Source organism: Bradyrhizobium sp. U531, assembly GCF_051710265.1.
Classification (GTDB): domain Bacteria; phylum Pseudomonadota; class Alphaproteobacteria; order Rhizobiales; family Xanthobacteraceae; genus Bradyrhizobium.
The window spans coordinates 170,700-228,370 of sequence record NZ_JASVEN010000008.1; the positions used below are offsets into that span (position 1 = coordinate 170,700).

48 protein-coding genes (1 of these 48 only partly in view) are annotated in these 57,671 nt (G+C 64.7%); 24 read left to right on the forward strand and 24 right to left on the reverse strand.

Features of this window, described 5'->3' with window-relative positions; translation table 11 throughout:
• Positions 1–549 carry the 3' portion of an acyl-CoA thioesterase gene (locus tag QRQ56_RS29865; RefSeq protein ID WP_438744815.1) on the forward strand. The gene continues 267 nt to the left of window position 1, outside the view, so only the last 549 of its 816 coding nucleotides appear in the window; its start codon lies beyond the left edge, outside the window; it ends in the stop codon at positions 547–549.
• 37 nt (positions 550–586) lie between these two features.
• Here the strand turns inward: QRQ56_RS29865 and QRQ56_RS29870 are convergent, their stop codons facing one another.
• Positions 587–1,780, reverse strand: a complete 1,194-nt coding sequence (locus tag QRQ56_RS29870) for a serine hydrolase domain-containing protein (RefSeq protein ID WP_438744816.1) — start codon at positions 1,778–1,780, stop codon at positions 587–589.
• A 54-nt stretch (positions 1,781–1,834) separates the two neighbouring features.
• Complete coding sequence (locus QRQ56_RS29875; protein ID WP_438744986.1) at positions 1,835–3,475, reverse strand: flavin-containing monooxygenase; 1,641 nt, start codon at positions 3,473–3,475, stop codon at positions 1,835–1,837.
• Between the two features lie 57 nt (positions 3,476–3,532).
• Here QRQ56_RS29875 and QRQ56_RS29880 point away from each other — a divergent pair, with 57 nt between their 5' ends.
• Entirely contained in the window at positions 3,533–4,696 is a 1,164-nt protein-coding gene (locus QRQ56_RS29880; protein WP_438744817.1) for a helix-turn-helix domain-containing protein, read from the forward strand.
• 151 nt (positions 4,697–4,847) lie between these two features.
• Here the strand turns inward: QRQ56_RS29880 and QRQ56_RS29885 are convergent, their stop codons facing one another.
• The 4 genes from QRQ56_RS29885 to QRQ56_RS29900 form a co-directional block, all read right to left on the reverse strand.
• Positions 4,848–6,464, reverse strand: a complete 1,617-nt coding sequence (locus QRQ56_RS29885) for a phosphoenolpyruvate carboxykinase (protein ID WP_438744818.1) — start codon at positions 6,462–6,464, stop codon at positions 4,848–4,850.
• A 285-nt stretch (positions 6,465–6,749) separates the two neighbouring features.
• Positions 6,750–9,344: a CHAT domain-containing tetratricopeptide repeat protein gene (locus QRQ56_RS29890; RefSeq protein WP_438744819.1), complete on the reverse strand. Its 2,595-nt coding sequence runs from the start codon at positions 9,342–9,344 to the stop codon at positions 6,750–6,752.
• 242 nt (positions 9,345–9,586) lie between these two features.
• Entirely contained in the window at positions 9,587–10,141 is a 555-nt protein-coding gene (locus QRQ56_RS29895) for a hypothetical protein (protein WP_438744820.1), read from the reverse strand.
• A gap of 795 nt (positions 10,142–10,936) precedes the next feature.
• The gene (locus QRQ56_RS29900; protein ID WP_438744821.1) at positions 10,937–11,671 is read right to left on the reverse strand and encodes a HugZ family protein; all 735 of its coding nucleotides are present in this window, start codon (positions 11,669–11,671) and stop codon (positions 10,937–10,939) included.
• A gap of 240 nt (positions 11,672–11,911) precedes the next feature.
• Here QRQ56_RS29900 and QRQ56_RS29905 point away from each other — a divergent pair, with 240 nt between their 5' ends.
• The 5 genes from QRQ56_RS29905 (at position 11,912) to QRQ56_RS29925 (ending at position 15,986) form a co-directional block, all read left to right on the forward strand.
• Positions 11,912–12,613, forward strand: a complete 702-nt coding sequence (locus QRQ56_RS29905) for a response regulator transcription factor (protein ID WP_008542552.1) — start codon at positions 11,912–11,914, stop codon at positions 12,611–12,613.
• A 176-nt stretch (positions 12,614–12,789) separates the two neighbouring features.
• Complete coding sequence (locus QRQ56_RS29910; protein ID WP_438744822.1) at positions 12,790–14,586, forward strand: stimulus-sensing domain-containing protein; 1,797 nt, start codon at positions 12,790–12,792, stop codon at positions 14,584–14,586.
• Positions 14,583–15,137 carry an HPr kinase/phosphorylase gene (locus tag QRQ56_RS29915; protein WP_438744823.1) on the forward strand — a complete coding sequence of 185 codons (555 nt, stop codon included), beginning with the start codon at positions 14,583–14,585 and terminating at the stop codon, positions 15,135–15,137. Before QRQ56_RS29910 ends, QRQ56_RS29915 begins: the two co-directional genes overlap by 4 nt.
• Positions 15,138–15,270: 133 nt before the next feature.
• Entirely contained in the window at positions 15,271–15,672 is a 402-nt protein-coding gene (locus QRQ56_RS29920) for a PTS sugar transporter subunit IIA (RefSeq protein ID WP_007597752.1), read from the forward strand.
• Positions 15,669–15,986 carry an HPr family phosphocarrier protein gene (locus tag QRQ56_RS29925; RefSeq protein WP_438744824.1) on the forward strand — a complete coding sequence of 106 codons (318 nt, stop codon included), beginning with the start codon at positions 15,669–15,671 and terminating at the stop codon, positions 15,984–15,986. The genes QRQ56_RS29920 and QRQ56_RS29925 overlap by 4 nt, the downstream gene beginning before the upstream one ends.
• A gap of 147 nt (positions 15,987–16,133) precedes the next feature.
• On the opposite strand, the gene QRQ56_RS29930 is transcribed toward QRQ56_RS29925, so the two are convergent.
• Positions 16,134–17,759, reverse strand: a complete 1,626-nt coding sequence (locus QRQ56_RS29930) for a glycosyltransferase family 39 protein (RefSeq protein WP_438744825.1) — start codon at positions 17,757–17,759, stop codon at positions 16,134–16,136.
• 113 nt (positions 17,760–17,872) lie between these two features.
• Here QRQ56_RS29930 and lepA point away from each other — a divergent pair, with 113 nt between their 5' ends.
• Entirely contained in the window at positions 17,873–19,684 is a 1,812-nt protein-coding gene (lepA, locus tag QRQ56_RS29935) for a translation elongation factor 4 (RefSeq protein ID WP_438744827.1), read from the forward strand.
• 337 nt (positions 19,685–20,021) lie between these two features.
• Here the strand turns inward: lepA and QRQ56_RS29940 are convergent, their stop codons facing one another.
• Both QRQ56_RS29940 and QRQ56_RS29945 read right to left on the reverse strand, forming a co-directional pair.
• Positions 20,022–20,435 carry an SRPBCC family protein gene (locus tag QRQ56_RS29940; protein WP_438744828.1) on the reverse strand — a complete coding sequence of 138 codons (414 nt, stop codon included), beginning with the start codon at positions 20,433–20,435 and terminating at the stop codon, positions 20,022–20,024.
• 164 nt (positions 20,436–20,599) lie between these two features.
• On the reverse strand, positions 20,600–21,901 hold the full coding sequence (locus tag QRQ56_RS29945) for a serine hydrolase domain-containing protein (RefSeq protein ID WP_438744829.1): 1,302 nt from the start codon (positions 21,899–21,901) through the stop codon (positions 20,600–20,602).
• A gap of 186 nt (positions 21,902–22,087) precedes the next feature.
• Here QRQ56_RS29945 and QRQ56_RS29950 point away from each other — a divergent pair, with 186 nt between their 5' ends.
• Positions 22,088–23,308 carry an MFS transporter gene (locus QRQ56_RS29950; protein WP_438744830.1) on the forward strand — a complete coding sequence of 407 codons (1,221 nt, stop codon included), beginning with the start codon at positions 22,088–22,090 and terminating at the stop codon, positions 23,306–23,308.
• A 98-nt stretch (positions 23,309–23,406) separates the two neighbouring features.
• Here the strand turns inward: QRQ56_RS29950 and QRQ56_RS29955 are convergent, their stop codons facing one another.
• Both QRQ56_RS29955 and QRQ56_RS29960 read right to left on the reverse strand, forming a co-directional pair.
• Positions 23,407–25,185, reverse strand: a complete 1,779-nt coding sequence (locus QRQ56_RS29955) for an alkaline phosphatase D family protein (RefSeq protein ID WP_438744831.1) — start codon at positions 25,183–25,185, stop codon at positions 23,407–23,409.
• 196 nt (positions 25,186–25,381) lie between these two features.
• Complete coding sequence (locus tag QRQ56_RS29960; RefSeq protein WP_438744832.1) at positions 25,382–27,202, reverse strand: phospholipase D-like domain-containing protein; 1,821 nt, start codon at positions 27,200–27,202, stop codon at positions 25,382–25,384.
• A gap of 218 nt (positions 27,203–27,420) precedes the next feature.
• On the opposite strand from QRQ56_RS29960, the gene QRQ56_RS29965 reads away from it, so the two are divergent.
• Complete coding sequence (locus QRQ56_RS29965) at positions 27,421–28,572, forward strand: acyl-CoA dehydrogenase family protein (RefSeq protein ID WP_438744833.1); 1,152 nt, start codon at positions 27,421–27,423, stop codon at positions 28,570–28,572.
• A gap of 162 nt (positions 28,573–28,734) precedes the next feature.
• Here the strand turns inward: QRQ56_RS29965 and QRQ56_RS29970 are convergent, their stop codons facing one another.
• The 3 genes from QRQ56_RS29970 to QRQ56_RS29980 form a co-directional block, all read right to left on the reverse strand.
• Complete coding sequence (locus tag QRQ56_RS29970; RefSeq protein WP_438744834.1) at positions 28,735–29,496, reverse strand: RDD family protein; 762 nt, start codon at positions 29,494–29,496, stop codon at positions 28,735–28,737.
• A 114-nt stretch (positions 29,497–29,610) separates the two neighbouring features.
• The gene (locus tag QRQ56_RS29975; protein ID WP_438744835.1) at positions 29,611–31,767 is read right to left on the reverse strand and encodes a putative bifunctional diguanylate cyclase/phosphodiesterase; all 2,157 of its coding nucleotides are present in this window, start codon (positions 31,765–31,767) and stop codon (positions 29,611–29,613) included.
• Between the two features lie 420 nt (positions 31,768–32,187).
• Entirely contained in the window at positions 32,188–32,637 is a 450-nt protein-coding gene (locus tag QRQ56_RS29980; RefSeq protein ID WP_438744836.1) for a L,D-transpeptidase, read from the reverse strand.
• Between the two features lie 132 nt (positions 32,638–32,769).
• Between QRQ56_RS29980 and mepA the strand changes: the two genes are divergently transcribed.
• The 5 genes from mepA (at position 32,770) to modC (ending at position 37,011) form a co-directional block, all read left to right on the forward strand.
• Positions 32,770–33,714: a penicillin-insensitive murein endopeptidase gene (gene mepA, locus QRQ56_RS29985; protein WP_438744837.1), complete on the forward strand. Its 945-nt coding sequence runs from the start codon at positions 32,770–32,772 to the stop codon at positions 33,712–33,714.
• 387 nt (positions 33,715–34,101) lie between these two features.
• Positions 34,102–34,605 (forward strand): hypothetical protein, encoded by a 504-nt coding sequence (locus QRQ56_RS29990; protein WP_438744838.1) that lies wholly within the window; start codon positions 34,102–34,104, stop codon positions 34,603–34,605.
• Between the two features lie 192 nt (positions 34,606–34,797).
• Positions 34,798–35,583, forward strand: coding sequence for a molybdate ABC transporter substrate-binding protein (gene modA / locus QRQ56_RS29995; protein WP_438744839.1), 786 nt, complete (start codon positions 34,798–34,800; stop codon positions 35,581–35,583).
• A 67-nt stretch (positions 35,584–35,650) separates the two neighbouring features.
• Positions 35,651–36,346: a molybdate ABC transporter permease subunit gene (gene modB, locus QRQ56_RS30000; protein ID WP_438744840.1), complete on the forward strand. Its 696-nt coding sequence runs from the start codon at positions 35,651–35,653 to the stop codon at positions 36,344–36,346.
• Between the two features lie 2 nt (positions 36,347–36,348).
• Positions 36,349–37,011: a molybdenum ABC transporter ATP-binding protein gene (gene modC / locus QRQ56_RS30005; RefSeq protein ID WP_438744841.1), complete on the forward strand. Its 663-nt coding sequence runs from the start codon at positions 36,349–36,351 to the stop codon at positions 37,009–37,011.
• A 133-nt stretch (positions 37,012–37,144) separates the two neighbouring features.
• Here modC and QRQ56_RS30010 read toward each other — a convergent pair whose 3' ends face one another.
• A complete protein-coding gene (locus tag QRQ56_RS30010; protein WP_438744842.1) occupies positions 37,145–38,938 on the reverse strand; it encodes a potassium/proton antiporter in 1,794 nt (597 codons plus the stop codon).
• Between the two features lie 206 nt (positions 38,939–39,144).
• On the opposite strand from QRQ56_RS30010, the gene QRQ56_RS30015 reads away from it, so the two are divergent.
• From QRQ56_RS30015 to radC, 4 genes are all read left to right on the forward strand, one after another.
• Entirely contained in the window at positions 39,145–40,461 is a 1,317-nt protein-coding gene (locus QRQ56_RS30015) for a mechanosensitive ion channel family protein (RefSeq protein WP_438744843.1), read from the forward strand.
• Positions 40,462–40,643: 182 nt separating this feature from the next.
• A complete protein-coding gene (gene map / locus QRQ56_RS30020; protein ID WP_438744844.1) occupies positions 40,644–41,462 on the forward strand; it encodes a type I methionyl aminopeptidase in 819 nt (272 codons plus the stop codon).
• Between the two features lie 312 nt (positions 41,463–41,774).
• Positions 41,775–42,602 (forward strand): intradiol ring-cleavage dioxygenase, encoded by an 828-nt coding sequence (locus QRQ56_RS30025; RefSeq protein WP_438744846.1) that lies wholly within the window; start codon positions 41,775–41,777, stop codon positions 42,600–42,602.
• Positions 42,603–42,654: 52 nt separating this feature from the next.
• Positions 42,655–43,368 (forward strand): RadC family protein, encoded by a 714-nt coding sequence (radC, locus tag QRQ56_RS30030; RefSeq protein ID WP_438744847.1) that lies wholly within the window; start codon positions 42,655–42,657, stop codon positions 43,366–43,368.
• A 71-nt stretch (positions 43,369–43,439) separates the two neighbouring features.
• Here radC and QRQ56_RS30035 read toward each other — a convergent pair whose 3' ends face one another.
• From QRQ56_RS30035 to QRQ56_RS30065, 7 genes are all read right to left on the reverse strand, one after another.
• The gene (locus QRQ56_RS30035) at positions 43,440–43,748 is read right to left on the reverse strand and encodes a hypothetical protein (protein WP_438744848.1); all 309 of its coding nucleotides are present in this window, start codon (positions 43,746–43,748) and stop codon (positions 43,440–43,442) included.
• Positions 43,749–43,863: 115 nt separating this feature from the next.
• Positions 43,864–44,238 (reverse strand): hypothetical protein, encoded by a 375-nt coding sequence (locus QRQ56_RS30040; RefSeq protein WP_438744849.1) that lies wholly within the window; start codon positions 44,236–44,238, stop codon positions 43,864–43,866.
• A 103-nt stretch (positions 44,239–44,341) separates the two neighbouring features.
• Positions 44,342–45,034: an AprI/Inh family metalloprotease inhibitor gene (locus QRQ56_RS30045; protein WP_438744850.1), complete on the reverse strand. Its 693-nt coding sequence runs from the start codon at positions 45,032–45,034 to the stop codon at positions 44,342–44,344.
• A complete protein-coding gene (locus QRQ56_RS30050; RefSeq protein ID WP_438744851.1) occupies positions 45,034–46,023 on the reverse strand; it encodes a 2-hydroxyacid dehydrogenase in 990 nt (329 codons plus the stop codon). Before QRQ56_RS30050 ends, QRQ56_RS30045 begins: the two co-directional genes overlap by 1 nt.
• The gene (locus tag QRQ56_RS30055; RefSeq protein WP_438744852.1) at positions 46,023–46,841 is read right to left on the reverse strand and encodes an ABC transporter permease; all 819 of its coding nucleotides are present in this window, start codon (positions 46,839–46,841) and stop codon (positions 46,023–46,025) included. The genes QRQ56_RS30050 and QRQ56_RS30055 overlap by 1 nt, the downstream gene beginning before the upstream one ends.
• Complete coding sequence (locus tag QRQ56_RS30060; protein WP_438744854.1) at positions 46,838–47,665, reverse strand: ABC transporter ATP-binding protein; 828 nt, start codon at positions 47,663–47,665, stop codon at positions 46,838–46,840. The genes QRQ56_RS30055 and QRQ56_RS30060 overlap by 4 nt, the downstream gene beginning before the upstream one ends.
• A gap of 10 nt (positions 47,666–47,675) precedes the next feature.
• Complete coding sequence (locus QRQ56_RS30065) at positions 47,676–48,698, reverse strand: ABC transporter substrate-binding protein (protein WP_438744856.1); 1,023 nt, start codon at positions 48,696–48,698, stop codon at positions 47,676–47,678.
• A gap of 153 nt (positions 48,699–48,851) precedes the next feature.
• Between QRQ56_RS30065 and QRQ56_RS30070 the strand changes: the two genes are divergently transcribed.
• The 4 genes from QRQ56_RS30070 to QRQ56_RS30085 all read left to right on the forward strand — a co-directional run bounded on the left by QRQ56_RS30070 (position 48,852) and on the right by QRQ56_RS30085 (position 53,538).
• Entirely contained in the window at positions 48,852–49,658 is an 807-nt protein-coding gene (locus QRQ56_RS30070; RefSeq protein ID WP_438744857.1) for a creatininase family protein, read from the forward strand.
• A gap of 140 nt (positions 49,659–49,798) precedes the next feature.
• Positions 49,799–50,062, forward strand: a complete 264-nt coding sequence (locus QRQ56_RS30075; protein ID WP_438744858.1) for a hypothetical protein — start codon at positions 49,799–49,801, stop codon at positions 50,060–50,062.
• Positions 50,063–50,249: 187 nt separating this feature from the next.
• Positions 50,250–51,212 (forward strand): DUF1194 domain-containing protein, encoded by a 963-nt coding sequence (locus QRQ56_RS30080; protein WP_438744987.1) that lies wholly within the window; start codon positions 50,250–50,252, stop codon positions 51,210–51,212.
• 361 nt (positions 51,213–51,573) lie between these two features.
• On the forward strand, positions 51,574–53,538 hold the full coding sequence (locus QRQ56_RS30085; RefSeq protein WP_438744859.1) for a carbohydrate porin: 1,965 nt from the start codon (positions 51,574–51,576) through the stop codon (positions 53,536–53,538).
• 193 nt (positions 53,539–53,731) lie between these two features.
• Here the strand turns inward: QRQ56_RS30085 and QRQ56_RS30090 are convergent, their stop codons facing one another.
• A complete protein-coding gene (locus QRQ56_RS30090) occupies positions 53,732–55,807 on the reverse strand; it encodes a methyl-accepting chemotaxis protein (RefSeq protein WP_438744860.1) in 2,076 nt (691 codons plus the stop codon).
• A 234-nt stretch (positions 55,808–56,041) separates the two neighbouring features.
• On the opposite strand from QRQ56_RS30090, the gene QRQ56_RS30095 reads away from it, so the two are divergent.
• Complete coding sequence (locus QRQ56_RS30095) at positions 56,042–57,337, forward strand: hemolysin family protein (protein ID WP_438744862.1); 1,296 nt, start codon at positions 56,042–56,044, stop codon at positions 57,335–57,337.
• A 26-nt stretch (positions 57,338–57,363) separates the two neighbouring features.
• On the opposite strand, the gene QRQ56_RS30100 is transcribed toward QRQ56_RS30095, so the two are convergent.
• On the reverse strand, positions 57,364–57,603 hold the full coding sequence (locus QRQ56_RS30100) for a PilZ domain-containing protein (RefSeq protein ID WP_438744864.1): 240 nt from the start codon (positions 57,601–57,603) through the stop codon (positions 57,364–57,366).
• Between the last annotated feature and the right edge of the window lie 68 nt (positions 57,604–57,671).

Genomic DNA, 57,671 nt, shown 5'->3' on the forward strand with positions numbered 1-57,671 from the left:
CACTGGAGTGTCGAACTGTCGCAGGGCGGCGGCGAGGTCGCGACGCTCGCCACCGCGGTGTTCGCCGAGCGCCGGCCGTCCTGGGAGCACCGGGTGGCGAAGGCGCCGGAGGCCAGGCCGTTCGAGGAGACGCTGCCGTTCCCGAAGATCAAGGCGTCCTGGGCCAACCAGTACGAATTCCGCTTCGTCGAGGGCGAGATGCGGATCGGCCCGCCGCAAGCCACGCTCGACGGCACATACTCCAAGCTCTGGATCAGCGATCGCGAACCGCGCAAGCTCGACATGCCCTCGCTGATGTCGATGTCGGACGCCTTCTTCGGCCGCATCTTCCACGCCAGGCGCGAGCTGGTGCCGTTCGGCACGGTGTCGCTGACGACCTATTTCCACACCGACAGCGAGGAGCTCGCCGCCGAGGACGTCACGCGCGTGCTGGCGACGGCGGATTCCAAGATCATGCACAAGAGCTACGCCGACCAGAACGCCGAGCTGTGGTCGCCGAACGGCCGGCTGCTCGCGACGACCACGCAGATCGCGTATTTCAAGGCGTGAGCCATCTGCGCCCCTCGTCCGTTCTTGGCCGAGGCTCCTAACCCGCCATTCGCTGCCTCAGGCTCTGATAGAACGCCGTCTCGAAGTTCATGTAACCGATGAACGACGTTGGATCGCCGAACGGAAGAATCTGCGTGGCCCAGAACCCGCCGAACCCGTTCTGACGGTCGATCCAATAGAACAGGTTGGCAAGGCCCGCCCAGCCGAGGGCGCCGGCGGGACGCCCGGTGGGTGCTTCCTGGTCGTTGATCATGAACGAGAGCGCCCAGGACTTTGATTGGCCCGGGAAGAACTCGGCATCATTGCACAGCGCCGGGATGACGCCGGTGATCGGCGTCACTTTCTTGTCGCCGAGATGATTCTTCTCCGCCATGCGCACGGTCTCCGCCTTCAGCACGCGGCCATGTTCGCCGACACCGTCGTTCAACCACATCCGGATGAAGCGCATGTAATCGCCGACCGTGCCGTAAAGGCCGTGGCCCCCCATGTGCACTTCAGGCTTGGCGGGGAGCTCGAAATCCATCGGCGTCAACGAGCCGTCGGTGCCGCGCGCGTGTATCCCCGCCAGCTTGCTGCGCATGGCGTCGGTCAGCTCGAAGGTCATGCTCTCGATTCCGAGCGGCTCGAAGATACGCGTCTTGAAAACCTCTCCAAGCCGGCGCCCGGCGATGGCTTCGACGATCTGGCCGCACCAGTCGAGATTGGTGCCGTAGTCCCAACGCTCGCCCGGATCGAACAGCAGCGGCGTCATCAGGCAGGCTTTGGAAGCGGTGATGACGCTGGGCTGGCCCTTCTCCTCGGCCAGGCGGTTGTAGGTGCGGTTGATGAAGTCGTAGCTGAGGCCGGCGGTATGCGTCATCAGCATCCGCGTTGTGATGTCCCGTTTGGGCGCCCGCAGCATCGGCTCACCCGCGGCATCAAAGCCCTCGATGACCTGGAGCTTGCCGATATCAGGAGCGTAGCGCTTGGCCGGCGCGTCGAGATCGAGCTTGCCTTCTTCGACGAGTTGCAGCACGGCCGTGCCGGTGATCGCCTTCGTCGTGGAGAAGATGGCGAAGATGCTGTCGGTGGTCATCCCGGCTGGCTGGTCGAGACGCCTTTTCCCTGCGGCGCCTTCGTAGATGTTGCGATCGCGGTTCGTCACCATCGCGACGACGCCGGGCACACGCGGCGTGGACGTGACGACGCCTTCGAGAACGGCGTCTGCGGCGGCACCGAAATTCGTGCTCATTGTTGTCCTCCCGTTGTATTGGATGAATTGCGTCGATGCAGCGCTCGCGAGCACTCAATTCATGGTAAAACCCTGGTAGCCGCCGGCAGCGACCTCGTCGCATTTCTGCCGATAGGCGCCGACGCCCCCGCAATAGGACAGAACGCGGCGCGGTTTACCCTCCACGTTCGATCCCAGGTACCAGGAATTGGTCTTCGCGATCAGCGTCGCATTGGCGGTCTCATCGTGATGCGCCACCCATCCGTCTTCGGTATCCTTGGTCGGCTCGACCACATTCAGGTTCTTCGTACGCAAGAACCTGATGCAATCGTCGATCCATTCGACCTGCTGCTGGAGACAGGTGGTCATGTTGCAGAGCGCGGCCGACGGGGCCAGCGGCACTGCTGTCGTGAACAGGTTCGGATAGCCGTGAACCTGCAGGCCCATCGTGGTGCGGATATCCTTGCTCCAATCCTCCTTCAACGACCGCCCGTCGCGGCCCCTGATATCGATGCGCGTCAGCGCGCCGGTTCCCGCGTCGAATCCGGTCGCCAGAACGATGACGTCGAGCTCGTGGATCGTCCCGTCCGCGGTCTGGATACCCGTGGGCGTCACGCGCTCGATCGGATTGGCCTTGACGCTGACGATCTCGACATTGGGCCGATGGAAGGCCTCGAGAAAGTTCTGCTCCAGTGGCACCCGATGCGTCCCGAAACCGTAATCGGCCGGAATCAGGGCCTCGCACAGCTTCGGATCCTTCAGTCGTTCGCGCATCTTCTCGCGCACGAAGTCCGAGATTTCGGCGTTGACCTCGGCGTCGAAGAACAACTCGGCGAAGGACGATATCCATAGCTTCAGGGAGCCGTCGTTCCAGCAATCTTCGATTACCTCCCGGCGCCGCTCCGGTGTCAGGCCGGCCCAGGCGTGCTCGAAATCATATTCGAATCCGGTGAAGGTATGCGGCAGGCGTTCCGTGAGGTGCTGGAATTTCGACTTGTAGGCTTGCGCGTCTTCCTCGCTGTACTTGGGATTCTTCATCGGAATCATGTATTGCGGCGTGCGAACGAAGACCTTCAGATGACCGACCTCGCCGGCGATCGTCTGGATGACCTGGATGCCGGTCGCGCCGTTGCCGATGACGCCGACGCGCTTGCCGCCGAATTCGACCGGCTCCCTGGGCCAGCGCGCGGTGTGGAACAACTGCCCCCTGAACGTCTCCTGTCCCGGAAACGACACGTGGGGGGCGGAGAGCATGCCGCAACAGGTGATCAGGAACTGGGTGTCGATCACGTCACCTTTGTCGGTCGTGACCAGCCAGCGCTGTGTGGCGTCGTTGAAATGGGCGCTTTCGACGACCGTGGCGAACTGGATGTCCTTGCGCAGATCGAGGCGGTCGGCGATGTAGTTGAGCCAGCGTTCGATTTCCGGCTGGCCGGGGAATTTCTCGCTCCAGCTCCATCCCTTGTAGAGCTCCTCGGAGAACAGATACTGGTAAATGTGGCTCTCTGAATCGAAGCGGGCGCCGGGATAGCGATTCCAATACCAGGTGCCGCCAACGCCTGCAGCCGCGTCAATCGCCCTGACCTTCAATCCCTGTTCGCGCAGACGGTAGAGCTGATAGAGCCCGGCGACGCCGGCTCCAACAACCACGGCGTCCAATTTCGCCGTTACCTGCGCGCCGTCGCTTCCACCGAGTTTGGTCGCCGCTTCTGCCATTTTTCCCTCCCAAATCTTTCTACAGCGCGCGGCCTTCCCCACCCGTCCAGTGATCGGATGATCGTGCATCGCGTCATTTGTCGGTCCCACGATTGCCTGCGGCTTTTCGCCGTTTTTCCGCACCGGCGGGAACGCGAGGGAGGCTATGAGGCGGGCTGCGCTCCCGGCTTGAACAAAACCGACAATCCTTTGAATGAAGCCGGAAGCCGGCGCCGACCGCGCCCGAGCTCGCTTGGCAAATGGCAAATCCGGCCTATGCTCTGCCTTGCCGATCGGCCAACGAGAACAACAAGCAGCGGACCAAGCCAGAACTCCAGGGAGGAGGCTCGCGCGATGGGGCAGTTCATCACGGTCGAGGAGCTGCCACGCTATGCTCCCGGCGAAATGATGTTGGACAGTTCAGCGGTGGGAAAAGCCGATTTTCGGCTCCGCGTGTTCCGCTATGGGCCATCCGATATCTGGGTGCCGCCGTCCGAAAATTTTCTGATCGTGATTTATCGCGAAGGCACCACGGCGATGAACCGCCGCGTGACCGGATCCTGGAAGCAGGATCAGGTCGGCCGCGGCGTCACAACGCTCCTGACGCGCGCGGAACCTTCGAACTGGCGATGGTGCCATGACGTCGAGGTCAGTCATTTCTACATCTCGCCCGGTCTCATGGCGAAGACCGCAAGCGAGGCTTTTGACCAGGACACCGAAAGTGTCGAGCTTCATGATCTGCTCAGGATCGAGGATCCGGTCCTGACCTGGATCGCTGACCAGATGGTGCAGGAGGTTTCCGCAGGAGGTCCGGGCGGCCGGCTCTGCTACGACGCCATGGCGCTTCAGGCGAGCGTCCACATTCTGCGCAAATATGCCTCCGTGCAGTTCAAGCTGCCTTGTGCGCAGGGACGCTTCAGGCCGGCGCATGCGCGGATGATCGAGGACTATATCGAGCAGAACATCTTCCGGAATATCACGCTCGACGAACTGGCCAACATCTGCAACTGCACGCCGGTGCAGTTCACCCGCAAGTTTCAGGTGCATTATGGCATGCGCCCGCATGCCTACGTCCTCACGCGCAAGGTGAAGCGCGCTTGCGAACATTTGCGCAAGGACCGCCTTGCACTGAAGGAGATCGCCCTGCTCAGCGGATTCTCCGACCAGAGCCATCTCAACCGGATCTTTCGCAGGCACATGAGTGCGACTCCCGCGGAATATCGCAAGCAATGCACGGGCTAGCCAGACCGGCCATTCTTAGGGCCGACGAAGAAGCGGCCGCCCCGGCGTGACGGCGAGACGTTGAGGCCAAGCAGCCTGACGATGCTCAGGCCGCAAAAAGAAAAGGGCGGCTGATCAGCCGCCCTTCGCCTCAATCACGTCTTGCGAAAACTCACTCCGCCGCGAGCTTCACGTCCGGAGCGGCCGCGCGCACGTCGGCGTCGACCTGGGCTTCGAACTTGGCGAAGTTCTTCTGGAACATGCCGACCAGCGCACGAGCGGTCTTGTCGAACTCGTCCTTGTCCTTCCAGGTGTTGACCGGGTTGAGGATCTCGGCCGGCACGCCCGGCAGCGCAGTGGGGACGGCGAAGCCGAAATATTTGTCGGTGCGGAATTCGACGTTGCGCAAGCTGCCGTCGAGGGCCGCGGTGAGCAGCGCGCGGGTCACCTTGATCGGCATGCGCGAGCCGACACCGTACTTGCCGCCGGTCCACCCGGTGTTGACCAGCCAGCAATCGACATTGTGCTGGGCGATGAGGTCGCGCAGCATGTTGCCGTAGACGGATGGGTCGAGCGGCAGGAAGGGCGAGCCGAAGCAGGTCGAGAATTCCGGCTGCGGCTCGTTGCCGAGACCGCGCTCGGTGCCCGCGACCTTGGCGGTGTAGCCGGACAGGAAGTGATACATCGCCTGCGCCGGCGAGAGCTTTGCGATCGGCGGCAGCACGCCGAAGGCGTCGGCGGCGAGCATCACCACGTTCTTCGGCTGCGGCGCGCGGCCGGTGCGCGAGGCGTTCGGGATGAAGTCGAGCGGATAGGCCGAGCGCGTGTTCTCGGTCTTGGAGCCGTCGTCGAAATCAACGATGCGGGTGTCCTCGTCGAGCACGCAGTTCTCGAGCACCGCGCCGAAGCGGGTCGAGGCCGCGAAGATCTCGGGCTCGGCTTCCTGCGACAGCTTGATGCACTTGGCGTAGCAGCCGCCTTCGAAGTTGAAGACGCCGTTCGGGCCCCAGCCGTGCTCGTCGTCGCCGATCAGCGTGCGGTTCGGATCGGCCGACAGCGTGGTCTTGCCGGTGCCGGACAGGCCGAAGAAGATCGCGGTGTCGCCCTTGGCGCCGACATTGGCCGAGCAGTGCATCGGCATCACGCCGCGCTCGGGCAGGTAATAGTTGAGCGTGGTGAAGACCGACTTCTTCATCTCGCCGGCATAGTAGGAGCCGCCGATCAGCACGATCTTGCGCGCGAAGTCGATCGCGACGACGTTCTCCGAGCGGCAGCCGTGACGCTTGGGATCGGCGCGGAAGCTCGGCATGTCGATGATGGTGAGCTCCGGCACGAAGGTCGACAGCTCGATCGCCTCGGGGCGGATCAGAAGCGTGCGGATGAACAGCGAGTGCCAGGCAAGCTCGGTGAAGACGCGCGTCTTGATCCGGTAGGCCGGGTCGGCACCGCCGTAGAGATCCTGCGCGAACAGCTTCTTGCCTTCGGCGTGCTTGAGGAAGTCCTGGTAGAGCGTCTCGAACTGCTCAGCGGTGATCGACTGGTTGCCGGCCCACCACATCTTCGTGTCGGTGGTGGCGTCGCGCACCGTGAACTTGTCCTTCGGGCTGCGCCCGGTGAACTCGCCGGTGTCGGCGCAGAGCGCGCCGTCGGCGGACAGCACCGCCTCGCCCGCAGCGAGCGAGTATTGATAGAGCTGCGGCGCACCGAGGTTCCAGTGAACCTGCTTGAGATTCTTTAAGCCGAATTTGTCGGCGCCGAAGGCACCGTTGCGCACGCCCGTCTCTTGCACGAAGAAGTCCTCCTAGAACCCGCGACACCAAGCGCGACCAAGTTTGGGCGCCATCGCAGTCACCGTGATTAATGGGCCATTCGGCCTCGGCTGAACGACCTAATAATGATGAACGCTGGCGTTGCCAAGCCGATCCCGCAGGATTTGGTTTATTCAAGGACCGCGCCAAACGTCGCGCATGTCAGCCCTGAACGCGCGTGACGAGAAAACGCAAATGATCGCGCAACCAAATGCCACTTTGCGCGTTTCTCCGTGTTGTTGCGACGCACAATTCACCGCAGCGTTCTATCTTACCTCGCCTTCGCCGATCAGTGCGAACGGCGCCCACATCGCGGGATAGGCGTTGCGCGGCGAGGTGGTGTCGTCAACAAAAGTTAACATCGCGCGGCGCAGGGCTTCGGCACGACCGATCCCAGGTTCGTTCTTGAGCAGGTCGAAAGTCGATGTGGTCAAGCGGGTGGCGGCTTCCGAATCCACCGCCCAATGCGAGACCAGAAGCGCGCGCGCACCCGCGTAGAAGAACGAGCGCGCCAATCCCGACAGCGCCTCGGCGCCGGGCTTGTCGCCGGCGATCGTGTTGCAGGCGGACAGCACCACCCAATCGGCGTTGAGCTTGAGCTGAGCCACCTCGCTCGCGGTCAAAAGACCGTCGTCGAGCTCCGACGGCTGATCGGGAATGGACAATGCAAGCGAAGGCTCGCCCAATCCCTTGACGTCGCCGGCGACGAGGCCGTGGGTGGCGAAGTAGATGATGCCGTATTGAGCAAGCGCTGCACGCTTCAGCGTCGTTTCGCTGGCATCGCGTCCGAGATGGATGTCGGCTTCGGTGGCGCCGACATCCCGCGCCACGGCATTCAGCTCGTCTGCGGTGTCGGGCAGTTGCGGCAGAGCTTTCGCGAGCTGCGCGCGATCGACACCGGCGCCGCGCCAGAAATCGGTATAGGCGATCGTCGCAATGCTGCGCGCGGCGACCTTGCCGCCGGCCGCGCGACGGTCGCCGGGTCCTTCGGCCGCGGGATTGAAGACGGGATCGCCGAAGCCTGTCATCGGCTTGACGCCCTGATCCTTGCGGGCAAAGGCACGCAGCGATTTCAGGGAAATCACCGAGGGCAGCACCGAGACGGCCTGGCGCCGCAGCAGCCAGGCGGCATCACGATAACCTTCGAGCCTGTCCGGAATCGCGGCCTGCGGCTTCTCCGTCACCAGGAGATGAAACGGCAGAGCCGTCAGGGCCGCCGACGGCACCACCAGCAAATTACGCTTGTCCTTCGTCATCGCCTCGACCGGACCGAGCAGCGCGACATAGAGCTCGTTGGCGAGCGCGAGATCGAACAGGCCCGACTTGCCGGAGGCATCGCGCGCCTTGCCGACATCGAGCCCCTTGCGGAACGCCGTGACCTTCTGCGTCATCGCATCCGTGCCGAGCGCGATCTCCTTCCAATCGGCGCCGTCGCGCGTGATCGCAACGACATAGCTCTGCTTGTCACCGACGGAATAGACCACCATCGCCTCGTCGGCAGACAGCAGCGGCTGGATGTCCTTCACCGCCAGCGGCAGCGGATTGGAGAGCGAGGCATAGTCGGGAAACTCGACGGCGAGCGTCCTCTGCAAGGCCGCTCGCTCGTTCGCGATTGTCGCGATCCGCGCGCGGCTGCGCTGCTCGGCCTGGAGGTCACGTTGCCCGGCCTGCTTCGACACCGCCGAGACGATCGCCTTGTCGAGCGATTCGGATTCTGACGCAAGATCCTGCTCGCGGCGCACCAGCTCGGCCAGCCGATCGCTGCCGGCGGCAAGCCGCACCGCGAGCTTGTTCACGGCGGAGGCGGCGGATGATTGCGTGCCGCGCTGGATCGCACCGAGCGCCTCGTCCAGCGCCCTGTCTCCGGGCAGCAGGGATTGCTGGCGGGCGGCGTACAGCACCGGCATCACCACGCGCAGCTGCGCGCGGCTCGTCGCAAGCGTCCTTTCCGCAAGCGGCAGCGCGTCCGCCGTACGCCCGGAGACGTTCAGGAAATAAGCGAGATTGCTGGTCGAGGTCACGACATCGGGATGATCGGGTCCGAGCGCCCGCTCGCGGATGGCAAGCGCGCGGCGATAGAGCGGCTCGGCGTCGGCATAGCGCTGCTGGTGCTCGTAGAGCCCGGCGAGATTGTTCAGCGAGCGCGCCACGTCGGGGTGATCAACACCAAGCACCTTCTCGCGGATCGCGAGCGAACGCTTGATCGGCGCCTCGGCCTCCGCGTCGCGATTGAGGTCGCGGTAGAGCTGGCCGAGATTATTCAGGAGCGTTGCGACCGCGGGATGCTCGGGGCCGCCGACCTTCTGGTAGATCGCAAGCGCCCGCTGAAACAGCGGCTCGGCTTCGGCCTGACGCTGCTGCTTCACATAGTATGTGGCGAGGTTGTTGAGGGACTGGGCGACGTCGGGATGCTCGCGCGACAGCGCCTGCTCGCGAACCGCCAGCGCGCGCTTGAACAGCGGCTCGGCTTCGGTGAAGCGGCTCTGCCGCTGATAGAGCGCCGCGAGATTATTCAGCAGCGGCGCGATCTCGACGCTGCCCTGCCCGGTCCCTTTTTCCATCAGCGCGATGGCGCGCTTGTAAAGCGGCTCGGCCTGATCGTCGTGGCCCTGGTCGGCCTGGATCTGCGCAAGATTGTTGAGCGCGGCGGCAAGGTCGCGGTTGTTGCTGGTCTTCTCGAGCGCGGCCACCATCGCCTGCGCCAGCGGCAGCGCCTCCGAATATTTGCCGGCGCTCCGGAGCGCATTGATGCGCGCGCTCTGCGCCGACAGATCGCTCTTCTGGGCAAGACCCGGCGTGGCAAGCGACGTCGCTATCGCGAGCGCGAGGCCCGCAGCCAATGCCAAACGACGACGCGTCATGAACCCTCTCGCTGCGAACCCAAGGCCTCACGGTCTTGGTCGCAGTGATGGGTTGCAGCGTTCAAATCGTTGCGTTGCAGGGGTGTACTCATCATCCGGCGCTGGTTTGGGCGCTCTCGGGTGTCCGCTCCCCCTCACCAGCGGTACTAAACCGGGGGTCGCCGGAGGTCGCCCGATGGTCCACAAGGCGAAATGCGCACGATCGATAGATCAGACGATCTGCGCCTTTCCGGCCCTTGGCGTCATCTCGGCGTAAGCAACGCCGTTTCATCGGATGACGGGATGCTCCATCGTTCCCAATTGTCGGCGGCGGCCTTCAGCTTGCTGATCCCTTTGTGGAGAAAGGCATGCCAACGCGGGATCTCCACTTCGTCCAGTGGCAAGGCTTGGCCGTCGACATTCAAGCTGAACCGCGGTCTGCCGTACAAGCCGAAGCCGTCATTGGGCAGGCGAAGCTCCTGGATAATACGAACGCTATTCGCGACCGGCGCTTCTCCCGCATCCACGAGAAGGACAGGCTTTTCTTTGTCATTTGGCTGGACAGCGATGCAGGCAAAGGCCCAGGCATCCCACATCCCTGCGTGCCTGGCGGCTTCGGCTCTCGCCAATCCTACCAAATCCACTTCGGGATAAGACCCGAAGCGAATTTGGTTGATTTTCGTACCGCTCCAGAAGGACGTCTTGGCGAGATGCAGCGTGGGCACATACTGCGGCACCGACAGAAGCAACGCCATGTCGGCAAGGGCAAGGCCACACAATGTCAGTACGTTTTCCGGTTTCGCGAAGATGTTCTTCATGTTCTTTCGCATTCCCGCATGAGATGCGATGTTGTAGCGCAACAACCATTGATAATTTCTTCACAATGCCGGGGACAGCAACATTCCGGCCGCATGGGGCGTTTGGCTCAACGAGGGGACGCCACTTCCGCTTCAGGTCAGAGCGGAGGTCTCATGCTTGAAAAAGTTGATCGCTAGGGCTGAAAGGCGGGAATGGCGGCTGGCCTGCTTGCAAACACAACGGCCGTAGCCTGCTCGCGGCCGTACTCCCGAATGATCTCGATCGGAGTACTCATGTTTGCGGGCGACTCAAAGAGAGAACGCCGCTTTGCGTAGCGCACTGACGCCACATACGCCCAGCCCAGCGGATGTGATGGGCCGCACATATTTCAGACGTACGGCACGCCATTGTCTCTGTGCGATTACCCAGGCACAAGGAAATATGCCATGGCCGTCTCCCGCACTGCTCTCTCAGCTTTCGCCGCAATAGTCGGAATCAGTTCATTCGTTGCTTCGATCCAGACATCTCACGCTGGAGGTCTTGGACTCGATTGGCTCTCGAACAAACCTTACGTGGAGTGTCTCAAGCAGGCACGGTTGCTCGCTGATGTGGGCAGCGTCATGAAAGGGCCGGCGTACCGGGAGGCGAGCTATGAGCGAGGCCGTCACCAGTGCAATCGACAGTACTACGGTCACGAATAGGCCCACAGCTGCCAGTCGAGGGGCAATCTGCCAGGTCCACCGGATCGTCCTCTCGCCGGCATCTGTCTTTGTGCCGTGGCGCTCAGAGCCGAATTGGATCTATAGCTACACGACCTAGTCCACCTTGCTGCGCGCCTCGCCCGCCAGACGCACCAGCATCTTGCGCAGCGACGTGCCGTCGGTCACCCGCTCCGGGAAGTCCAGCCGTAGCGCGATCTGGCCGTCCTGCATGTCGAGGCCTTCGGGATCGCAGCCGGTACAGCGCCAGTCACCGGCGGACGCACCCAGGAGCCTGGTCGCGTAGAGGCCCATGGCATCGCGATGGTCGGTGTTCATGTGCTCGACCGCGCCTTCCTCCGCCGCCAGCAGATCCTCGGCGCCGATGAGGTCCGTGAGGAACCGCTCGGGCTTGAGGTCGACGATCCGGCCGAATCCGGCGACCAGATGGGTTCCCGTGGGGCGGATCCGGAAGAAGGCGAAATCCTTAAAGGAAACAAAGTCTTCCGCCGAGGGATGGGCATTGAGATACCGCCGCTGGAGCAGCTCCTTCTCGACGTCGGCCTGTTCCGCTCGGCCGGACAGCATGATCCGGGCCCCTTCCAGGGGATCGCCGGCCACCCGCTCGTCCAGCATCAGGGACACCCGGCTGTCGGCCAGGATGTTCTTGGTATGCACGGCGAGGCCCGAGATCAGCAGAATGGGCGAGCCGTCGGGATGGCTGGCCAGATTGACCAGGGAACAATAGGGATCGCCGCTGCCGGTCATGAGGGTCGCCAGCGCCCCCTGCCGCGATCGCCGCAACAGGGATTTGGCGAGCTTTCCGGGGTCGAAATCGGAGGTCGGTTGCATCGGCTTTCTCGGCTCAGGTGGTTGCAAGGGAGGCCTTTTTTCGGCTAAACGGGGCCCCGGTTATGGGTCGATATGCGGCGAATCTGCCGTGTTTCGTGGAACTTGGTCACACTTCAGCCCAGCTTGCATTGCTCGGTGACAAGGTTCGAACGCCAACTCGGCACCCATCTATGCGGCGCATCAGTGGATTGCTCGCCGTTTCAAGCCACGACCCAAACGGAAAGCAGAAAGCAGAGGCTCATGCCCACAATCGCTTTGGTCGACGACGACCGCAACATTCTCACATCCGTCTCGATCGCGCTGGAAGCCGAAGGCTACCGCATCATGACCTACACCGACGGTGCCTCCGCGCTCGACGGTTTCCGCACCACCCAGCCTGACCTCGCCATTCTCGACATCAAGATGCCGCGCATGGACGGCATGGAGACGCTGCGCCGCCTGCGCCAGAAGTCCGACCTGCCGGTGATCTTCCTCACTTCCAAGGACGAGGAGATCGACGAGCTGTTCGGCCTCAAGATGGGCGCCGACGACTTCATCCGCAAACCGTTCTCGCAGCGCCTGCTGGTCGAGCGCGTCAAGGCCGTGCTGCGCCGCTCGGCGCCGAAGGACCCGACCGTCGCGCCGAAGGAGAACGACGCCAAGGCGCTCGACCGCGGCCTGCTGCGCATGGATCCGGAACGGCACACCTGCACCTGGAAGAACGAGCCGGTGACGCTGACCGTGACCGAATTCCTGATCCTGCAGGCGCTGGCGACCCGGCCCGGCGTGGTGAAGAGCCGCAACGCGCTGATGGACGCGGCCTATGACGATCAGGTCTATGTCGACGACCGCACCATCGACAGCCACATCAAGCGGCTGCGCAAGAAGTTCAAGGTGGTCGACAACGAGTTCGAGATGATCGAGACGCTGTATGGCGTCGGCTATCGTTTCAAGGAAGCCTGAGGGCGGCCGACGCCTTCGCCAAAGACTTACGAGCATCTCCGGTTCTCGATCCGTCGGGACCGGGATCGCTCCATTTCTCGGGCATGATCGTTCGGAAAACCGCTGCACGCTTTTCGGGATCATGCTCTAGAATGCTGGGACCTTCTCGACGAGCCGTCCTAACGCGGGCGTAAGCATTGCTGGACCGAACGCAGCCTGATCCCAACGAGAGCGCCGGGGATGTCGCATCCGACGGCGCTCCGGAGCAATTTGCCGAAAGCAAGCCGCAGGGCTTCCGGCCGTTGAACTGGCTGAAGCGCGCCGGGCAGTTCTTCTTTGCGCTGTCCTTCTCGAGCCTGACCCGCCGCATCGTCTCGCTGAACCTTGCCGGCCTCGTCGCGCTGGTTGCCAGCATCCTCTATCTCTCGCAATTCCGCGCCGGCCTGATCGACGCGCGGGCACAGAGCCTGCTGGTGCAGGCCGAGATCATCGCGGGTGCCATCGCGGCCTCCGCCACGGTGCAGACCAACGCCATCACCATCGATCCCGACCGGCTGCTCGACCTGAAGCCGGGCGAGACCTATGGCGGCCCGGACGAATATTCGCCGCTGGACTTCCCGATCAATCCGGAGCGCGTGGCGCCGGTGCTGCGCACGCTGATCTCGCCGACCAAGACCCGCGCCCGCATCTACGATCCGAACGGCAGCCTCTTGGTCGACAGCCGCAACCTCGAGAACGTGCTGCGCTACAATCTGCCGCCGCCGGCCGAGAAGCCCGGCATCGTCGAGCGCGGCATGGTCGCGGCGCGCACCTGGCTCAATCGCGGCGACCTGCCGCTCTATCGCGAGCTCGGCCCCGAGAACGGCAACGGTTATGCGGAAGTGGCCGACGCGCTGCAGGGCCAGAAGCGCTCGATGGTGCGGGTCAATTCGCGCGGCGAGGTGATCGTCTCGGTCGCCGTCCCCGTGCTGCGCTCGCGCGCGATCCACGGCGCCCTGATGCTGTCGACGCAGGGCGACGACATCGACCAGATGGTCACGGCCGAGCGCCTCGCCATCCTCAAGGTCGGCGGCGTCGCGGCCGCCGTCATGATCATGCTGTCGCTGCTGCTCGCGAGCACGATCGCAGGCCCCGTGCGAAGGCTCGCCGACAGCGCCGAGCGCGTCCGCCGCCGCATCAAGGCCCGCATCGAGATTCCCGATTTCACCCGCCGCCGCGACGAGATCGGCCATCTCTCCGGCGCGCTGCGCGACATGACGAGCGCGCTCTACAGCCGCATCGAGGCGATCGAGATGTTCGCCGCCGACGTCGCCCATGAATTGAAGAACCCGCTGACGTCGCTGCGCTCGGCGGTGGAGACGCTGCCGCTGGCGCGCAACGAGAACAGCCGCGCGCGCCTGCTCGAGGTGATCGAGCACGACGTCAAGCGGCTCGACCGCCTGATCTCCGACATCTCCGACGCCAGCCGCCTCGACGCCGAATTGCAGCGCCAGGATGCCGTCCCGGTCGATCTGCGCCGGCTGCTGACGACGCTGGTCTCGGTCGCCAACGAAACCAAGCTCGGCCACGACGTCGCGGTCGAGACGCGCTTCGAGGGCCGCAGCCCGACCGACAATTTCGCCGTGACCGGCCACGATTCACGGCTCGGGCAGGTGGTCTCCAACCTGCTCTCCAACGCGCAATCCTTCTCCGAACGTGGCAGCAAGGTGCGCCTGACCTGCCGCCGGGTGCGCGGCGAGATCGAGATCGTGGTCGACGACGACGGCCCCGGCATTCGCGACGACGCGCTCGAGCGCATCTTCGAGCGCTTCTACACCGACCGTCCGCATCAGGGCTTTGGCCAGAACTCCGGCCTCGGCCTGTCGATCTCCAAGCAGATCGTCGACGCCCATGGCGGACGCATCTGGGCCGAGAACCGCGCGGGCCCGCCCGATGACGAGGGCGTTCCGACCGTCACGGGCGCGCGTTTCGTGGTCAGGCTGCCGGCGCTATGAGCCGGGACGGACTGAACGACGGCAGCCCGAACGAAGGCGGGCCGAGCGTGCACGCCTCCGCGGTCAAGGTGGGCTCCCTGGCGGTGCTGATCCGCGGCCCCTCCGGCTCCGGCAAGTCGCGCCTAGCCTTCGATTTGATCATGGCGGGACGCGCGGGCGTGGTCGAAAGGGCGGTTCTGGTCGGGGATGACCGTGTCCATCTGGCGACAGTCGGCGGTGAAATTGAGGTCCGTCCCGCGCCCCGCCTGGCCGGCCTGATCGAGATCCGGGGCCTCGGGATTCGGCACTGCGACTTCGTGGAGCATGCGACCGTCGGTCTCGTGGTCGATCTGGACGCCGCCGACGCGGAGCGCCTGCCGCCGGCCGAAGCCCTGAAAACCAGCATTTCCGGTGTCGAAATACCTCGAATCCCCGTCAGCCGCGACCATTCGCCCCTCCCCTTGGTTGTCGCGGCCTTGACCACTACCAAGAGTTCATCTTCCGTTAACCCTTCCGGCGATTGTTTGAAGGGAAATGGTAACCATATGAACCCCACTATCGCGACCGAATAGACCGGCGCAGCTCCCCTCATCCATCCGTCTAGATTCAGGGAGATACGCAACATCCCCTCTTGCGCAGGGGCTCTGGATGGTCAAAGTGGCGCGTTCGTGCGGTGCACCAAAAGCGCCCGCGAGGAGTTTTCCGATGATTGGTCTAGTACTTGTGACCCACGGGCGCCTTGCCGACGAATTCAAGGCAGCGCTTGAACATGTCATGGGCCCACAAAAGCAAATCGAAGCGATCACGATCGGTGCCGAAGATGATTCCGATCTTTGCCGAAGCGACATCATCGAGGCGGTTAACCGCGTCGATTCCGGCGACGGCGTTGCGATCCTCACCGACATGTTCGGCGGCACGCCGTCGAACCTCGCAATATCCTGCATGAGCCGGCCCAAGGTCGAAGTGCTCGCAGGCATCAATCTTCCCATGCTGGTGAAGCTCGCCAAGGTCCGCGAGGAGCGTCCGTTGCCCGACGCGATCGCGATGGCGCAGGAAGCCGGCCGCAAATACGTCACCATCGCCAGCCGCGTGCTCGCCGGCAAATGAGCGGCGACGCGCCACAAGCGGGAACCGGCGTGCCCGCGGGCGCGATTTCCAAGGATCTCTTGATCATCAACAAGCGCGGCCTGCACGCCCGCGCCTCCGCGAAATTCGTCCAGGCGGTCGAGCGCTTCAACGCGCAAGTGTGGGTGACGCGCGGCGGCGAGACCGTCGGCGGCACCTCCATCATGGGCCTGATGATGCTCGCTGCGGGACCGGGCACGACCATCACCGTCGCAGCCGCAGGCGAACAGGCGGAAGCCGCGCTCGCGGCGATCACCGAGCTCGTTGAAAGCAAGTTCAACGAGGAAGGGATCTAGGCAGCCTCCTCTCGTGTCCCGGACGCGGGTGCGGCGCGCAGCTGCCGTAGGGTGGGCAAAGCGAAGCGTGCCCACGTATCTTTTCGCGACCGAGAGAGATCGTGGGCACGGCGCAAGTGCGCCTTTGCCCACCCTACGGCACCTTCACTATTTCCCCGGCGGAGCGATGTAGACGTTCCAGGTCATCGACGGGCCGGCCTTGCCGTGGGTGAAGCGGCGAGTGGTCATCACGATGCGCTCGGCGTTCGGCGCGGTCTCCGAGATCCACTTCTCGAACTTCGGCAGGCGCTCGTCGGCCGCGTCGACCACACCGATGAAGCCGTATCGCTTGACGTCGTCGAGCGAGGTCAGCCCGGAGGCCCAGGCTTCGTTCGGCGTGAACGGGCTCGGATGATCGGGGCTGTAGAACACCATCGGCTGGATCGTCTCCATCGTCCCCGCAACGACCGCCCAGCGCGAGGCGAAGCGCGCGTGCCAGGCCTGGGTCAATTCGCGCGCCAGATCCGAGCGCGCGCCATAGGTCGCGGTGTTGCCGGCATTGGCCGCCATCTCGCGCGCGGCGATCCAGGGCGAGCCGGCCAGCGTCGCTACGCTGAGCACGAACCAGATTGCGGCGATGTTGAACAGGCTCGCGCGTTGTACGCGCAAGGCGGGGATCGCGACCAGCGCCAGCGGCGCCAGGAAGAACAGCGAGATGCCCCAATCGGTCTTCAGGTAGACGCCGAAGACCAGCGCGCCGAGCGGCGGGCCGAACGCGACGATGATCTGGATCATCCATACGTTCAGCGCCTGCGGGAGGTTGACGCACCGATTGGCGCCGCGCGCCCAGGCGCGCGTGACGATGCGTGCGGGCGCGCGCACGAGCAAATTCATCCAATGCGGCACCAGCGCCATCGCCAGCGCGGCGAGCGCCACCGGCAATGCCAGCAATCCGAGATTATGCAGCGCATAGCCGGCGACGAGCTGGTGCACCTGGCTCTTGTCCTGGATGCTGTAGGTGTCGCCGGCATAGGTCAGCGGCACGAAATGCGCATCCGCCAGCCAGACGATGTGCGGGATCATCGCTGTCACCATCGTCGCGATCGCCACCCACGGCGCCGGCGAGGCCAGGAATTTCAGCCGCTCCGGGTGGATCAGCGCGGCAAGGCCGATGGCGCCGATCATGGTCAGCACCCAGTATTTGGTCATCAGCGCCAGCGCGCCGGCAAGGCCAAGCAGGACGCCGGATTGCCACGTCCGCTTCTCGAAGGAATTGAGGTAGGCGAGCACGAGCAGCGGCAAGGTGACGAGCTGCAGCAGATCCGGGTTGTACTTGAAACCCTTGAAATTGAAGATCGGGTACAGCGCGACCATCACCACGACCAGGAAGGCGCGGCGCGCATCCACCACGCGCAGAGCGATCAGCCAGCAGATCACCATACCGACGCCGACGGTCGCCATCGCCAGCGCGTAGGTCGCCCAGTCCGTGGCCGGGAACGCCGTGAACCAGAGGCCGGCGACCCAGCCCGACAGCGGCGGGTGCTTGCCGTAGCCCCAGAGGAATTTCTGGCCCCAGCCATAGGCTTCTGCGACGTCCATGTGAACGTCCTGCGCCGCCTTCAAATTGATCAGGATGAAGGTCCAGAGCACCGCATGCAGGATGGCGAGCTGGATCACCAGCCACAATCTCGCCTCGGGGCGGACCGCGCAGGCAACCAGCCAGGCCCGGAAGCGGTTGAAGCTCAGGCGGGTCTTCGTGCGCGCCCGGGCGGTGGGGATCGAGGTGGTCGACATGGCCGTTGCCTAGCGCGTTTTGGGCGATGGTGGAATCAGCTTGGCGTGAACAAAGGCCCTGAAATTACAGCAATATGGTTGCCGCACGGGGATGTGAGTGGTATCCCGCGCCCATGACGACCGTCCCCATTTCCAACATCCGCAATTTCTCCATCGTCGCCCATATCGACCATGGCAAATCGACGCTGGCCGACCGCCTGATCCAGATGACGGGCGGGCTCTCCGACCGCGAAATGGCGGGCAAGGAGCAGGTGCTCGATTCCATGGACATCGAGCGCGAGCGCGGCATCACCATCAAGGCGCAGACGGTGCGCCTCGCGTACAAGGCCAAGGACGGCAAGGATTACATCTTCAACCTGATGGACACGCCCGGCCATGTCGACTTCGCCTACGAAGTCTCGCGGTCGCTGGCGGCGTGCGAGGGTTCCCTGCTGGTGGTCGATGCCAGCCAGGGCGTCGAGGCGCAGACGCTCGCCAACGTCTACCAGGCGCTCGACAACAACCACGAGATCGTCCCCGTCCTGAACAAGGTCGACCTTCCCGCGGCCGAGCCCGAGAAGATCAAGCAGCAGATCGAGGACGTGATCGGCATCGACGCCTCCGACGCGGTGATGATCTCGGCCAAGACCGGCCTCGGCGTCCCCGACGTGCTGGAAGCCATCGTCACCCGGCTGCCGCCGCCCAAGGGCGACCGCGATGCGACCTTGAAGGCGCTGCTGGTCGACAGCTGGTACGACGTCTATCTCGGCGTCGTCGTTCTCATCCGCGTCGTCGACGGCGTCATGAAGAAGGGCAGCCGCGTGCGCATGATGGGCACGGGCGCGGCCTACGACGTCGAGCGCGTCGGCTTCTTCACGCCGAAGATGACGCAGGTCGACGAGCTCGGTCCCGGCGAGATCGGCTTCATCACCGCCGCGATCAAGGAAGTCGCCGATACCCGCGTCGGCGACACCATCACCGATGACCGCAAGCCTGTCACGGAGATGCTGCCGGGCTTCAAGCCGGCGATCCCCGTGGTGTTCTGCGGCCTGTTCCCGGTCGATGCCGACGACTTCGAAACGCTGCGCGGCGCCATGGGCAAGCTGCGGCTCAACGACGCGAGCTTCTCCTTCGAGATGGAGACCTCCGCGGCGCTCGGCTTCGGCTTCCGCTGCGGCTTCCTCGGACTGCTGCATCTGGAGATCATCCAGGAGCGGCTGTCGCGCGAGTTCGACCTCAATCTGATCGCGACCGCGCCGAGCGTCATCTACAAGATGAAGCTCAACGACGGCTCCGAGATCGAGATCCACAATCCCGTCGACATGCCCGACGTGGTCAAGATCGCCGAGATCCAGGAGCCCTGGATCGAGGCGACGATCATGACGCCCGACGAATATCTCGGCAGCGTCTTGAAGCTGTGCCAGGACCGCCGCGGCTCGCAGAAGGAGCTGACCTATGTCGGCTCCCGCGCGATGGTGAAATACGATTTGCCGCTCAACGAAGTGGTGTTCGACTTCTACGACCGGCTGAAATCCGTCTCCAAGGGCTACGCCTCGTTCGACTATCATCTCACCGACTACAAGCCGGCCGACCTCGTCAAGATGCAGATCCTGGTCAACGCCGAGCCGGTCGATGCGCTTTCGATGCTCGTGCATCGCACCCGCGCCGAAGGCCGCGGCCGCGCCATGGTCGAGAAGATGAAGGAGCTGATCCCGCCGCACATGTTCCAGATCCCGATCCAGGCGGCGATCGGCGGCAAGGTGATCGCGCGCGAGACCGTGCGCGCGCTGCGCAAGGATGTCACCGCGAAGTGCTACGGCGGCGACATCACGCGCAAGCGCAAGCTTCTGGAGAAGCAGAAGGAAGGCAAGAAGAAGATGCGGCAGTTCGGCAAGGTCGACATCCCGCAGGAAGCTTTCATTGCCGCGCTGAAGGTGGATAGCTGAGGCGAGGGCTTTAAGGCTCGAAAGTTACCCCAACTTGTCATGCCCGGGCTTGTCCCGCCTGCGCGGCCGAAGCCGCTTCGGCGCGGCGAAGGCCCGGGCATCCACGTTTTGAGGCTTGGCGAAGACGTGGATGGCCGGGTCAAGCCCGGCCATGACGACGACGGCGAGATCGGTTCGGTCCGAACCACTCGGGATCCGGCCAAACAAGAAACGCGAAAACAACCCCATGCACAGTAACCGCACCGTTGGCGGCGTTGGGTTATTTTAGGAGTTCACGAAGCCGACTTGCTCCATCGGGCAAAACAGGCGTCCGTCGGCTCGCCTGCTTCCTGGTCAATCACGCCTTCTGCTTCGCCTCGACGTACCGCTTGAAACTGTCGAGGATCGCCTGCCAACCACTTCGCTGCTGCTCCTCCGAATGCGTCGTCTCGCCATCGAAGGCGACGCGGACGACCACGCCGTTCGGGCCGGGCACGAACTCGACCTCGGCCTTGCGATCGCCGAACGCGTAGGCGATCCGCTTGTGCTCGACGATCTCGGTGTAGGTGCCGGCGAAGTCGAAACCCATGCTGCCGTCCTTGGCTTCCATCCGGGACGAGAACGCGCCGCCGTTCCGCAGGTCGACCGTCGCCTTGGTCGTATGCCAGTCGTCGGACGCCGCATTCCACTTCACGATGTCGGCAGGCGTCGTATAGGCCTGCCAGACTCGATCGATGGGGGCTGCGACGCTGGTCTCGACGGTGATCCTCATAAGCATTGCTCCAGTTCGATTTGAGACGTCGAGGTGACGACCTCACGTCCCCTGTGCCGGGTCACCCGGCCACGTCCGGCGATTGTGAAACCTGAGGACGATCGAACCCGCCCGGCGCCGACATGGCCGGCGCAAAAATTTGGGATCGAGGCGCCGTCAGATCCTCATTGCCCGAGCTGTTGCAGCACGGCGAACCAGAGCGCCAGCGGCTCCCGGAGGGCGCCCGGCTCGGACGGCTTCGGCTGAACGGCGGTGTGCACCATCACGAGCTTGGAGGCGGGATCGACCAGGATGACCTGACCGCGGATACCCAGCAGCGCAAATCTGCGCTGCTCGCCGGGAAGCAGCCAGACCTGGTAGCCGTAACCGAAATAGGGCGTGGCGACGCGCGGCGCGAGATGGCCATCCTCCGGCCTGACCGTCGTGGCATCGAGCAGCCACTGCCGGGGAATCAATTGACGGCCTTCCCAGGCGCCGTCATGTGCGAGCAACCGGGCCAGGCGCGCATAGTCGCGCAAGGTTGCGTTGAAGCAGCAGAAAGCAATCTCCTGCCCGCTGCGGTCGATCGCCCACGACGCATCCGCTTCGGTGCCGATGGCGCTCCAGATGCGGTCGTGGAGATAGTCGGCAACCGGCGTGCCCGTCGCGGCGCGCAACACCAGGCCGAGAATCTCGGTTTCAACGCTGGCATAGTGCCATTTAGTCCCCGGCGGCGCGATTCGCGTGTTGAATTGCGCGACGATGGCCGCGAGATCCTTCGGCTCATCGCCGAACAGCGCCTGCCCAAGCCGGGCGATGTCGTCCTTCCCATCGTAGACTTCCGAGAATTCGACGCCCGAAGACATGTTCAGCAAGGTCCGGATCGACGTGTTGCCGTATTCCGTTCCTGCAAGGCCGGAGACATAGGTCGAGACGAGATCGTCGATCGACTTGATGCGTCCCTCCGAGACCGCGATGCCGACCAGCATGGCAACCAGCGTCTTCGCCATGGATTGCGAGACAAAGCGGTCGTGATCGGTCCGGGCATATTGATAGTGCTCGTACAGGATGGTGTCGTCCCTGGCGATCAGCAGTCCCGTCGTCGGGTTGCGCTTGAGGTAGTCCGCGATGCTCAGTCGTTGGTTGTCAAAACTGTAGGCAATCGACGGCTCTGGCGCGCGTTTGAATTGCCACGGCATCGTAGCGCGACCGATCGCGCGCGAGGGGTAGAGCGCATCGAAATGGCTGTAGACCCCGACCAGCTTATCAAGCTGGGGCGCGCCTCCCCGCGTGCCGATCGGGTAACCCTCAGCCGCGCCGTAGAGTTCGGCATCGGGGCCGCTCTGCGAAAACACCGGCCCCGGCTCGCGGGCAACGCTTCCGCCATCCTGTGCGCGGGCCGGAAATGCCGCGACAGCGGCGGCGAACATGACAGGCAGGAGGAACCGGTGGCAACCGCGCGGCCGGCACAGCGCTTCCTGTTTCATTGGATTCGCTCCCTCACGCCGGGGTGCGTCCATGAGAACGACATCGCAGGCCGGCAACGCCAGGCATGTTATCATCGCGCGCGAACGGTGTCAGCACGCGCCCCGTCCCGCCTTGCCCTCTCCCGGCAGATGGGCCACCATCTCCACTGCGCACCATCAACAAAACCAAAAGCGCCGAGGAAACGCATGAGCAGGCCATCGAGCTTCGACTATGGCTGGGTCGTTGTCGCCGCGGGCGCGTTGATGACCTGTGTCGGGTTCGGCACGATGTTGTCGCTGGCGGTGTTCCTGCAACCGATCTCTGACGCGATGGGCTGGTCGCGCGCCGGGGTCTCGGCGGCGGCGACGCTGGATTTTCTATGCATGGGATTTGCCGCATTCCTGTGGGGCACGCTGTCGGACCGCTTCGGCACGCGCATCGTGGTGCTCGCGGGAAGCGTGCTGCTGGGGCTCGGTCTCGTCACCGCGAGCCTGGCGACGAGCCTGTGGCAATTCCAGCTCTGCTTTGGCGTGCTGATCGGCATTGCCGCCGGCAGCTTCTACGCGCCGATGATGGCGCTCGCGAGCGCCTGGATCGAGAACAACAGGAGCCTTGCGGTGGCGCTGGTCTCCGCCGGCATGGGCGTGTCGCCGGTGACGATCGCGCCGACCGCGAGCTGGCTGATCACGGCCTATGACTGGCGCACCGCGATGCTCGTGATCGGCTGTGCGGCCTGGGCGCTGCTGATCCCCGCCTGCTTCCTGGTGCGGCCGGCACCGGCCGCGACCGGGCCCGCCAGCGCGGGCGCAGCGCCGGAGGTCGAGCTGACCGCGGCGCAGGCGCTGCGCACGCCGCAATTCATCGCGCTGGCGGCGGCACATTTCGCCTGCTGCGCCGCGCATTCCGGCCCGATCTTCCACATGGTGTCCTATGCGATGGTCTGCGGCATCGCGCCGCTCACGGCGGTGACGGTCTACAGCGTCGCCGGTGTCTCGGGCCTCGGCGGCCGCCTGCTGCTCGGCACGCTCGCCGATCGCATCGGTGCAAAGCCGGTGCTGGTCGGCGGCCTGTTCGTGCAGGCGATGTGCATCGCGACGTATCTTGCGGTGGCGCAGCTCGGCGAGTTCTACGCGCTCTCGGTCGTGTTCGGCCTCGCCTATGGCGGCGTGATGCCGCTCTATGCGGTGCTGGTCCGCGAATTCTTCGGCGCGCGCATCATGGGCACCGTGTTCGGCGCCGTGTCCGCGTTTGCCAGCCTTGGCATGGCGCTGGGTCCGTGGGCCGGCGGGCTCGTGTTCGACAATTTCCAGCGCTACACATGGCTGCATGTCGGCTCCTTCGCGATCGGGCTCGCCGCCGTCGCGGTGGCGCTGAGCTTCCCGACCAGGCGCAGACCATCGCTCGACCTTGGCCGCGCTGCGGCCTGACGAGGTGCCGCCATACTCACGGCACGGCCACGCCGGTGACCGCGGCGGCGGACGATCAGCAGCACGTCGATGGCGGTGAAGCGCATCAAGAAAGCGCGCTAAAGCCAGGACTCCAGCTGCAGGTCGGTTTCGAGCGGAACGTTCGCGCCATTGGCCTCGGTATTCACAACCGGCTTGCCGTTGCGATCGAAGACACGGACCTTGAGTCGCGATTTCGTCCTGTCGATCTCGATGCGCGCGAAATTGTCATCCTGGGTGAAGCCCCATGACTTGTAATGCATGCGCGTCTTGCCGTCCTTGAGCGGAAACGCATCCCATTGCTCGGATTGTCGGGAATCGTGCACATACCCGTTCGGATCGCCATCGGCGAACGGAAACGGCCAATAGAATGCCGATGACGTAATCGAGAATGCCCTGAGGGGCAGGATCTTCTTCTTTTGGCCCTGATCGCGCTCGAATGCGATTTCGGCGACATTCGAGCAATGAATGTCGCCGGAGAGAAAGATAACATTCTGAATGGATTCATCGACGATATGGTCGAGCAGTTCCTTGCGCGTCTGCGGAAATGCCGGCCAGCTGTCGCTGTCGTCGCGATTGTTTCCATTAACCTCGAACAGCAGCGTATCGAGACCTCTCTTCGTTCGGTCGCCGATCCGTTCGTCCATCGCATTCGGAACGAATACGCTGGATGAGACGATGAACTTTGGGACGTTGTTGCGGTCCTTTTGCATCTGCGAAAGCCAGTCCTTCAGCCTGCGCATTTGTCCGGGATGATGCTCGTCGATGGTCGGATAGCCGAGCATGTAATTGTCGCGGAGCCCGTTATCGAGCGCACGGTCGTTGTTGTTCTTGTAACGCTGGGTGCGCGTGTCGAGAACGAAAAACGGATAGCCGCCGCAATCGAACGTGTAATACAGAAGGCGCCCCCATGTGCGCGGACTGTGGCTCCATTGGTAGTTCATGTAGGCGGTGACCGCGTAGTTGAACACCATGTGCTTGCCGGGATCGCCTTTCAGCCGGTCCTGAGTCCAGTTGTCCTCGATCTCATGGTCATCGAGGATCATGTAGGTGCTCGATCGCTGCAGCAGATTGCGTAGGTTTTGCGCTGAATAGGCAGTTGTATAGCGCTCCTGAAATTCGTCATACCGCTCGGCTCGAAGGATAGGAACGAAGCGATTGAGCATGTCGGCATAGATCTGGTCGCCGCACATCATGGTGAAGGAGGCCGCCGGGCCGATCGGACTGTCCTTAAAGTGCAGAGACATCGGCCCGAATATCTGGTCGGCCTCCTTGATCTTCCAAAGTAGCCCAGGATAGCGGCACGATCCGAGCAGGAATGCGAGAGAGCCGGCGATCTGCCCCGAAGGGGGGAAGGTGCGGAATCTCGCCTCGCATTTCGACGGATCGAGCCTCAACAGATCGTTCTTGATGATGTTGATGTCAGGCAAGATCGCGATGAGTTGCAGATCTGACGTCCGGGATGTGTTCGGCGTGGGATCGTCGACCGTGAGCACGCCGACCCGAACGGTGTATGCCGTATTCGGCGTGAGCGGCTTTGCCGGCACATTCTTGTTGAGGTTTACCGCAACAGCAACTTCTTCGACGCTGTCGAGGTCGGTCGCGTCATAGTACCCAAGTTGGACGTCCGAGCCGAGGACGAAGGTCCCCGTGCGGTCATACTCCCGGTTCAGCCGAAAGTACCAGGCGACGTCGATCTTGTTGTTTTCCACGATGCCGATTACGCCGACGGTTCGCCGGTTCTCGTCGAGCTGCGCCCTGTCATCCGCGGGGTCCGCAGCGCGGACCCAAATCCTGGCCGTCGTATCGGTGGTGTGACCGACAATCGGTCCTAATCCCGGTTCACGTAAACTGACCATGAAAATTCTCCCTACTCTGAAAACCGTCAGTAAAGTTCAAAAAGGACGACAATACAACCAAAACGTGTCTTGAGTGATGCATCCGGATGCCGCGGTAGAGTGCGGTCAACTGGCACAACCAGCCTACACGGCGGTGCTGAGGGGCAGGAAACGGAAGCGGCCGGTTCAGCATTGAACCGGCCGCCGCCTCCGTCGGTCAGCCGAACATTTCCCGGTCGGCGCAATGCAGATCGCGGGTGTCGAAATATTTCGTCGTCCAGCCGTCGGTCGTCGACAGGAACCATTTGGCGTCGAGGGCCGCCTGCGCCTTCGACGCCTTGGGCTTGGCCTTCTTGCCGCCGGTCGCCGTGCTGTCGAGGAAGTTGAAGTGATCGACCAGCGCCAGCGCCTCCACCGCGAACACGGTCGCGATGTCCTTGTCGCGGATGGTCAGGAGATTGTCGCCGTTGTTCTCCTCTCCGCCAGAGGCGAGGTTCGACGAGCCGCAGAACACGACGGGGTCGTCGCCGTTGAAGCCGCAAACGACGAATTTGTGGTGGATCTGGTGCTTGACCCCGGCGATGTTCGGCACCTGGTTGAACGGCGGCGGCAACTGGGTCTGCACCGGCTTGCCGGTGACGAGCACGCCGGTCTTCTTGCCGACGGGATAGAGATAGATGCCGTTCGGGTTGTCCGAGATGCCGTAGCTGAAGACCTTGTCGTTGGCATGGATCGTCTTCAGTGCCTCGTAGACGGGGCTGTTGCCGTTGGCCATCTCCATCACGGCGAACAGCACGCTGCCGGTGCCCTTGGGCTTCTTGGCTTCCTTCGCGATCTGGGCGACCACCGGGGCAAGCGCCTTGGCGGCGCCTTGCTCGTCGTGCGGCGAAAAGGTGATGCTGGTCTTCGGCGTCTTGCTCGAGGTCGAGACGAACGGCGCTTTCGACCAGGCCGATTTGATGAACGCCGGTTTCTTGACGCCGTCGGTCCACGCCTGCTCGAACACGCCGGCATAGAAGCCCGCAACCTCGGCATCATTGTAGACGAGAACGTGGTTCGAGTTGACGTAGAGGCCGGTGATCGAGAAGTTCGTCGAGCCGGTCAGCACCTTCTGCGGGGAGTTCTTCTTGGCGCCCTTGCGGTAGACGATCATGACCTTGTCGTGGGAATAGCGACCGAACTTGCCGCGCAGCAGCAGGTCCTTGCCCTTGGCGGCCTTGTTGAACGCCTGCTCGAAGCGGTCCTCCGGCGTCGGCTTTTCCTTATTGTGATGCAGCGCGGCGTTGTCGAGGATGATGCGGACGCGCCCCTGCCCCGCGAGTTTCAGCAACAGGCCAACGGTATCGGATTCGCTGAGATCGTAGGCGAAGACGTCGACGACGAGGTCCTTGTTCTTCAGGACGTCGGTGAGGAGACCGATGATCTTCTCGCGCGCGGTAAAGCCCATCCATTCGTATTCGTCCGCGAAGGTGAACTTCTCGCCGTGCGCATTGGTCCCTGCGACCTCGGACGTATCATACACCAGATCGTGCTTGCTCGGCTGGATCGGCGCCGTTTTGCCGAAATGATTGACGAACGCCTGCGACTGCACGAAGCCGCGTGTGAATCCGAGCTCGACGCTCTGCTTGGAGAAGCTGTCGACCAGGATCGTCGTGGACACGCTCATGTCCGGATCGAGCGGGGTCAGGACGCCGTTGTCGAAATAGCGCGGCGTCACGGTGTAGGCGTATTTGCCGCGGAACGGCTTGACGCCCTGGTGCACCGAGCCCGGCACATGGAGCCAGCGGAATTTATGGATCGGCGCGTTGATGCTCGAACGCGCCGGCTCCTTCGAGTCCTGCGCGTGATCAGCGGGTCGCTCGAACTGCAACTCATTGTAGATGTAGTAGGCGGGCTGGCCATCGGGCTTGCACTGGATCGTGAACCCCGCGAGGTCCTTGGCCTGGGACTTGTCGAGGTTGAAGGCCAGCAATGTCTTGGCATCGCCGCGATAGGCTTTGAGGACCATGCGGCCGCCGTTCGGCTTCTTCGCCATCATCAATCTCCATGAATGAAATCAAGACAGTTCGAGCGAGAAAATCGCCATAAGATTGTTTTAATCAGAGCATCCTACTCGAAATTGTGGATGTTGCCAACTTGTTGGTGCCTGGACCATTGCGTCGGCATTCAAGGCCCCGTGAGCGCGCGACACTTGCTCCCCGCCGCCCGAGGCATCACGATCATCCGGCACAACAGAACGAGGGCGAGGAAACCCGGATGCAGGAGCTTGCCGAAGCTGGTCCGGTCGAACGCGCCCGCGCCATTGCGCCGATCATCGCGCGCGAAGCGGACGAGATCGAGCGGACCCGTCGGCTGACACCTGACGTCGTGAATGCGCTCATCGACAACGGGCTCTATCGCGCGCTGCTGCCGCGGAGCCTCGGCGGCGCCGAGGCCCCGATCGAAACCTTCATGCAGATGCTGGAGGAGATCGCCAAGGCGGACGCCTCCACCGCATGGTGTCTCGGGCAATGCAGCGTCTGCGCGATGATCGCGGCCTGGCTCGATCCCGACACCGCGCACGAGATCTTCAATGCGGCACCCGGCATCCTCGCCTGGGGCGCGATTGGGCATGAGGCGCGCAGCGTCGAGGGCGGCTACCGCGTCACGGCGCGCTGGGACTTTGCTTCGGGCTCGCGGCAGGCGAGCTGGCTCGGGGCGCATGTGCGCATCGTCGGAGCTGACGGCGCGCCGCGGAGGAACGCCGACGGATCGCCGGAGGTGCGCACCATCCTGTTTCCGGTCGCAAGCGCAGTCTTGCACGACGTTTGGCAGGCGATCGGCCTTTCCGGCACCGGCACCGATTCCTATGAGGTCAGCGACCTCTTCATTCCCGAACGCTTCACCGCCTTTCGCGACGTGACGGCCGCGCTGCGCGAGCCGGGTCCGCTCTACAGGATCGGCACCGGCGCAACGTTCAGCCTGGGCTTTGCCGCCGTCTCGCTCGGCGTCGCGCGGGCGACGCTGGATGCCGCGATCGCGCTGGCGCGCGCAAAGCATGCTTCGCTCGCGACAGCAGCGATGCGCGACAACGCGGCGGTCCAGGGCCTGATCGGCCGCACCGAAGGCGATCTGCGCGCCGCGCGCGCCTATCTCTATGCGACAGCCCATGCGATGTGGCGCGAGCTGTCCGCGACCGGCGAGTTCAGCGCGGCGCATCGCAGCGCGGTTCGGCTGGCCGCGACCTGGACCATCCATCGGTCCGCACGCGTGGTCGACACCGCCTATCACATGGCCGGGGCGACGGCGGTGTTCCGAAAGCATCCGTTCGAGCGACGGTTTCGCGACATGCACGCCATCGCCCAGCAGATCCAGGCGCGGGACACGCATTATGAGGATGTGGGCAGGGCGATTTTGGCGGGAGAGTGATGACGGCCGCAACGCCGGTGCGCTCCCTCCCCCGCTTGCGGGGGAGGGTTGGGGAGAGGGTATCTCCGCAACGGGACAATCCCCCAGTGGAGAAAGCCCTCACCCGCGCCTCCGGCGCGACCTCTCCCGCAAGCGGGAGAGGTTAACGGAGAGAGCGTGGCGTCACGCCGCCCTGCGCGCACCGAGCAGCCGGCCGCGCCAGCCCATGCCGATCACGAGGGCGATCATTAGAAGGAAGGCCACAGCAGCGGCGGTGTCGACGATGCGGTCGCTTCCGTTGCAAATGTCGTTGTTGAGACACGCGCGGGACAGGACACCGGCCCGCACCAGGACCGCGAGCACGCCGAAATAGAGCAAGACGCCCAGCGCAAGATAGACCAACGTCACGAACAAACGCCGCAACCGCGATGGCATCGCCACATCGTCCTCGCGCCGCTCCGTGATGAACTGGCCGGGCGTCGCCTTGGCGGGATCGCGGATCTGGACGGTCGAATGCGTGAGCAGGTCGTGAACCGCCTGATTGCGCCGCGTGGCGGCCATGATCACGAACGAATACCAGCCTAGGACGCCCTTGACCGCGAAGCGCGCAAGCGCCTTGGCGAAGCTCACATTGCCGCCGCGGTCGTCGACGACGCGCAAATTCGTCCAGACATGTCCGAGCGTGCCGCCGATGCGCCAGACCAGCACCGGCTCGTAGAGCAGCAGGATGACGACGACTGCGATCCCGAGCGTCCGGCTCAGCCCATCGCTCGCGACATTGCTCGCGACCGCCAGAGCGCCGAACAGCAGGGCCATCGCCAGCATCCAGTCGAGCAGGACGGCCTTGAACCGCCTGGAGAAACGGGCATAGCGCGGCTCAGACGGTGGTAACGGAGGCGCATCGGAGGTCATGGGAGAGCCGACCCGTTCATTGGAACTCATCATGAGACGCCGTCGGCGCGCGGCAGGTTCGACGATCCGTCACCGACGGACCATGACGCAGCTTCCTCGGGACGTGCAAGTCTCGCCACCGGCCGGGATGCGCGCCTCGTGCGCCGCTCACGCCACCAGCGCGTCGCCGTCGATGCCGCGCTGGGCGGCGAGCAGGCTGATGATCTCACCATGGGGGCGGGCCTTGCTGAACAGAAAGCCCTGACCCTCGTCGCAGCCCTCGGTCCGCAGGCAGCTCAGCTCGGCTTCGGTCTCGACGCCTTCGGCGGTGATGGTGACCCCGAGGCCTTTGCCGAGGCTGACGATGGAGCGGATGATCGCCTGCGCCTCGCGGTTGGCGCCGAGATCGCGCACGAAGGACTGGTCGATCTTGATCTTGTCGAACGGGAAGCTGCGCAAATAGCTGAGGCTGGAATAGCCGGTGCCGAAATCGTCCATGGAGATGCGGACCCCGAGCGCGCGCAAGGCATGCAGCGTCGCCAGCACCTGCACGCTCTTTTCCAGCAGCAGCGTCTCTGTGATCTCGAGCTCGAGCCGGCGCGGCGGCAGACCGGACGCCTTGAGCGCGTCCGTCACCATCGAGAGCAGATTACCGCTGCGGAACTGCAGCGGCGACAGATTGACGGCGACGCGGACGTCGTCCGGCCAGGCCGCGGCATCCAGGCACGCCCGGCGCAGCATCAGCCTGCCCAGCGGGTTGATCAAGCCGGTATCTTCGGCGACCGGGATGAACTCGGCAGGCGAGACCATGCCGCGCTCGGCATGCGGCCAGCGCACCAGCGCCTCGAAGCCGGTGATGCGGCCGCTCGAGAGGTCGATCAGCGGCTGGTAATACGGCCGCAGCACGTCGTTGCGGATCGCGTCGCGCAGCTCGACCTCGATCTTGCGGCGGCTCTGCGCTTTGGCATCCAGCGCAGCCTCGAAGAAGGCGAAGCTGCCGCGCGCATCCAGCTTGGCGCGCGACAGCGCCATGTCCGCACTCTTGAGCAGCTTTTCGGACTCCTCGCCGTCGCCCGGCGCCATCGCGATGCCGATCGAGGCGCCGATCACCACGGAATGGCCGTCGAGCAGATAGGGATCGGCGATGGCCTCGAGCAGGCGCTTTGCCAATCCCACCGCGTCTTCGGGCCGCGTCAGGCCGCTCTGCAGGATGGCGAACTCGTCGGAATTCAGCCGCGCCAGCACGTCTTCCTCGCGCAAGGTCGACCGCAGCCGCTTGGCGACGCCGCGCAGCAGCTTGTCGCCAACCGCATGTCCCAGCGTGTCGTTGACGGCCTTGAAATTGTCGAGCCCCAGCATCAGGAGCGCGACCTTCTCGGCGCTGCGCCTCGTGTGCAGCAGCATCTCGTCCATCTGCTGGCGCAGCAGCGTGCGGTTGGGCAGGCCGGTCAGGGCGTCATGCTGGGCCATGAAGGCAAGCCGCGCCTCGGCGCGCTTGCGCTCGGTGATGTCCATCAGCGCCAGCAGCACCGCGGGCCGCTCGGCATAGGTCAGCTCGCGGGAATAGATCGCAAGGTCGATCAGCGCGCCGTCGGCCTTGACGTGCTTCCAGGTACGGCCGGCCTGCTCCTCGCTCGACCGGTCCGCGGTCCAGGGCGGCTCGCTGTCGAAGGCCTGCAGGGACCGGATCTTCAGCCGCTCGAACTCGGCGCGGCTGTAGCCGTAATGCGCGATCGCGGCGTCGTTGACGCCGAGGATACGCTCGTCGTCGAGCGCGCAGACGATCATGGGAACGGGATTGCCGTCGAACAGCAGGCGGAACGAGGCCTCGCGCTGCTTGAGCTCGGTGATGTCGACGCGCAGGCCGACGACGCCGCCGTCATCCGTCAGGCGCTCGTCGATCAGGATGACGCGGCCGTCGGACAGCTTCTGCTCGTGGCGCGCGCCCGGCTGGTAGAGCTTCTGCAGCCGCTCGGCGATCCACTCGTCCTCGTGGCCCGCGGCTTCCGGATAGTCGCCGCGCGCGACGCCGATGCGCAGCGTGTCTTCGAGACGTGCGCCTTCGGCGAACAGATCGGCGGTCTTGCTGTAGATCTCGGCGTATTTCTTGTTCCAGAGAACGTAGCGGCCTTCGGCGTCGAGAAACACGATGCCTTGCGGCAGGATGTCGACGGCCTGGCGCAGCCGCTCGTGGGATTTGCGCGCGTCCGCGATCGCAGCTTCCGCCTCGGCACGGCTGCGCAGGATTTCGTCGCGCTCGGACAGGGCGCGCGTCGTACGTGCAAAGCGCGGCTTGCGCGGCGCTTGGCCGGCCCGGGCACGCACGCCTCTGTTTCGTTTTCCTGGTTTTGGAGACTTCAAACCCAACGTCACTCGTCCCATTCGCGCCCGGCGGCGCAAGTCTTGCGCGAGCAAGTCTTGAGGCAAGTGTCTGAAAAAATTGTAATCTTCAAGTCCCCCATCGGCGCCGGAGGTCCGTTGCGGCCGCTGCAAGCCGGTTCAATCTGCCTGTTTGAGCGGCGCGACGGGGCCAGGCGGCGCGGCGAACCCATCGCTTCGTCGCAATTGGAGCGAGACGCGGCGCAGAATTGCGCGCGTGCTTGAATCATTTCCGAAGCCGCGTGCGATTGTATGCAGGACGGAAGCGAATCCCGTTCGGCGCACGAATATGCGCCAGTGCGGGATACGGTTATCGCACTGTTAAGAAACCGGACGGCGCGGCGCGAAAACGACGATCTTCACGTCTCAATTGGAAATACGGATGGTCGTGTTCCGCGCGCCCTCGCGCTGCACCAGCGCGAACAGCGCCGCCGCATGCGCCGGATGCAGCCGCACGCAACCATGCGAGGCTGGCCCGCCGAGGCGGCCGATGTCGGTGGTGCCGTGAATGGCAAACCCGTAATGGAAGAAGATCGCGTGCGGCATCGGCGAATTGTAGTATTTGCGCGAGAAGTAGCGCCGCATCATCGCCTGCGGATGGAACGTGCCGCTCGGCGTTCCATAGCCGCTGCGGCCGGTCGACACCGGCCAGGAATGACGCGGCGCGCCGTCGACGCGAACCGACATGCGTTGTGACGACTTGTCGATGTCGACCCGAAGATCCGCCCGCGCCGGGGCCGCCAGAACCGCGGTCAGCGCCAGCACGGCAGCCGCCAAGGCGGCTGGCGTCGCGCGCCGCGCCAGAGAAAATGTCATAATGAAAAGCCCTTTGCCTCGCGGGCATGATGTCGCCGGCCCGCCGCGGCTGTAAAGACGCCGTGAGCTCGCCCCTCGGCGAAAGCCTAATTCTTAACCCTGACGCGGTGTTGGGCTATAAGGGGAATCAGCATGCATCCCCGCCGCTTCACCCCTCTCCTGATCGTCATGACGCTTCTGGCCGCCGGCGACGCGCTGGCCCAGGACAAGGGCAGCGTCAGCCCGAAGCCGCTGCCGCCGCTCGCCAATCCGAACGACCCGGACCTCGCCGCGAAGGAACTGTTCGCGCGAAAACTGCTGCCGTCGAAGGGGCCGGCCCATGTCATCGGTTCCTACACCAAGGGCTGCATCGGCGGCGCGGAACAGATCCCGGTCAACGGCGATCATTGGCAGGTGATGCGGCTGTCGCGCAATCGCAGCTATGGCCACCCCGACATGATCGCACTGATCAAGCGGCTCGCGGCCAAGGCGCACAAGGACGCGGGATGGCCGGGCATCCTGGTCGGCGACATCGCCCAGCCGCGCGGCGGCCCGGCGCTGTCGGGCCATGCCAGCCACCAGATCGGGCTCGACGCCGACATCTGGCTGACGCCGATGCCGGACCGCCGCCTCTCGCGCGAGGAGCGCGAGGATATGTCGGCGGTGATGATGGTGCGCCCGGACCGGCTCGACGTCGACCCGAAGGTGTTCACGCCGAGCCATGTGTTGGTGCTGCGCGATGCGGCGCGGGAGCCGGCGGTGCAGCGCATCTTCGTCAATGCCGCGATCAAGAAGGCGCTGTGCCGCGAGGCCAAGGGCGACCGCGCGTGGCTGTCCAAGATCCGCCCCTGGTGGGGCCACGACTACCATTTTCACATCCGCATGCGCTGCCCGGCGGGGCCAGGCGAATGCGAGGGCCAGGCGTCACAAGCCGAGGACGAAGGCTGCAAGCCCGCCGATCTCGCTTATTGGTTCTCCGACGCCGTGCTGCACCCCAAGCCGCCGCCGGAGCCGCCGAAGCCAAGACCGCCGATGACGCTGGCGCAGATGCCGGCGGCCTGCAAGGCGGTGCTGCACGCGGGTGATGCGAAGCCGTAGCGAACGTGGATGGCGCTGGTCGCCACACTCTCGATGTCGTCCCCGCGAACGCGGGGACCCATAACCACAGGACGTGGTTATTGCGCGAAGCAGGTCACTCCGAACCCCCGCAACTACGCCGGCCTGTGGCTATAGGTCCCGGATCGGCGCCCCGCTCTGGACAACGCTGCGCGTTGCCCAAAGCTGCGCTTGTCCCGGACGACAGTGGTGATTGAGGCACGGCTGCCGGATGACGAACTCGTTGGTTGGTTCGTAACGACCAGATGCGCTAGGATTGCCCTCGCCGCCGTGCCGTAAGCCCGCGGCATTCCGGGACGCGCATCCCGTCATTCAACAAGCCTGACCGCAAGCCTCGCGCCGTTCGCGTGGCCAATGATGGGATTCAAGATGCGCGTCCTCACCCTCCTCGTTGCGCTCGCCTTCAGCGCGACCTCCGCTCTCGCCGCGGAGGAGCCCAGCGGCTGCGACAAGTTCAAATGGCCGATCGAGCGCGAGCGCGCGGCGCTGTCCGCGCCGGACCTTGCCAGGCTCGCATCGGGCAGCGAGCAGGCGGCGTTGCCGTCCTCGGCCGTCGCGCTGGGGCTCGTCGCCCCAAGCGAGGCGAAGCTGCCCATGCCGCCGGAGCGTGCGCCAAAGGACGGCACCTTTGCCGGCTTCACCAGCGTCAAATCCGCCACCGCCGGGCTCTATACGATCAGCCTGTCCGCCGGCGCCTGGATCGACGTGGTCCAGGATGGCCATGTGCTCAAGCCCGTGGCTTTCAGCGGTGCGACCGATTGCAGCGGCATCCGCAAGACCGTGAAATACGAGCTGTCCGCACAGCCTTTCGTGCTCCAGATCAGCGGCGCCAGGGAGAATTCGGTCGCGATCGCGATCCTGCCGGCGCAATAGGCCCGCCCGGCAGGGCAGGCGCCCTTTGACCTGACGCCGCAGCCCCTGCTATCTTCGCAATTGCGATATCCCTGCCGGCCGTAAGCCGCAGCCGGGCCTCGTGGAGCAGCGCTTCCACCCGTCGCGACCCGACTTAACCCAACGCCAGATCTGCGCGTGAATTCACGCGCGAGCTCGCAACGGAGCGCATCCATGATTCGTATTGCCGGACTTTTCACCGCCTTCGTCCTGCTTGCAGGCGCCGCCCTCTCGCCCGCCAGCGCCGAGGACAAGACCATCACGGTTTTCGCCGCAGCGTCGATGAAGAACGCGCTCGACGAGGTCGACGCCGCCTACACCGCCAAGACCGGGGTGAAGTTCAGCGTCAGCTATGCCGCAAGCTCCGTGCTTGCCAAGCAGATCGAGCAGGGTGCGCCGGCCGACGTGTTCGTCTCCGCCGACACCGACTGGATGGACTACGCGGTCTCCAAGAAGACAATCAACGAACCTTCCCGGGTCAATCTGCTCGGCAACAGCATCGTGCTGATCGCGCCGAAGGATTCCAAGATCGACAACGTCACCATCGCGCAAGGCTTCGACCTCGCCAAGCTCGCCGGCGACGGCAGGATCGCGACCGGCGACGTCAAGTCGGTTCCGGTCGGCAAATATGCCAAGGCCGCGCTGGAGAAGCTTGGCGCCTGGCAGGCCGCCGAGCCGAAATTCGCCATGGCCGAGAGCGTGCGCGCGGCGCTGACGCTGGTGGCGCGCGGCGAAGCGGGTCTCGGCATCGTCTATTCCACCGACGCCAAGGTCGAGCCCGGCGTGAAGATCGTCGGCACCTTCCCGGCGGAATCGCATCCCGCGATCATCTATCCCGTTGCGGCGACCACGACCGCGAAGCCCGAGACCAGCGACTATCTCGCCTTCCTGCGCTCGACGGCCGCCAAGACCATCCTGGAGAAATACGGCTTCAAGTTCCTGGTCAGCCCCTCGACGTGATCCTTGCTGCCTGATCCTTGCGACCTGTTTCTGAGATTGATTTTCACGAACTGATATCACCGGCTTGATGTTAGACATCTCTCCCGCCGAATGGACGGCGATCCTGCTCTCGCTCAGGGTCGCCGTCATCGCCACACTGGTCGCAACGCCGTTCGGCATTGCGCTGGCGTGGCTGCTCGCCCGCAAGGAATTTTGGGGCAAATCGGTGCTCGACGCACTCGTGCACCTGCCGCTGGTGCTGCCGCCGGTCGTCACCGGCTATCTCCTGCTCCTGACCTTCGGCAAGCGCGGCCTCGTCGGCGGCTTCCTCGCCGATTATCTCGGCATCGTCTTCTCGTTCCGCTGGACCGGCGCCGCGCTCGCCTGCGGCGTGATGTCGTTTCCGCTCCTGGTGCGGCCGATGCGGCTGTCGATCGAGGCGATCGATCGCCGGCTCGAGCAGGCAGCCGAGACGCTGGGCGCGGCCCCCTGGAAGGTGTTCTTCACCGTGACGCTGCCGCTGGCGCTGCCCGGCGTGCTCGCCGGCATGGTGCTGGGTTTTGCCAAAGCGATCGGCGAATTCGGCGCCACCATCACCTTCGTCTCCAACATTCCCGGCGAGACCCAGACGATCTCGTCCGCGATCTATTCGCTGATCCAGACGCCGGACGGCGATGCCGCGGCCGGCCGTCTCGTGATCGTCTCCGTCATCCTGGCGCTGGGCGCGCTGATATCAGCCGAATGGTTCGCCCGCCGCGCCACACAACGCCTGCACGGGAATTGACCATGCTGCGCGTCGACATGGAAAAGCAGCTCGGCGAGTTCTCGCTGCACGCGTCCTTCAGCAGTGAAGGCCGCGTCATCGGCCTGTTCGGCGCCTCCGGCGCCGGCAAGACCTCGCTGATCAACATGATCGCGGGGCTGTTGCGGCCCGACCGCGGCAGCATCGTGATCGACGGCGAGACCGTCGACGACACCGAAGCCGGCATCCATGTGCCGGCCTATCGACGCCGCATCGGCTATGTGTTTCAGGACGCGCGGCTGTTTCCGCATCTCAGCGTCGCGCAGAATCTCGACTACGGACGGCGCATGAATGGCCTTGCGCCCGATCCGGCGCAGCACACACGCATCATCGACCTGCTCGACATCGGCACGCTGCTCGACCGGCGTCCCGGAAAGCTCTCCGGCGGCGAGCGTCAGCGCGTCGCGCTCGGACGCGCGCTGCTGTCACGGCCGCGCCTGTTGCTGCTCGACGAGCCGCTTGGCGCGCTCGACGAGGGCCGCAAGCTCGAGATCCTGCCCTATCTGGAGCGGCTGCGCGACGAGGCCAACGTTCCCATGGTCTATGTCAGCCACGACGCCGCCGAACTGCGCCAGCTCGCCACGCAGATCGTGATGCTGAAGCAGGGCCGGGTGACGAGTTTTGGTGGAGTGAAGGTGCTGGCGTGAGCAGAGTTTCGTGCCCCGGACGCGACGCAGCACGCAGTGATGCGGCGCAGAGCCGGGGCCCACTCGGTGCCATGGGTCCCGGCTCTGCGCAGCAACGCTCCCGCGTTGCAGCGCGTCCGGGACACGAGACCGTCTAAACCCCCGCCACCGAAGCCCACACGTCCGCGAGCTTTCTCCGCAGCGCCTGCGTGCGCGTCAGCGGCGCCGGCGTCTCGTCTTCTTCGGGCAGGCGCAAGCCCACGACGCTGACACGGCCACCGGAGATGTTGCGGGCAACCAGCACGATCTCGTCCAGTGCGAGCTCGGCGCCCTCCTTCGGCGCGCGGTCGAGATGGACGTCGAAATAATCGGCGAGCGTCAGCTTGCCCTCGTCGTCGCTCACCTTCACGCCGTAGATGCCGGCGAGCTCGGCGAGCGTGTGCTCGGCGGAGACCATGAAGTCGCCGAGCAGATGCGGGTCCGGCGCCGAGCTCGGCTGCATGTCGACGAAGAAGCGGTCGAGCGACTCGGCCTTTTCAGGCGGCGCCAGCAGGTAGATGTAATCGCCGGGCGCGATCGGGTCGGCTTCCGTCGGCGTCAGGATGTTCTCGTTGCGGATCACCAGCGTCGGCTTGGACCAGGACGGAATCAGGCCGCGGCGGAAATACAGGCTCTTGGGCCGGACGGGGTAACCGACCAATTGCTGCTCGAGCTGGCCGGGCAGGTCCAGTTCGACACGGCGCGGGCCGCGCTCGGCGCGAGGCAGCGCGACGTGCAGCTTGCGCGCGGCGGGCGCCAGGGTCCAGCCCTGCAGCAGCAGCGAGATGATGACGACGACGAAGGCGACGTCGAAATAGAGATAGGCCTTGGACAGGCCGACCAGCATCGGGATCGAGGCCAGGAAGATCGCGACCGCGCCGCGCAGGCCGGTCCAGGCGATGAAGATCTTCTCGCGCCAGTTGAAGCGGAACGGCGCAAGGCAGACGAACACCGCGATCGGCCGCGCCACCAGCATCAGCACGAAGGCGACGCCGATCGCCGGCAGCACGCTGACCCCCAACCGGCTCGGCGAGACCAGGAGGCCGAGCAGCACGAACATCACGATCTGCGCCAGCCAGGTCGCTGCATCGAGGAAGGCCACCACCGAATTATGCGCGCGGGTCGGCCGGTTTCCGATGATGATGCCGGCGAGATAAACCGCAAGGAAGCCGGAAGCGTGCATCATCTGCGAGCCGCCGAAGATCACCAGGGCGCCCGTGGTCACGAAGGGCGCATGCAGGCCCTGGGGCAACGCCACTTGGTTCAACGCGATGACGACGAGACGCCCGCCGATGACGCCGACGACGGCGCCCAGCGCCGCCTCCTGGATGAACTCCATCACCACGTGGCTCGCCGAGGTCGAGCCCAGCGAGATGTACTCGACCAGCATCAAGGTGAGGAAGATCGCGAACGGGTCGTTGGTGCCGGATTCGGCCTCCAGCGTCGCGCCGACGCGCGGGCGCAGGCGCAGGCCCTGGGTGTGCACCAGCAGGAACACGGCGGCAGCGTCGGTCGAGGCCACCACGGCACCGACCAGCAGCGACTCCGTCCAGTTGAGATCGAGCGCGAATTTGGCGAAGGGCGCCGTGATCAGCGCGGTCAGCAGCACGCCGACGGTCGCCAGCACCACGGACGGCGCCAGCACGGTGCGGATGCTGGCAAAACGCGTCTTCAGGCCGCCGTCGAACAGGATCAGCGCGAGCGCCACCGAGCCGACCAGATAGGTGGTGCGGACGTCGTCGAACTGGATCTGCCCGGGGCCGGAATCGCCCGCGAGCATGCCGACCGCAAGGAAGACGAGCAGCAAGGGTGCGCCGAAGCGCAGCGCAAGCAGGCTCGACAGGATGCCGGCCATGACGAGGACGGCGCCGAGCAATATGGCGAGGCTGACGGAGTCGAGAGAGGCCATCCACCTTCCGGGTTAAAAGAGCGGGAATGCATCCTTATCGTCGGCGGACTCACGCGCCAACCCATTTTCGCATTTCGCGGCGATCTGCCCGTATTATACGGCCTTAACGTCCATCACATGCCGGTGTATCGATGGCCCGGCCGCGCCCTTTATGGGATTCTGCGGCTCCCTCGAATCAATTTCCCCCACGCTTGCCGACGAGACTGATGGACATGGACCTCAAGGACTTCATGGAGTTCGTGCAGACCACGGCGCGCAGCGTCGGGGCGGAAATCTCCTCGCCCTGGTTCTACCTGCAATTCGGCCTCATTCTCGCCGCGGCCGGCATCGCCTATGCGGCGGAGACCGGCGTGCGCAACCGGCTCGACATGACCACCCTGACGATGCGCTGGCCGCTGCCGCTCCGGCACTTCGCCCGGGTGATGGTCTCCAGCGCCTCGACGGCGGTGTTCACGCTGCTCGTGATCATCTCGCGCCTCGTGATGTACCACGCGACCTGGCCGAGCCGCTCCTATCTGCTGATGGTCGCCGCCAAGCTCGGACTGGCCTGGCTCGTGATCCGGCTCGTGACCTCGGTGCTGCGCAATGCCTTCATCGTCCGTCTGGTGTCGATCACGGCATGGTTCATCGCCGCGCTGTCCATTCTCGGGCAGCTCGATACCACCGTCGACCTGCTGGATTCCTTCGCGATCGTGCTGGGCGGCCTCAGGCTGACCCCGCTGCTGGTGATCAAGGCCGGCGCGCTGCTCCTCATCGCCCTATGGGCCACCAATATCGCGAGCAATTTCGCCGAGAGCCGGATCAACGCGACCAGCGACCTGACGCCGTCGGTGCAGGTGCTGCTGGTCAAGATCATCCGCATCGGGCTGCTGGCCGTCGCCATCGTCATCGCGCTCGGCGCCGTCGGGATCGACCTTTCGGCGCTCGCGGTGTTCTCCGGCGCGGTCGGCGTCGGTATCGGTATCGGCCTGCAGAAGATCGTCGCCAACTTCATCTCGGGCATCATCCTGCTCGCCGACAAGTCGGTGAAGCCCGGCGACCTCGTCACCATCGGCGACAACACCGGCCGCATCAGCGCGATGAAGACGCGCTATATTTCCGTCGCCGCCGGCGACGGCCGCGAATTCCTGGTGCCGAACGAGGATCTGGTGACGCAGAAGGTCGTCAACTGGACCTATACCGACAAGAACACGCTGGTGAAGATCGCCCTCGGCACCAATTACGACGCCGACCCGAAGCTGGTCTGCAAGCTCGCGGCGGAGACCGCCGAAGCCCATCCGCGCGCACAGAAGGGCAAGCCGCCGACCTGCATCCTGACCGAGTTCGCCGAAGCCGGCATGAAGTTCTCGCTGACCTTCTGGATCGCCGACCCCGACGGCATGGACAAGGTCAAGAGCGACGTGATGCTGGCGCTGTGGGACGCCTTCAAGCGGGAGGGCATCCGGGTTCCCTACCCCGTCCGCGAAATCCGCATCCGTGGCGGCGCGCTGCCGGTGGAGACCACCGTAGAAGTCCCGAATTAGGCCGCTTTCGGGCCCCCGGAACGGCAAGCTCTTGTTTTGACGCGTTTTCTTCACGCGAACCGGTAGCCACTTCGCTCGAAAACGCTCTGCTTCGCTTGCATGAAGGCCCGCAATCATTAAATTGGGGCCTGAAATCAAGCCTTTCCGCCGAAAACGAGATCAGCCCGGAAGACCGCACCAGCATGAGCTACGTCGAAGCCACCGATACCTCGCTGCGCAAGACCGGACAGATCAAGCTGCATGGGCCGGCCGCCTTTGCCGGCATGCGCAAGGCGGGTGCGCTGGTGGCCAGGTGCCTCGACGAGCTCACCGACATCGTCGGACCCGGCGTTCCGACCGACCGTATCGACCAGTTCGTCCGCGAGTTCGCGTTCAGCCACGGCGCCTTTCCGGCGACGCTGATGTATCGCGGCTATCGCTATTCGACCTGCACCTCGCTCAACCATGTGGTTTGCCACGGCATGCCCGGCGACCGTCCGCTGAAGGAAGGCGACATCGTCAATATCGACGTCACCTTCATCGTCGACGGCTGGTATGGCGATTCCAGCCGCATGTACGCGGTCGGCCCGATCGCCCGCAAGGCGGAGCGGCTGATCGAGGTGACCTATGAAGCGATGATGCGCGGCATCGCGGCGGTGAAGCCCGGCGCCACCACCGGCGACATCGGCCACGCCATCCAGAGCTTCGTCGAGCCGCAGGGCATGAGCGTGGTGCGCGATTTCTGCGGCCATGGCCTGGGGCGCATGTTCCACGACGAACCCAACATCATCCATATCGGCCGGCCCGGCGAGGGCGTGCAGCTCAAGCCCGGCATGTTCTTCACCATCGAGCCGATGATCAATCTCGGCAAGCCGCACGTGAAGATCCTCTCCGACGGCTGGACCGCCGTGACGCGCGACCGCTCGCTGTCGGCGCAGTTCGAGCACTCGGTCGGCGTGACGGCGACCGGCGTCGAGATCTTCACGCTGTCGGAGCGGCACGGCGAGAAGCAGATCGGCTGATTGGCCGGCATCGCGGCCATCTCTGTCGTCATTCCGGGGCGCGACGAAGTCGCGAGCCCGGAATCCATCGTACGGCATTCCCTGGAGACAAATGGATTCCGGGCTCGCGCCAAGTTGGCGCGCCCCGGAATGACGAGCGAGAGAGCCTCCCTCATATTCAGCTCTTCAGCTCCGCGTATCCGATCTCGTGCATCCCCTTGCCGCTGCGAAACAGCGAGACACGTCCGGGCTGATTGTCGCCATCATCGAAGCCCGATCTTGCCATCCTGCCCGGCGATGACGATCCCGCCGACCACGGACAGGAGCAGCGAAATGGGCAAATCGACGCGACGCGGCTTTCTCGGAATCATATCGGCCAGCGCGGCCGGCCTGCTGCCGACGCGTGCGCAGGCGGCCGGAGCCGCCGCTGACGAGCCGGCCTGCATCCTGACACCGCAGGCGGAGGAAGGGCCGTTCTACGCCGATCCGAAGCTGGTTCGATCCGACATCACCGAGGACAAGCCGGGCGTGCCGCTGCGCCTGCGGCTGCGCGTGATCGAGGCCGGGCCGTGCACGGCGATCCCGGGCGCACGGGTCGACATCTGGCATTGCGACGCCAAGGGATTGTATTCGGCGTTCCCCGGCCAGAGCGATGCCCACAATGTCGACGAGACCGGCAAGTCGTTCCTGCGCGGCACGCAGATGACCGACGTCGCCGGCTGGGTGACGTTCAACACGCTCTATCCCGGCTGGTATGACGGGCGCACCACGCATATCCATTTCAAGGTCTTTCTCGACCAGCGGACCGTGCTGACGGGCCAGACCTTCCTGCCCGATGCGCTGAACGAGTTCATCTATGCCAACGTGCCCGACTATGGCGGTCGCGCGCGGCAGCGCACGGTGATCAACGCCAACGATCACGTCATCGAACGTGCCGATCCCGAGCATCGCGCGTTCTGTGCGGTCAAGGAGGAGCGCGACCGCTATGTCGCGACATTGACGCTCGGCGTCGATCGCCGCGCGGAGACGACGGTCGGACGCGCGGGGCCTCCGCCACCGCCGCCGGGCGTGCGCGGCGGACCGCCGCCCGCGGGCATGTTCGAGCGGCCCATCAAGGACAGGCTCGCCGCACTGGTGCCGGGGCTGAAACCCGGCCGCTGATCCCGCAATTGCCAGTTGCAAAAGCAGGGGTCCCCGGCGATGCTGGCCGCCGATGCCCGCCAAGCCGGACCACGACAAGAGCAAGCCTGACGACGCGCCGCATTACCACGGCCATCGCGAACGGCTGCGCGAGCGCTTCTACAGCGCAGGCGCGGATGCGCTGAGCGATTACGAGCTGCTGGAGATGGCGCTGTTTCCGGCGCTGCCGCGGCGCGACACCAAGCCGCTCGCGAAGGCGCTGATCAAGACCTTCGGCTCGTTCGCCGAGGTCGTGCACGCGCCGGTGGCGCGTCTGCGCGAGGTGGACGGCGTCGGTGAGGCCGCCATCAACCAGCTCAAGCTGATGGCAGCCGCCGCGAGCCGCGTCACCAAGGGCGAGGTCAACAGCCGCAACGCGCTGTCGTCCTGGAACGAGGTGATCGACTATTGCCGCTCCAGCATGGCGTTCGCCGACAAGGAGCAGTTTCGCCTGCTGTTCCTCGACAAGCGCAACCAGCTCATTGCCGACGAGGTGCAGCAGACCGGCACGGTCGACCACACCCCGGTCTATCCGCGCGAGGTGATCAAGCGCGCGCTGGAATTGTCAGCGACCGCGCTGATCCTGGTGCACAACCATCCCTCGGGCGATCCCTCGCCCTCGCAGGCCGACATCCAGATGACGAAAGCAATCATCGACATCGCAAAGCCGCTGGGCATTGCCGTGCACGACCACATCATCGTCGGCAAGGGCGGACATGCGAGCCTGCGCGGGATGCGGTTGATCTAGGACGTTCCCGATCGCCAGGCCGGCCTTACTACGAACCCGACGCGTGGGTCAGCCAGCCGGTCACGGCAGCCTCATTTTTCGACCGCGAATGCGAGCACGATGTGTTCGGGGGTCTGCTTGAAATCCCTAGCGACGGCGTCGCGAACGAGACCTGCGATCTGGTTCAAAGGCTTGTCGTCATAGAGGCGCGGGAATTGAACCGTGACCGACACCAGCCGCCCATTGTGCCAATTGAAACCAACCTCCGGCTTGACGCCAGTGGATTGCTCGAGCTCGGCCGCCACGGCCTTCGCCTGCTTGAACCCTTCCGTCACCGTGCTGAGAGCGTCGCAGCCTGCAAGCATGGTTGCGCAGACGAGCAGCAGCACAAATCTGAACATGAGAGATTCCCCAGCGGTGACGGCCCCCGTTATGATTGGCGATAATGTTTGGATCGTCAACGGATGGTTGTAGTGACCAATCGGAGCTCACCGGCTGGGCGGCGTGAGCCAACTCTCATGGCTCGATCCAGCGCTGCACCGCCTCTGCGGTATCGGCGGGCGTGGTGTTGAAGCAGATCGCGGCATCCGGTGCGAGGCGATGCACGAGGTTGAGCACCTTCTCGAACAGCACAAGACGCTCCTTCGGCTCGCGCAGGCCTGCGCCGATCACGATGCAGTCGAAGCGCTCGTCGCGCAGCGCTGCCGCGACGCCGGCTTCCGCGGTGACGTCGAGATCGATCAGGCAGCTCGTGACCTCGAAACCGAGGTCGCGGAGCCGCAGCAGCTGCGCTTCGATGTAGCCGCGCATCAGCTCCGGCGTGAGTTGCGGGAATGCGCTGTAGTCGGCACTGCCGGGTTCGATGCCGATGGCGAGGACGCGCTTGGCCATACACGATCTCCCAACGGAATGACCTCTTCCGTCAACGAGATGCCCAGTCTGCGGGTTCCGCTTTCGCGGGCCATCTTGAAGGCGGCGACGATTGTCGCCCCGCCTACTGCCGCAGCATGATCAGGGGATCGGCGGTATCGGGAACGCGCCGCCACTGCGCGTTGTCGTCGGCCTCAAACTGCCAGACCGCGCCCGATTTCGACATCAGAATGATCTGGCCGCGCTCGAGCCGCCATTGCGTCGGGTTGAACTGCGCGATGGCCGCATCGCATTTCGGCTTGAGGAAGACCTGGAAATTGTCGGCACTCGCCTCGGTGTTGGTCAGCGTCAGTCCGCAGACCGGCTGGCCGTTGCCGCGCACCATCGCCCAGTCGCCGATCATCTGGTCCATCGACTTGGCCATCGAACGCGCGGCGGCGAGATCCTGCAGGATGTAGACGCCTTCGCCCTGGCGCAGGCCCTCGAAGATGCCGGCCTCGACCTCGGTGAAGTCGATCACGGCCTCCCCGGTCGCATCCTGCAGACGAACGATATCGAGGCCCCTGAGGCTCCAGGCGACGATGTCCTTGGTGAACGGCAGCGCGGTCTTGCAGGCCGGCTCCAACTCCAGCTTGAAGCCCTGCCCCGCGGCGTCGCCCTTCATGGTGACGACGCAGGTCTTGCTGCGCTCGGTGGTGGAGAGCTCCCACTGCCCGAGCATCTCCTTCTTCAGGCTGCTCGCATCCTGCGGATACGCGATGCCGATCGCGGCCAAGGAGGCCGCGACGGCGAATGCGAGAACCCGAAGAGCGGCCATCAGCGCCCCTTGAACGGCGTTTCGGCCACCGGCGTCAGCGGCGCCTTGCCCGAGAACCATGATTTGAGGTTGTCGACGACGAGCTGGTCCATCGCGTTGCGCGTCACCACCGAGGCCGAGCCGATATGCGGCAGCAGCACGACGTTCTGCATGGCCTTGAGCTCGTCCGGCACGGTCGGCTCGGCCGCGAACACGTCGAGGCCGGCGGCGAGGATGGTGCCGGATTTCAGCGCCTGGACCAGCGCCGGCTCGTCCACCACCGAGCCGCGCGCCACGTTGATCAGCACGCCGCGCGGGCCGAGCGCCTTGAAGACCTCGGCATTGATCATCTTGTTGGTCGAGGCGCCGCCGGGCACGATCACCATCAGGGTGTCCACGGCCTTCGCCATCTCGATCAGATCGGGGTAGTGCTTGTAGGAGACGTCCTTGGACGGGTTGCGCGAGTGATAGACCACGGGCACCAGTGAGGCATCGAGGCGGCGCGCGATGGCCTGGCCGATCCGGCCCATGCCGACGATGCCGACCTTGCGGTCGCGCAGCGAGCCGACGCTGAGCGGATAGTTCTGCGTCTGCCACAGCCCGGAGCGCACGTAGCGGTCGGCCTTGATGAACTCGCGCAGTGTGGAGATCAACAGGCCCATCGCGACGTCGGCGACCTCCTCGGTCAGCACGTCGGGCGTATTGGTGACGATGATGTTGTGCTCGGCCGCGTATTTGGCGTCGATATGGTCGTAGCCGACGCCGAAGCTCGCCACCATCTCGATCTTGGGCAGCTGCGCAAGCGATTCCTTGTTGGCGTGGACCGTGTGATAGGTCACGGCGACGCCGCGGATCTTCTCGCGGACCGCCGGGGTCAGGCGCTCGAGGTCACCGCGCGTCTCGGCCTTGTGCACGACGAAATGATCGGAAAACCCGTTCTCGAGAATCGGCCGCACCGGCCCATAAATCAGAAGGTCGATCTTTTCGGACGAAATCGAACCGGCAGCCATCAGTTTTCCTTTCCAAGCGCGCTTTCGTGCCAGCGCCGTAAAACGAGGTGGGAAACTAGCGCCAGCACCCCATAGATGACAATCCCGGCCAGCGACAACAAAAGCAGCGCTGCGAACATGCGGGGTATGTTCAATCGATAGCCGGATTCGGCGATCCGGTAAGCCAGGCCGGAGCCGGCGCCCGCCGTTCCCGCCGCAATCTCGGCGACGACCGCGCCGATCAGCGACAGGCCGCCGGCGATGCGCAGGCCGCCGAGAATGTAGGGCAGCGCCGCGGGCAGCTTGAGGAAGCGCAGCGTCTGCGGCTTCGAGGCGCCATAGAGCTGGAACAGGCCGGCGAGGTTGCGATCGACCGAATTGAGCCCGAGCGTGGTGTTGGACAGCACCGGGAAGAAGGCGACGATGAAGGCGCAGACGACGACCGCAGTCTGCTGTTCCAGGTAGATCAGCAGCAGCGGCGCAATCGCAATGACAGGGGTGACCTGGAGGACGATCGCATAGGGGAAAAGCGAATATTCCACCCATTTCGACTGGTTGAACAGCAGCGCCAGCGCGATGCCGCCGATGCTGGCCGCGACGAAGCCCTCGAGCGTCGTCAGCAGCGTAGTGACGAGCGATTGCGACAGCACCGCCCAATCCTTGATCAGGGTCAGGACGATCACCGATGGCGCCGGCAGCACGTAAGGCGGGATGGCCTTGATGCGGACCACGAGTTCCCAGGCGACGAGGCCGGCCGCGAACACGATGACGGGAAGCAGCAGGCGCAGCGCGCGTTGCACGCCTTGCGGCTTCGCGGGGACGGTCGCCTGCGCGCTCATAGCGTCGATTGTCCCGAATAGGACGGCGCCAGCGCCATCGACACCTTCCTGCAATAATCGGAATAGGCGACGGACGTGCGAAATGCCTCGCCGCGCGGCTCGACCGTCTCGACGCGGATGTCGGCCTGGATGCGGCCGGGGCGCGCCGTCATCACCACCACGCGCTGCGACAGATAGACGGATTCGAACACCGAATGGGTGACGAAGATGACGGTCTTGCCGAGCGCCCGCCACAGCGCGAGCAAATCGTTGTTGAGACGGAAGCGCGTGATCTCGTCGAGCGCGGCGAACGGCTCGTCCATCAGGAGGATTTTCGGATCGGTGACGAGCGCGCGCGCCAGCGACACTCGCATCTTCATGCCGCCGGAGAGCTCGCGTGGAAAGCTGTCCGCGAAATCGGCGAGCCCGACGCTCGCCAGCGCCGCGTCGGCCCGCTCGCGCGCTTCCGCCTTCGGCACGCCGGCGAGCTTCAGCGGCAGCCGCACGTTCTCGCGGACGCTGGTCCAGGGCATCAGGGTCGGTTCCTGAAACACGAAACCGATGCCGTGACCTGGCAGAACTTGCCCCGGCTGCACCTCACCCGCGTGACGCGCGACGCGCACGATACCGGAGGACGGCGCGCCGAGCTCCGCGATCAACCGCAGCACCGTCGACTTGCCGCAGCCCGACGGGCCCAGCAGCGAGATGAACTCGCCCTTGCGGACGGTGAGGTCGAACGGGCCGAGCGCCATGACGCCGTTGTCATAGGTCTTCGTCACGCCGCGCAGGCTGACGGCCAGATGCGTCAGGCCGGTCTCGGAGACGGACGAGGGATTGGCTGACATCGACCCTGCGCTACGGCTTGCTCGGGCGCAGCTCGACGCCGACGCCCTTGTTGACGAAGCGCAGCGTGTAGGATTTGCGGAAGTCGAGATCGGGCTTTACGACGCCGGCCTTGACCATCTTGTTGAAGAAGGAGCTGTAACGCTCGTCGCTCATGGCGCCGATGCCGTTCTTCAACGAGTCGCCGGAATCGACGATGCCGTGCTCCTTCATCTTGGCGACGGAATAGGCGAGCAGATCGTCGGTCATCTCCGGATTGAGCTTCTTGATCATGGCGTTGCCGGCCGAATTGTCGCGGTAGATGTAATTGTACCAGCCGATCATGGAGGCATCGACGAAGCGCTGGACGAGGTCGGGCTTCTTCTCGACGATGTCGCGGCGCGTCTCGATCAGGGTCGAATAGGTGTTGAAGCCGTAATCGGCGAGCAGCAGCACGTTCGGCTTGAAGCCGGCGGCCTTCTCCACCGCGAACGGTTCGGAGGTGACGTAGCCCTGCATGGCGCTCTTGGGATTGGCGATGAAGGGCTGCGGATTGAAATTATAGGGGCGGACATTCTTCTCGCTGAAACCATATTCGGACTTCAGCCACTGGAAATAGCTGCCCATGCCCTCCTTGGAGACGAACAGCGTCAGCGGCTTGAGATCCTCGATCTTGCCGACCTTGGCATCGGGCTGCGTCAACATCACCTGCGGATCCTTCTGGAAGATCGCGGCGATGGTCACGACGGGGACGTTGTTGGTAACCGCGTCGAACGACATCAGCGTGTTCGCGGCCATGAAGAAATCGATCTTGCCCGCGATCAGCAGCATCCGGTTGTTCTCATTGGGACCGCCGGGAACGATGCTGACGTCGAGGCCGTATTTCTTGTAGGTGCCGTCGGCCACCGCCTGGAAGAAGCCGCCATGCTCGGCCTCGGCGACCCAGTTGGTGCCGAAGGTGACCTTGTCCAGCGTTTCGGCCCGCGCCGGGGCGACCGATACCAAGGCGGCCAGCAGGCTCGCAGTTAACGCTCCGCGCAGTTGTGAGGGGGTCATAATGGCACTCCGTCGATCGCTTCCAGCCCAATCGCGTCTAGCTCGGGGCAAACCAACGCGGTAAAACCGCATGAAGTTCGGGGACACGAGCCGGCCTGGCCCGCGTCCCCTGATACCCCAAACTACGTGACAAATTCGGGCAAAGAAACCTTGATGACGCCGTCCCGCGACTGGACCAGGATCCGCTGGGCCGAGACCTCCTCAACGGAATCGTCGCGCTGGATCGCAGTGCTGCCACTGGCGGCGACCGAGCAGCACGGCCCGCATCTGCCTGTGACCACCGACGTGCTGATCGCGGACGCGTATCTGGCGCGCGTGCACGAGCTTCTGCCCGACGACGTTCCGGCCAGTTTTCTTCCCGTCGAAGCGATCGGTATCTCCACCGAGCATATCGACTATCCCGGCACGCAGACGCTGCCGACCGAGACGGCACTGAAGAAATGGACCGCGATCGGCGAAGAGATCGCGCGGCGCGGCGTGAAAAAGCTCGTCATCATCACCAGCCATGGCGGCAACAGCGCGGCGATGATGCTGGTGGCGCAGGATCTGCGCGCGCACCAGAAGCTGTTCGTGGTGACGACGTCGTGGTCGCGGCTGTCGGGCGCCGACACATTGTTCCCGGCCGACGAAGTGCGCCACGGCATTCATGGCGGCGCCGTCGAGACCTCGATCATGCTGGCACGCTATCCCGACAAGGTGCGCAAGGAAGCGATCGCGGATTTTCCCGCGAGCAGCATCGCGATGGAGCAGCAATATCGCTGGCTGTCGACACAGCGCCCGGCGCCGTTTGCCTGGCAGGCACAGGATCTCAACGCCAGCGGCGCGATCGGCAATGCGACATTGGCCGTGGCCGAAAAGGGCGAGCAGTTGATCGACCGGGGCGCGCGGGCTTTTTGCGAGTTGCTCGGCGAGGTCGATAACTTCGACGTGAACAGGCTCGCCAAAGGCCCCCTCGGCTAGCGACCATCCATCTGAGATCATTAAAGAAAACTCTTCGCCTCGGGAGCGGATTCGCCGCATTCGAACCGGACGCGAAGAGCCTCCGTCCAACTGGGTACGCGGGCCACAACGGACCGCCTCAAACCCGGATGGAGTTTCACATGTCGATCAAGACCAAGATTGCCGCTCTCGCCCTCGCGACCCTCGCTGTCACCGGCACCATGCTGTCCACCACCTCGCAGGCGCAAGCCAAGCCGCCCGGCTGGGTCTGGGGTGTCGGCGCCGGCATCGCCACCGCCGCCGTCGTCGGCTCCGCGATCGCCGCCAGCAACGACCCCTATTACAACGGCTATCACCGCTGCGGCTGGACCCCCCGTTACAACGCCTTCGGCCAGTACGTCGGCAGCGTTCGTACCTGCTACTGATTTGAGTACCTGAGGCCGATCTTTCGTGGATCCTGCGTCCGACACGGGCGCCTCATCCACCCCCGTGTCGTGCCAAGACCCGCCCGGTTGTCCCCCCGGGCGGGTCATTCATTTCCAAGCCACCAGAACGCCCTTCCGACTGCACGTCCCGCGTGTCAGGATTCGAATGGACGGCAGGAGGGCGAGGATGAATTGGCGGGTCCGGATTGGATCGATCATGATTGCGGGGCTGACGCCGACGCAGGCCTTTTCCGAGCCGGCGCGACAGCCGCAAGCCGTGATCTACGCCGAAAATCGTCCCGCCGTGGACGTCGAGCTCGTGATCGCGGTCGACATTTCCTACTCGATGGAAATGGAAGACCTCGCGGCCCAACGAGAAGGCTTTGCCAAGGCCGTTGTCTCGGAGGAGTTTCTGCGCGCCTTGCGGGCCGGCCCCACCGGCAAGATCGCGCTGACCTATTTCGAATGGTCTGCCACGAACGACCAGAAGATCGTCGTCCCCTGGCGACAGATTGACGGACCAGAAGCGGCCAAAGCCGTCGCAGATGAACTCATGAAGGCACCCATCCGCCGCGGTTCGCGCACGTCCATTTCGAGTGCGATCAGGTTTGCCATGCCGCTGTTCGGGCAAAGCCCATACCGTGGCTCGCGCCAGATCATCGACATTTCGGGCGACGGCCCCAACAACACCGGCGATCCCGTCGCCACAGCGCGCGACGCGGCGTTGGAAAACGGCATCGTCATCACCGGCCTGCCGGTCTTGATCAATTCGACGCCGAACGGGACGACGGATATCAACCATGTCGACCACATCGACTGGTACTTTGAGGATTGCGTGATCGGCGGCCCCGGTGCCTTCGTCATGCCGATCACCGGTCGCGAAGACTTCAGGGACGCGATCCGGACCAAGCTTGCGCTCGAGGTCGCGGGCCGCACGCCAAGCCGTTCGCCTGCCCCGGTCGGAAACAAGGAGCCGCGGGTTCTCTGCACGATCGGTGAGAAGCTCTGGCAGCAGCGGTGGGGTCCCCATTCCGCGGCGAACAAGGATGTGTCCCCTCCGGCAGGCGCGAGCAAGGCTACGGTCAGCCCCGTCAGTCAGGACGACGCGCTGCTCAATAGGAAGATTAAAGGCATCTGCCGCGGCTGCTAGGCTCCCGCTTCGGGCAGCTGCCTGCCGCTGACCCTCTTGGTTTGGCTGCGGTGTCGGGTTTCGGGCCGGCCGGCCCCCTTTCGGCGATGTTGCAGCCCCGTCACACAGGAATGCGAACCATGACCTGCGGCAATCCGTGTCAGTTGCTATTGCGAATTAATCGCAATAGAGTTCGCAACAGGATCGGGAACTTGGGAAGAAATCGCACCGGATTGAGATCATCTCGCCGGTCGCCTCGATAACCCAGGGACCTGATGACAGGATCGCCACGAATCGGCAGGGATGTCGGCTGCGGCGAATGGGATTTGACTCGCGTTTGGGGGCGTGCGTTTTGACGTTGAGGGGTCATCGTTACAGGTACTTGCAGACGGCCGCGGCAATCGCCTCGGGCGTGCTGGCATTTCCCGCACTGGGCCGCGCGGCCGATCTGCCGCTGAAGGCACCGGCGCTGAAGGCTGTCTATGACTGGACCGGCCTCTATATCGGCGCGCATGTCGGCGTGACCCGAGGCAACTCCTCGGCGACACTGACCGATCCGACATTCGCAGCCGACGATCACGTCTTCACCGGCGCGACCGGCGGCGTCCAGGCCGGCTACAATTGGCGCCTCAATTCGGGCCTGCTGTTCGGCGTCGAAGGCGACATCTCGTTTCCGAACTACCTGCCTTCCAACCACGTCGTGTCATCAGCGACGACCGCGCTGTCGTTCGCGGAGGAACGCTGGGACTATGTCGCGAGCCTGCGCGCGCGGCTCGGCTACACCAGCGGCAATTGGCTGGTCTACGCCACCGGCGGCGCGGCCTTCACCGGCGAGCGCTTCCTCTCGACACCAACGGGCGGCGTCGAGGAAAAGGTGCTGCACACGCGGTTCGGCTGGACCGCAGGCGGCGGCGTCGAATACGCCTTTGCGCCGCACTGGACCACGCGGCTCGAATATCTCTACAGCAAGTTCGAGAACGCCAACGTCACCTTCCCCTCCGGCGGGCAATATGCCTCGTCGATGGATTTTCACAGCCTGCGGATCGGCCTCAATCGCAAGATCGACTGGCCGGGCGTGCCGACCTACAATCCCAAGTCGGATATCACCGACACCGAGTCGAACCGCTGGGAGATCCACGGCCAGTCGACCGTGCTGGGCCAGGGTTATCCGGCATTCCGCGCGCCCTATACCGGACCGAACAGCCTGCTGCCGTCAGCGGATTTCCAGCAGACCTGGAGCAATTCGCTCTATCTGAACGCGCGGCTGTGGGACGGCGGCGAGGTCTATTTCAATCCGGAGCTGCTGCAGGGTTTCGGTTTCAACAACACGACGGGCGCTGCGGGCTTCACCAACGGCGAAGCGCAGAAGTCCGGCTTCCCCTATCCGCATTTCAATGCCTCGCGGCTGTTCGTGCGCCACACCTTCGGCTTCGGCGGCGAGCAGGAGGAGCTTGCCAGCGGCCAGCTTCAGCTCGCCAGCAAGGTCGACGTCTCGCGCCTGACCTTGCAGGTCGGCAAATTCTCCGTGGTCGACGTGTTCGACGGCAATTCCTATGCGCATGATCCGCGCAAGGACTTCATGAACTGGTCGATCTGGGCGTCCGGCGCCTTCGACTATGCCGCCGACAAGCTCGGCCTCGGCTACGGCGCCACCGCGGAGTTGAACCAGAAGCAATGGGCGCTGCGCGCCGGCTATTTCCTGATCGACGCCCAGTCCAACTCGAACAATTTCGACATGAATATCGGCCGCCGCGGCGAATATGTCGCGGAGCTCGAGATGCGCTATTCGCTGTTCGGCATGCCGGGCAAGCTGCGCACGCTCGGCTTCGTCAACAGCGCGTTCTCCGGCAGCTATCGCGAGACGCTGGACAATCCCGCGTTCGGCGTCGACATCAGCCAGACCCGCCGCAGCCGCATCAAATACGGCTACGCACTCAACCTCGAGCAGGCGATCACCGACGACATCGGCGTGTTTGGCCGCTGGAGCTGGAACGACGGGCGCAACGAGATCATGGCCTTCACCGACATCGACCGCAGCCTGTCCGGCGGCGTCTCGGTGAAGGGTACGAGATGGGGCCGGCCCGACGACGTCGTCGCGCTTGCAGGCGCCGTCAACGGCCTGTCGCAGGACCATCGCGACTTCATCGCCGCCGGCGGTCTCGGTCCCTTGATCGGCGACGGCCAGCTCAACTACCGCCGCGAGCGCGTGCTGGAGACCTACTACGCTTATGCGCTGAACAAGGCGCTGACCTTCACTGCCGACTACCAGCTGATCGTCAACCCCGCCTACAACGCCGATCGCGGACCGGTGTCGGTGTTTTCAGGACGACTGCACGGCGAGTTCTGAGCGCAGATCAGGCGCGACCTGGGCGCGCGCCTCATCCTTCGAGACGCCCGCTTCACGGGCTCCTCAGGATGAGGCTAAGCAACATCAGTGCTCGTTGATACTGCAGCCGCACGCTCCGCCCTCATCCCGAGGAGCGCGCATTTGCGCGCGTCTCGAAGGATGGACCGCGAGCGACGTTGCTCACGCTCGCGGTCTAGGCCGCGCGGATCGCGTCCAGGAATTTGCTGACCTCGACCTTGAGACGGCTGCTCTCGCCGGACAGCGACCTGGCCGACGTCAGCACGTTGGCGGACGCCGATCCGGTCTGGCTCGCGCCATGCTGCACGTCGACGATGCTGGCGGAGACCTGCTGGGTGCCGCGCGCGGCCTGCTGCACGTTGCGGGAGATTTCCCGCGTCGCAGCGCCCTGCTCCTCGACCGCCGAGGCGATCGCGGATGCGATCTCGGACATGCGCGTGATGGTGTCGCCGATCGCCTTGATGGCGCCGACGGACTCCTCGGTCGCGCTCTGGATACCCGTGATCTGCTGGCTGATCTCGCCGGTGGCCTTGGCGGTCTGTTCGGCCAGCGCCTTGACCTCGGAGGCGACCACGGCGAAGCCGCGGCCGGCCTCGCCCGCGCGCGCCGCCTCGATGGTGGCGTTGAGGGCGAGAAGATTGGTCTGGCCCGCGATCTGGCTGATCAGCTCGACGACATCGCCGATCCGTCCTGCGGCCCTGGCGAGCTCACCGACATGGTCGTTGGTTCGCCCGGCCTGCTGCACCGCCTCGCCGGCGATGCGCGCGGAGTCCTGCACCTGGCGGCTGATCTCGTCGACCGACGAGGCCATCTCCTCGGCCGCAGCGGCGACGGTCTGCACGTTGGTGGAGGCCTGCTCGGAGGCGGCCGCGACGGTCGCGGTGACCTTCTCCGATTGATCCGCCGCGCTCGTCAACGTTCCCGCGGAGACTTCGAGCTCCGAGGACGCCGACGATACCGTGTTGATGACGTCGCCGATCATGGCTTCGAACTCGCGTGCGATCTGGTCCATGCGCTGGCTGCGCCGGAGCTTGGCATCGGCCTCGATCGCGGCGGCTTCGTCTGCGGCCTTCTTGGCCAGCAGCGAATCCTTGAAGTGCCGCAGCGAGCCCGCCACTTGGCCGATCTCGTCATCGCGGCCCGTTGCGGGAATCTCGACCTCGTGCTGCCCGGCGGCGAGCGTTCCGATCACGTCTGCGATCCGGCCGAGCGGTGTCACCACGCGCCTGCGCAGCATCATGGTCACGGCGCCGAGCGTTCCGAGCAGGGCAAGCACGGCCACGCCCGCCAGCGCGAGCATCGCCAGCGCGCCGTTGCGCGCCGCCGAGGCGCGCTCGCCCGCTTCGGCGAGCGCAGCGTCGCGCACGCCGTAGAACATCTGGATGGCGGGGACGATGACGGTCGCCAGCTCCTCGGCGGTGCCGCTGTATTTTCCGTCGGACCTCGCTGCGGGCATCTCCTTGTCGACGACCGGCGCCGCTTTTCCAAAATAGGTCTCCGTCGCGGCTTTCAGCGCGTTGGCGATCCGGGGCGGATTGCCGAGCTGCTCCATGCCGGCTTCGATCCGCTCGCGGTCGGCTTCCACGCGTCCCTGCATGCGGTCCATCAGCGAGAATTCGGCGGCGACCATCGGGCGGCGTGCGGACAGCGCCGGCGACAGCGTGGCGGCGCGGCTGCCGGCCGAAACGCGCAGATCCTGCGCCGTCCGTGCCAGGCTCAAAAGGGCCGCCAGCGAGGAATCGGCGTTGACGACCTGCCCTTCGAGCCGGTTCATGATGGGCTCGATATTGGTGATGACCTCGGCGACGGCGGGCAGGAAGCCCTTGACCACGGCGCTGTCGCGCGCCGCCAGCGGAACGCTCATCGCACGATCCGCCGCAGTGTAGATGTCCTTGAGCCGTCGCGCGGCGCGATCCAGGCTTTCGACCATCGCTGCGCTGTCATCGAGCACCAATATGGTGCGCCGCGCGGCCTCAAAGCCGGCATCGGCCGCCTTCGCAGCCTTGCCGGCAGCTTCGCTCTGGGCCGGCGTCGCGACGCCTTCCTGGAAGATGGGGGAGATGTAGGGCGCACGCAGTCCGGCGACGTGCTGACTGACCGTCAGCATCGCGCCGAAGGCATCGACGGTTTTGATCGCGTCGGAGCGGTTCGTGAAGATGCGGGTCTGGGGTATCAGCACCTCGGCACCGAGGATGACTGCGAAGATCGTCACCGTCAGCATCGACAGCGCGAAAAGTTTCCCGATGCGCATCTTGGGTCCCCCGACTAGATTTCTGCAATGTCGAAAACCTAGCGAGCGGCCACTAAGAGCCCGTTAAACACGGGCGACTCCGTAGTTCCACGGGTGGAACCCCCTTGGAATAGCTGTGCGGATGACCCGCGCCGGGCGTCAAATGCGGCAAGATTGCCGGCATTTCCGCGCCAAATACCTATATCAAGGCAAGTGCCGGTTATCCCAGGCACACTCCCTTACCTTGGAACGTCAATGCTCTCCGTCGAACTCGTCGTCGTCGTCGTTCTCATCGTCATCAATGGCCTCTTGTCGATGTCCGAACTGGCCGTGGTTTCGTCCCGCCCCGCCCGGCTGTCACTGCTTGCCGCCAAGGGCGTGCGCGGTGCCGAGCGGGCGCTGACGCTGGCAGCCGATCCCGGCAAGTTCCTCTCGACGGTGCAGATCGGCATCACGCTGGTCGGCGTGCTCTCCGGCGCGTTCTCCGGCGCAACGCTCGGACAGCGGCTGACGCAATGGCTGGTCGATCTCGGCATGTCCTCCGGCGTTGCCGACATCGTCGGCGTCGGCATCGTCGTCACGCTCATCACCTACGCCACTCTGATCGTCGGCGAGCTGGTGCCGAAGCAGGTGGCCTTGCGTAATCCCGAAAGCATCGCGGTGAGGGTTGCGCCGGCCATGCACGTGCTCGCGAAGGTCTCGCTGCCGCTCGTCTTCCTGCTCGATCTCTCCGGAAAGCTCATCCTCACCTTGCTCGGCCGCGGCGGCAAGTCCGAGGAGAAAGTGTCGGAGGACGAGATCCATCACCTCGTCAGCGAAGCCGAAAGCGCCGGCGTGCTCGAGCCCGGCGAGAAGGAGATGATCGCCGGCGTGATGCGGCTCGGCGACCGGCCGGTCGGCGCCGTCATGACACCGCGCACGGAGGTCGACGAGATCGACCTGAACGACGATCCGGCCGCCATCCAGGCCATCATCGCCGGCAGCCCGCATTCGCGCTTTCCCGTCTCCGACGGCGACCGCGACAAGCCGATCGGCGTGCTGCAGGCCAAGGACTTGCTGGTCGCCTATATGAACGAACGCGAGCCCGACCTGCGCGCGCTGGTGCGCGAGGCGCCCGGCATCCCGGCATCGGCAGACGCGCGCGACGTGCTGACCATCCTCAAAGCCGCGCCGGTTCACGTCGGCTTCGTCTACGACGAATATGGCGGTTTCGAAGGCATGGTGACGGCCGCCGACATTCTCGAATCGATCGTCGGCGCCTTCCATTCGGAAGAAGGACCGCCGGAGCCGGCCTTCGTCAGGCGCGCCGACGATTCGCTGCTGATCGCCGGCTGGATGCCGGTCGACGAATTCGGCGAGCTGCTCGGCATCGAGCTGCCGCCGCACCGCTACAACACGGTGGCGGGCCTGGTGCTGCAGCAATTCAGCGTGCTGCCCGACGTCGGCGATGCCTTCGACTTCGGCGGCTGGCACATCGAGGTGGTCGATCTCGACGGACGGCGGATCGACAAGATCCTGGCGAGCCGGTTGACCGAGGTCGAGACGGGCTGAGGCGAGCGCGCGAGCGCCAGCTCATCTCACCCGAACCGCACGCCGATCCGCCTCTCCTTGCGCCAGACCACGGTGCACGACAGATGCGTTCCGTCGCCTGTGAGAAACAGGTTGAAATGGTCGGGAATGCCGACGGGGCTGGTGACGTCGAGCGCCGCGCCGGTGTCGGACAGGTTGCGCACGGTACAGTCGATCCCGCCGCCGCCGAACGCGATCGTTCCGGCCTTCAGCACGCGATGTCTCGCTTTGTCGCGTCGTTCATCCATGGGTCCAATCTACACCCAAAGTTGAACCAACCATTAATGTCCCGCGTCCCCTCGCGGCGTCTCGCGCA

Coding starts and splice junctions, on each gene's coding strand:
- lepA (WP_438744827.1), top strand. CDS start 17,873: ATGACGACCGTCCCCATTTCCAACATCCGCAATTTCTCCATCGTCGCC.
- QRQ56_RS30045 (WP_438744850.1), bottom strand. CDS start 45,034: ATGGCCGCTCTTCGGGTTCTCGCATTCGCCGTCGCGGCCTCCTTGGCC.
- QRQ56_RS29870 (WP_438744816.1), bottom strand. CDS start 1,780: ATGAGCACGAATTTCGGTGCCGCCGCAGACGCCGTTCTCGAAGGCGTC.
- QRQ56_RS30055 (WP_438744852.1), bottom strand. CDS start 46,841: ATGAGCGCGCAGGCGACCGTCCCCGCGAAGCCGCAAGGCGTGCAACGC.
- QRQ56_RS29915 (WP_438744823.1), top strand. CDS start 14,583: ATGAGCCGGGACGGACTGAACGACGGCAGCCCGAACGAAGGCGGGCCG.
- QRQ56_RS30015 (WP_438744843.1), top strand. CDS start 39,145: ATGGACATGGACCTCAAGGACTTCATGGAGTTCGTGCAGACCACGGCG.
- QRQ56_RS29890 (WP_438744819.1), bottom strand. CDS start 9,344: ATGACGCGTCGTCGTTTGGCATTGGCTGCGGGCCTCGCGCTCGCGATA.
- QRQ56_RS30065 (WP_438744856.1), bottom strand. CDS start 48,698: ATGACCCCCTCACAACTGCGCGGAGCGTTAACTGCGAGCCTGCTGGCC.
- QRQ56_RS30040 (WP_438744849.1), bottom strand. CDS start 44,238: ATGGCCAAGCGCGTCCTCGCCATCGGCATCGAACCCGGCAGTGCCGAC.
- QRQ56_RS30095 (WP_438744862.1), top strand. CDS start 56,042: ATGCTCTCCGTCGAACTCGTCGTCGTCGTCGTTCTCATCGTCATCAAT.
- QRQ56_RS30080 (WP_438744987.1), top strand. CDS start 50,250: ATGAATTGGCGGGTCCGGATTGGATCGATCATGATTGCGGGGCTGACG.
- QRQ56_RS30060 (WP_438744854.1), bottom strand. CDS start 47,665: ATGTCAGCCAATCCCTCGTCCGTCTCCGAGACCGGCCTGACGCATCTG.
- QRQ56_RS29960 (WP_438744832.1), bottom strand. CDS start 27,202: ATGATGGCGAAGAAGCCGAACGGCGGCCGCATGGTCCTCAAAGCCTAT.
- QRQ56_RS30050 (WP_438744851.1), bottom strand. CDS start 46,023: ATGGCTGCCGGTTCGATTTCGTCCGAAAAGATCGACCTTCTGATTTAT.
- radC (WP_438744847.1), top strand. CDS start 42,655: ATGCCCGCCAAGCCGGACCACGACAAGAGCAAGCCTGACGACGCGCCG.
- QRQ56_RS29940 (WP_438744828.1), bottom strand. CDS start 20,435: ATGAGGATCACCGTCGAGACCAGCGTCGCAGCCCCCATCGATCGAGTC.
- modA (WP_438744839.1), top strand. CDS start 34,798: ATGATTCGTATTGCCGGACTTTTCACCGCCTTCGTCCTGCTTGCAGGC.
- QRQ56_RS30010 (WP_438744842.1), bottom strand. CDS start 38,938: ATGGCCTCTCTCGACTCCGTCAGCCTCGCCATATTGCTCGGCGCCGTC.
- map (WP_438744844.1), top strand. CDS start 40,644: ATGAGCTACGTCGAAGCCACCGATACCTCGCTGCGCAAGACCGGACAG.
- modB (WP_438744840.1), top strand. CDS start 35,651: ATGTTAGACATCTCTCCCGCCGAATGGACGGCGATCCTGCTCTCGCTC.
- QRQ56_RS29990 (WP_438744838.1), top strand. CDS start 34,102: ATGCGCGTCCTCACCCTCCTCGTTGCGCTCGCCTTCAGCGCGACCTCC.
- QRQ56_RS29920 (WP_007597752.1), top strand. CDS start 15,271: ATGATTGGTCTAGTACTTGTGACCCACGGGCGCCTTGCCGACGAATTC.
- QRQ56_RS29930 (WP_438744825.1), bottom strand. CDS start 17,759: ATGTCGACCACCTCGATCCCCACCGCCCGGGCGCGCACGAAGACCCGC.
- QRQ56_RS29965 (WP_438744833.1), top strand. CDS start 27,421: ATGCAGGAGCTTGCCGAAGCTGGTCCGGTCGAACGCGCCCGCGCCATT.
- QRQ56_RS30075 (WP_438744858.1), top strand. CDS start 49,799: ATGTCGATCAAGACCAAGATTGCCGCTCTCGCCCTCGCGACCCTCGCT.
- QRQ56_RS30025 (WP_438744846.1), top strand. CDS start 41,775: ATGGGCAAATCGACGCGACGCGGCTTTCTCGGAATCATATCGGCCAGC.
- QRQ56_RS30100 (WP_438744864.1), bottom strand. CDS start 57,603: ATGGATGAACGACGCGACAAAGCGAGACATCGCGTGCTGAAGGCCGGA.
- QRQ56_RS29945 (WP_438744829.1), bottom strand. CDS start 21,901: ATGAAACAGGAAGCGCTGTGCCGGCCGCGCGGTTGCCACCGGTTCCTC.
- QRQ56_RS30035 (WP_438744848.1), bottom strand. CDS start 43,748: ATGTTCAGATTTGTGCTGCTGCTCGTCTGCGCAACCATGCTTGCAGGC.
- QRQ56_RS29900 (WP_438744821.1), bottom strand. CDS start 11,671: ATGCAACCGACCTCCGATTTCGACCCCGGAAAGCTCGCCAAATCCCTG.
- QRQ56_RS29905 (WP_008542552.1), top strand. CDS start 11,912: ATGCCCACAATCGCTTTGGTCGACGACGACCGCAACATTCTCACATCC.
- QRQ56_RS30070 (WP_438744857.1), top strand. CDS start 48,852: ATGACGCCGTCCCGCGACTGGACCAGGATCCGCTGGGCCGAGACCTCC.
- QRQ56_RS29895 (WP_438744820.1), bottom strand. CDS start 10,141: ATGAAGAACATCTTCGCGAAACCGGAAAACGTACTGACATTGTGTGGC.
- QRQ56_RS30090 (WP_438744860.1), bottom strand. CDS start 55,807: ATGCGCATCGGGAAACTTTTCGCGCTGTCGATGCTGACGGTGACGATC.
- QRQ56_RS29880 (WP_438744817.1), top strand. CDS start 3,533: ATGATCGTGCATCGCGTCATTTGTCGGTCCCACGATTGCCTGCGGCTT.
- mepA (WP_438744837.1), top strand. CDS start 32,770: ATGCATCCCCGCCGCTTCACCCCTCTCCTGATCGTCATGACGCTTCTG.
- QRQ56_RS29970 (WP_438744834.1), bottom strand. CDS start 29,496: ATGATGAGTTCCAATGAACGGGTCGGCTCTCCCATGACCTCCGATGCG.
- QRQ56_RS29925 (WP_438744824.1), top strand. CDS start 15,669: ATGAGCGGCGACGCGCCACAAGCGGGAACCGGCGTGCCCGCGGGCGCG.
- modC (WP_438744841.1), top strand. CDS start 36,349: ATGCTGCGCGTCGACATGGAAAAGCAGCTCGGCGAGTTCTCGCTGCAC.
- QRQ56_RS29955 (WP_438744831.1), bottom strand. CDS start 25,185: ATGGTCAGTTTACGTGAACCGGGATTAGGACCGATTGTCGGTCACACC.
- QRQ56_RS29950 (WP_438744830.1), top strand. CDS start 22,088: ATGAGCAGGCCATCGAGCTTCGACTATGGCTGGGTCGTTGTCGCCGCG.
- QRQ56_RS29875 (WP_438744986.1), bottom strand. CDS start 3,475: ATGGCAGAAGCGGCGACCAAACTCGGTGGAAGCGACGGCGCGCAGGTA.
- QRQ56_RS29980 (WP_438744836.1), bottom strand. CDS start 32,637: ATGACATTTTCTCTGGCGCGGCGCGCGACGCCAGCCGCCTTGGCGGCT.